Raw genomic sequence first — 44,009 nt, 5'->3', positions numbered from 1 at the left:
GGGGCCCCCCGGGCCCCCCCCCCCCCCCCCCCCCGGGGGCGCCCCCCGCGCGCCCCCCCCCCCCCCCCCCCCCGCGACTGCACGACGCTCGCGCTCCACTCCACGCAGTCGTACGGCGAACCGTTCGCCGTGACCGACGCGGTCGGAGCCGTCGCGCGCACAGTGTGTCCGTACCTCCCGATTTCCGTGCTGGTGGACACGCAGGTGAACACCGAAGGCAGACTCATCGAGTACCCTCACGTCGTCGAAGTCGAGTGCGGCTATCAGGGCTCGACGGAGGCCGCCGAGAACGCGGTCGAACTCGTCGGAGGCTTTCTCGCGGCGACCGGCGCGCTCCCGGACCGCGAACCCGTCGCCGGAGAGCGCCGGACCGAAGTCGCGGTGTACCGACTCGGCGAGGCGATTCCGAAGGACCCGGCCGACGAGTACGAGGTGCTCGCCGAGAACTTCGAGCGCGTCGAGTCCGGTGAGGCGTTCGCGGCCGCCGACGGTGAGGAGATGGTCGCAGACGAGCCGTTCTACCCCGTCCTGCTCTCGGCGTACGGCTACGAGAACATCTTCGGCTACCGAAGCGACCGGGTCGGCGTCCTCGGCGGGGAGTAGGAAACCCTCTCAGGGGTACGGATGATGTTCGGCGTCGGGTCGGAACTCGAAGCCCAACTCCGGGGGCACCGCCCGAGAGCGCTCGCCGAAGAAGGCGTCACCGGTGAACAGCGGTTGGGCCTCCGGGACGAGCACCCGGACCGCCTCGAATCCGATGCTCGCCACGTCGCGGGTCGTCGTCCGGGCGGCGTAGGCCGCGAGGTCGGCGTCGGCGAGTCTGTCGAGGACCGCGTCGAGTTCGGCCGCTCCTTCGGGCGACTCGTCCGGGCCGACGCTCGCGCTCGGAATCGTGGTTTCGGGCGAGACGAACGCCCGGACGGGGTCGGGGAAGTCGGCGTAGCGACCGATTGCGCCGTCGGCGTCGGCCGCGTCGTCCTCGCCCATCGACCGGAGTTCCATCCAGTTCTGAATCGCTTCGGCGAGCGCCGACTCGGCCGCGGCGTCGGGGTCGAGGTCCGCGCCCGACCCGACCGCGAACCGTGGCCACGCCTCCTCGCGGTGGACCGCGACCGCGACCACCGGCACGTCCACGTCTTGGGTCACGAGCAGCGCCGTCACGTCCAAGTCCTCCGCGCGCGCACGCCGCGAGAGCGCGTCGAATCGGTCGGTCTCGACCGCGAGACCCAGCGGGTCGAACGTCGAGTACCACGCGAGCATGGTGGCATCTCGCTCGATTACCTCGTAGAGTCCCGACAGTACCGCCTCGACCGTCGAGTTTCCGAGGCCGAGACCCGTCGTGATGGAGGGTTTGTAGCGGGCCTCGGGCGGCGGGAAGTGGACGAATTCGGCGGGCAGCGAGACCGGCGCGTCGGTCTGGAGGTCCACGCCCGGCACCCACGCCATATCGTCGTCCGGCGCGGGGTCGGTCCACCCGTCGGGTCGGACGAACGCCGCAGGCGAGACCCCAGATTCGAGGTCGGCGGGCCGAGCAGTCCGGAACTCCGAGTCCCGATAGACGCCCGCGGCGTAGCGTTCGAGGCTCTCACCGAGCGCCTTCATCATCGCCTCGTTCCAATCGACCGCGACGCCCGCGGCCTGTTCTGCGGCCTGCACGTCGCTGAAGCCGGTCGTGTCGCCGATTTCCGCGAGGTAGTACGGCGCGGGGAACGACTCGGCCTCGCCGAGCGTCGAGACGATTCCCACCCGGTCGTCCACGGCCTGCTCGGCCCGCGCAATCGACTCCTCCAGCGCGGCGTCGGCGAACGTCCGCGAGAGGGTGCGGTCGCGCTCGTCGCCGCAGACCGCGCAGTTCGGAACCGCGAGGAGTCGGCGCTCGGCGTGGGGGACCTCGACCACGCCGCCGAGAATCGCGGATTCGTCGCCCGAGAGGAGCACGGCGGCTTCGCGGCCCGCGAGCGCGCCAGCGAAGCGCGCGCTCGCGAGGTCGGTTCCGGCGGACGACCCACCTTCCTCGCTCGCTTCCGCATCGAGATTCGCGGCGACTCGCGTCCGGAGACACTCGTAGCACGCGGTCGCGGGCGCGAAGCCCGCGACCGCGGCGTCGAGGTCGGGAATCGAGCGACCGCCGAGACCCCCGAGCTCGATAGCGAGCCACGGGGTCTGGCCCTCGCGGGCGGCGTGGTTCGCGCGAGCGAACGCTCGCGCGCCCGCGTCGCCCGCGACGATGCCGAAGTCGGCACGCCCGAGTTCACCGGGGTCGGTCTCGACGACGGCGACGTTCACGTCGGCGAGCGCGGCGGTCGCGGCTTCGATTGCCGGACCCGACCCCGCGACTCCGACGGTAGGCTTGCTCATGGTTCGACAGACGAAGGCGGGGCAAAAAAACGCGATGCTATCGGAAACGGAAGGAGTGCGGCCGAAAACGCTCAGTTCGCGTCGGCGTGCGAGAACACGAACTCCCGGAGGAGCTTTCCGCCCAGCGCCGCGGCTTGGCCGTCGTCGCGGTCGTTGACCTCTACCACGTCGAACCCCGTGACGGAGGGTGCGACCGCGCGAACCACGTCGCGCATCTCGCGGGGGGAGAGTCCGAACGGTTCCATCGTGCCCGTTCCGGGCGCGAACGCGGGGTCAGCGCCGTCGATGTCCACGCTCAGGTACACCGACTCGTCGCCGAAGTCGGGGGTCCAGTCGGCGACCTCCTCGGGCGGCACCACGGTCACGTCGGACTCGTTCGCTCGGTCCCACTCCTCCTCGCTCCCGGTCCTCGCGCCGAGAACGATTGCTTCGTCGGCGACGCCATCGGCGCGGTCGCTGGCGATTCCGTCGAGGATGCGCCGGGTCACGGTCGCGTGGCTCAGCGGATTGCCGTCGTACTCCGCCCGGAGGTCGAGGTGGGCGTCGAGACAGACGAAGACGTCGGGTTCGGTGGCGAAGGCTCCCGCCGCCGTAATCGTGTGTTCGCCCCCGAGCAGAAGGGGGACGGCGTCGTCGCGCACCGCGTCGGTCGCGACGCCTTCGAGGTACTCCAGATACGCCGCGGCGTCGTCCCACGCGCGGACGTCGCCGTGGTCGTGAACCGAGAGGTCCGAGAACCGACGCCCGGTTCGGGCGTCGTAGTCGTCGTACGTCCGGGCGAACCGGCGGATTCGGTCGGGGCCGAACCGCGCGCCCGGCTGAAACGTGGTCGAAACGTCGAGAGGCGCGCCGACGACCACGTATTCTGCCGTCTCGCGGTCGGCGGACGCGCCGGGAAACATCACTCGAGAATCTTTCGCTGGTCGTCCATTTCGAGGTACTCGATTTGGTCGTCGGGCGAGAGGTTCGCGTCCGACGGCGTCTTGACCGTGATGGTCTCGTAGGTTTCGAGGTCCATCACCTGCGCGACTTCGTCGCTCTCGACCGAGACGACTTGGCCCTGTTTGCGGTTGATGATGGGGACCCAAATCTTCGCGTCCACAGGCTGGGAGAGGCTGCGCTTCTTGTCGTCGAAGACGCCCTTGGCGTCAATGCGGGCCTTCGCGCTGCCGTGTTTGCCCGGCTTGGCCGTGCTGTACGAATTGATTTCGCAAGCCGCGCCGTCAATCATCACGTAGTTCCCTTCTTTCAAATCCCGCACTTCCTTCTGCTCTCTTGCCATACCGCCGGATAGCGCCCGGGATAGTATAAACGGTTTGGAACGCGTTTCGCCCGGAACTACTTGCTGCGGTAGCCGTGACCGCAAAAGAGAGCGACGGCGTGGACGACGAGCAGGAGTCCGAGCGTCGATTGCCCGCCCGCGAACCCCGCGAGGACCGGCACGTAGACCAGCGGAAGCAGCACGGACGACCAGAACCCGGCGAACTGGAACGGGGTCGCGAGCGCCCGGAGCGACGACTCCGCGAGCGTCTGCATCTCGCTCGCGCGTTCGTCCGAGATGGTCGATAGCTGTTCGGGGTCGAGAGTGGAGGATGCGTTCGACATTGTGGGGGGCCTCGTTACTCCATCGTAGGACCCCCGGTAGCATATAAGTGCGAGAGCCTTTCGGAGTATTCGGGCGTTTTAGCGTCGATTCCGCGTTCGTCCGACGTTTCACGCCGACCCAAGAGACGTTTCACGGAGCGTCGAGAGACGCTTAGAAAATTTAAAACGTTTTCTGAGGGCGTATTTCGATTTTCCCCCTCGTCGCGTGTTGTCCCGTCGCACGACCTCCGAGAGTGCCTCGCTAGCGGTGAGGACTCACTCGCGGTGGCGCTCGATACACGCCGACACGCGCGCGAGACCGTCCTCTAACTCCTCAGTCGGCAGGCCGAATCCGATTCGGAAGTAGTCGTCGTAGCCGAACAGCGACCCCGGCGCGAGGACGACGCTCTCCTCTTCGACCACCGCGCGACAGAACGCCTCGCTCCCCTCGAACTCGTCGGGAATCGTGACGAAACCGTTGACGCCCACCGGGTCGTGCCACGAGAGGTCGTGGTCGGCGACGAACTCCTCTACCATGTCGTGGTGTTCGCCAGCGAGGTCACGGTTCTCCGCCAGAATCTCGGCCTCCGAGTCGCCGAGCGCCTGCCGGGCGACGTGCTGGTCGATGATACCCGGCGAGATGGTGGTGTAGTCCTTCCACTCCCACGCGCCCTCCACGACTTCCTCGGCCCCGACCAGCCACCCGAATCGCAGGCCAGCGAGTCCGTACGCCTTCGTGAGACTCGCCGTGCTGATACCGCGGTCGCCCAGCGACGCTACCGGCGGAAGCGGGTCGTCGTCGAGCAGTCGGTACACCTCGTCGCAGAGGAGGTAGGCGTCGTTGTCCTCGGCGAGGTCGTAAAGCGCCTCGACTTTCTCTTGTGGGTGGTAGCGTCCGGTCGGGTTGTTGGGGTTGTTGAGGACGAGAACCTCGGTTTCGGGGCGAATCGCGTCGGCCACGGCGTCCACGTCGAGTTCCCACTCCGGAGGTTCGAGCGCCACGCGGGTCACGTCGCCGATAGCCTCCGGCACGGCGTAGAGGGCCTGATAGGTAGGCGTGACGACGACCGCGTGGCTGTCGTCGTCCATCAGCGAGTAGAACGCGAGGAAGTTCGCCTCCTGCGTACCGCAGGTGAAGAGGACTTCGTCGGCCGACCGGTCGTATCGCTCGCCGACCTCTGCCCGAAAGTCGGGGTCGCCGTTCGTGGGGATGACGTAGCCGAGTTCTCCGGCGTCGAGGTCGAACCGGCTCGAATCGAGGCTCCGAATCCCGCTTTCTGCGAGCATGATGTCGGCCTCGTGTTCGTACTCGGCGAACCAGCGTTCGAGTCCGAATGGGGCGATGTCCATGCGAGAGAGTCGGGCGGAGAGGGCGTAAAGCTACGGAAAGGGGCAGGGGGAAGCGGACGATAGATGAGGACCGAGAGCGACTTCGTGAAACGACGTCACTTCCACTCGGCCACCCACTTTTCGACCGTCTCTATCGGGTTCGCGGTCGCGAGTTTCTCGGGGTCCGGAAACTCCTCGAACACCGTCTCCGACCGCACGATTCCTTCCGGGCGGCCGTTGGGGTACGTCGTTCCGCTGACGCATCCCACGACGTTTCCGTCGAGAGTCACCAGCGGCGAACCGCTGTTCCCCTGATTCGTGGGCGCGTCGGTCAGCAGCCAGTCTATTCCCTCTCTGTACTCCTGGAACGCTCCGAGGCTGATGACCCACTTGCCCACCCTCCCGGGGTGGCCGACGATGACGAGCGGCTGTCCCGCTTCGAGCGTCGAGGAGTCACCCTTCGAGAGAGACGGAACCCCCGAAACGTCGGTTTCGAGCAGGGCGAGGTCGGGAGTCATGTCGGGATGGTAGCCGACGCGTTCGGCCGTTCCGGTCTCCCCGCCGAAGGTTTCGAACTGTACGGTTTCGGTTTGGCGGGCGATGTGCGAGTTCGTGACGATATGCCCGTCGTCGAGGAACCACCCGGTTCCGCCGCCCCGACCGCCGTCGAAACTGATTTCGACGACCGATTGCTGAATCTCGGTGCCGACCCGTCGAGCCATCTCCCTGATGTCTCCGGAGAATTCGCTCTCGTCCGCGCTCTCCCCGTCGTTCGGTTGCGACTCGGAGTTTCCCACGCCAGCCGTTTCGTCGGAATCCCCCTCTCCGGTCGTTTCGACCAGCGACCCCGTCGCACACCCCGCGAGACCGACTGCACCCGCGATTGACCCCCTTTCGAGTAGCCAGCGTCGAGATACGGTTTTTCGCATTCACTCCGACCGAGACACAACGGCATCATAGCACTTTTTATATACGATATATCAGATCCGTGACTTCGAGGCGTACCGGTGGACGCCGAAAAGACGGCACAGATGACACTTACACGTACATCAGCGGAATCATCGCGACCACTCCCACGACGACACCCGTCAGAAGCTCTCGGTGGCCCTTGTTCGGGAGGTCCGCGCCAGTCTCCAGCGCCTCCGGGATGAACTCCGTGAGGACGAGGTACACCATCGCGCCCGCCGCGAACCCGAACCCGAAGGGGAGGAACGCCCTCGCCCACCGGACGAACGCGAATGCGACCACTGCGCCGATTGGCTGTGGAAGGCTCGAAAACACCGCCGCGCCGACCATCCGCCAGCGCGCGAGTCCCATCGCCCGCATGGGAATGGCGATAGCGGTCCCCTCCGGGACGTTGTGGATGGAGATGGCGACGGTCATGAACACCGCGAGCAGGGGGACCGAGAAGCCGAGGATCTGAAGGCCGCCTTCGAGGCCCAGTTCCGCGAACGAGACGCCGACCGCGACACCCTCCGGAAAGCTGTGGACCGTCAGGATGCCGAGGATGAGGACGAGCTTTTTGAGGTCGCCCTCGGCGAACGCCTCGGCTTCGAGCGCGTGGTCGCCGTGGCCGTGGCTGTCGTCGTCAACGGTCGAACTCTCGTCGTGGTCGTGGCTCCCATCGTCCCCGCCCACGTCGATTCTGTCGAGCGCCCGGTCGGAGACTTCCACGAGGACGACGCCAGCGAGCAGGCCGCCGACCATCAGCGTCGGGAACCCCGCGGAGTACGCCAGCCCCTCGTTCACGAGACCGAACACCGACGCCGACACCATGATTCCCGACGCGACGCCCCACAGCGCGACGTTCCACCGGTCGCTGAAGTCGTCCACGACGAAGAACGGGAGCGCGCCGAGACCGGTGGCGAGCGCGGTCAGCAACCCAGCGACGAACACGAGCACGAGATTCTCCACCAGTCCCATGCGTGGAACTCCTCGCTACACTCAAAAAAGAGTTTCCAAAAGGAAAAATAAGTTTGGTCGTCCTAAAGCTCAGTCGCCGCCCCGACGCTGGCGCATCTCGTGGCGGGTGAACTGCGGCGTGACTCGGGTTCCCTTCCGCTTGCGGAAACTCCGGTAGAGGAACACCGCGACACCGGCCGTGAACGCCGCGGCGACCGCCGCGGCGTTCACCTCGGTCAGCGCGTAGAGGAACGCGGTCGAGAACACGCCCGCCGCGAGCATCATGCCGTAGACGAGTCGCTTCGCGAGGAGCGCGAACACGTCGTTGCCGTCCTCGATGTCGGCCCGGATGTAGAGGTCCTCGCGGTCGATTCGGTCGAGCGTGCGCTCTAGCTTCGGCGGGACGCGAACCGACGACTCGACCGATTCGCGAATCTGGTCGCCGGTCTCGCGCGCGTACTTCTTGATGGACTCCTCGCGGTAGCCCTGCTCGGTGAGGTAGTCGGTCGCGACCGAGATGAAGTCGAAGTCCGAGTCGAGCGTGACACAGACTCCCTCCACGACCGTCGCGACTCGGAGGACGAGCGCGAGATTCGACGGCAGGCGGAGCGGGAACTCGTAGATGGTGTCCTCGACCTGCTCGACGATTTGCTGGACCCGGTACGTTTCGATGCTCTCGCCCCGAGCGTCCTCTATCGCCAGCTCCATCACCTTCCCCATCGTCGCCCGGTCGGCCTCGGGACTCAGGGTTCCCATCTCGACGAGCGCGTTCAGAATCCCGTCGATGTCGCGGTTCGCGACCGCGATGTAGAAGTCGATAATCTTGTTCTGGACGAACTCGTCCACCCGGCCCGACATCCCGAAGTCGTAGAAGACGATGGTGCCGTCGGGTCGAACCGCGAGGTTTCCGGGGTGGGGGTCGGCGTGGAACACGCCGTCTTCGAGCAGCATCTGCATGTACGCCTCCTGCAGATTCACCGCGAGCCGGTGGCGGTCGATGTTCTTGGCGTCGAGTTCGGCCACGTCGTTGATTTTGGTTCCCTGAATGTACTCCATCGTGAGGACTCGCGGCCCGGAGTGAGACTCGATTACCGCCGGAATCGCCACGGTGTCGTCGCCCTCGAAGTTGGCCCGAATCTCCTGAAGCATCTCGGCCTCGCGGGAGTAGTCCATCTCTTGTCGAATCGTGCGGTCGAACTCGTCGGCGAGATTTTCGAGCGAGAACGCGCGAGCTTCGCCGATGAAGTAGAGCAGAATCGGGAGCGACCACCGGACGACCCGGAGGTCGGCCGTCACGAGCGACTCGATGTTCGGCCTGCGAATCTTGACCGCGACCTCGCGGTCGCCGACCTTCGCGGTGTACACCTGCCCGAGGCTCGCACCCGAGATGGCTTCGGTGTCGAAATCTTCGAAGCGCTCGTCCACCGGGCCGAGTTCGTCTTCGAGGACGACGCGCGCCTCGTCCCACGGCGCGGGCGGCACCTCGTCCTGTAGCTTCGAGAGCACCTCCACGTACTCCGGCGGGAGCACGTCGGGGCGGGTCGAGAGCAACTGCCCGAGTTTGATGAACGTCGGGCCGAGGGTGAGCAGCGACTCCAGCAGGGTGTCGGCCCGCTCGACTCGCATCTCGCTACTCACCTGTCGCCGTCCGCCGAACAGCAGAAATCGGCGGCGGTCGCGGGCGTAGCTCACCAACAGCGGCAGGAAGTGGTACGCGACCACGAAGAACCGTCGGTACGCACGGAGGTTCACCAGAGAGACCACCCCGCGACCTCACCGACCCGTGATGGGGATGTCCTGCTCCGGGGCGGCCTCGCGCTTGGGCAGGCGGAGTTCCAGCACGCCGCGGTCGATGGTGGCCTCCGCGCCCGCGCCGGTCGCGTCCGGGGGAAGCGGGAGGTCGGCGTCGAGGAACAGCGACCGCTCCTCTTGGAGGTACGAAAACTCCATCGGCACGTCTTTCTCGCGGCGCGCCTCGATATCGAGTCGGCCGTCGTCGATACCCACATCGACCGTCGCCTCGGTCGCGCCGGGCAGGTCCACGACCAACAGGTAGGCGTCGTCGCTCTCCAACAGGTCGGCGAACACCGCGTCCGGCAACTCGCGCATGGCGTCACGAAGCGCTGACATACCTCCGTGTTGGGACGCAGGGGCGAAAAAGGGTGTGGTACGAACGGCCCCGTTCGAAGTCGGACGACGGTGCGGGAGAGGTTTTATATCGGCATTCGTAGTACGTGCTATCGTATGACACTATTTGTACAGATGCGCTCCGAGGGGGGACGACCATGACGACCGAGTTCGACCTCGGATGCGTGAACTGCGAGGAGTCGCTGACCCGGCGAGAGGTCGCGGCCGAGGCGCTCGGTTTCGCGACGCCGGGAGAGGTCGAGGTGGCCGAATGTCCCGACTGCGGGAGTCGCTACTTCCCCGACGCGACGCTCAAGCGACTTCAAACGTGAGTACGGTGCGGATTTAGCGCCTGTGGAGACTGCGCTCCCTGTGGATACACCTGTGTCTGCAAAGCGCGTCGTGGAAGCAGGAAGCCCTACCCTCAAGTAGCGAACGGCGTCAGCCGTGAGCGAGTAGGGTAGGGTAGTTCACTAGAACAGATTTGTCGCCCTTCGACACGAAACCGAATTCTCTCGTCCGGAGGTCGTGTTTACGAGGTGTCTTGGGCAAAAACAGAGTGGTAGCGGGAGAAAGCCCCCGCCCGTAATGGATTGTGCCGCGTTCCGACACGTCTCCGAACACCCTCTGCCCGGAAGCCCTGACAGTTATGAGGGTCGGGCGAAAGGAAGCGACCAAGAGATGTCGCAGGAGACCATCGACGTGGCGGAAGTCAGCGACGGGGTCGGAGGGACCGCGGGCGACCCCGGCGACGCCGTCGAACTCCCCGTCGTGGAGGTGCTGACGGGCCGGGCGTTCGTCACCGGCAAGAGCGGGAGCGGAAAGAGCAACACCGCGTCAGTCGTGGCGGAGAAGCTCTTAGACGGCGGCTATCCTGTAATGCTCGTGGACACAGATGGAGAATACTACGGTCTCAAAGAAGAGTACGAACTTCTACACGCGGGGGCCGACGACGAGTGCGACATCCAGGTCGAACCCCAGCACGCCGAGAAGTTGGCGTCGCTGGCGCTGGAGGACAACGTCCCCATCATCCTCGACGTGTCGGGCTACCTCGACGAGGACGACGGCAAGGAACTCCTGAAGGCGGTCGCCCAGCAGTTGTTCGCCAAGGAGAAGAAGCTCAAAAAGCCCTTCCTGCTCGTGGTCGAGGAGGTCCACGAGTACATTCCCGAGGGCGGTGGGATGGACGAGTGCGGACGAATGCTCATCAAAATCGGCAAGCGCGGGCGCAAGCACGGGCTGGGAATCGCGGGCATCAGCCAGCGCCCGGCCGACGTGAAGAAAGACTTCATCACCCAGTGCGACTGGCTGGTGTGGCACCGACTCACGTGGAACAACGACACCAACGTCGTGGGTCGCATCCTCGGCAACGAGTACGCCGAGGCCATCGAGGACATGGGCGACGGCGAGGCGTTCCTCACGACCGACTGGTCCGAGGAGACCCGCCGGGTCCAGTTTCACCGCAAGCAGACGTTCGACGCGGGGGCCACGCCCGGACTGGAGGACTTCGAGCGCCCCGACCTCAAATCCGTGAGCGACGACCTGGTGAGCGACCTCCGACAGATAAGCGAGGCCGAGAGCCAGCGCGAGGACGAAATCGAGGAGCTTCGGATGGAACTCCGCGAGAAGGACAACCACATCGAGGACCTCGAACGCCAACTGGAGGAGGCCCGCGAGATGGAGGAGGTCGCCGACAAGTTCGCGAAGGCGATGCTCGACACCTCCCAAAACCGCCGGGCGAACCCCTACGTCGGTGGGCAGGTGGGTGGAGGGCGGGTAAGTGGCCCACAGCAGACCGGCGACGGCGGGCAGGTCGGAAGCGCACAGCAGGCCGACCTCGGAACGTACGAGGAGTCGGATTCGGCGTCGGCGGTCGCCGACGCCGAATCCGACGAGGGCGATGAAGGAGACACCGATAGAGACCGCGACCCGCTCGAAGCCGTCCGCGAGGAACTCGACGCGCTCGCTCCGGTCGAGCGCGGAATGCTGGCGTACTACCTCCGCGACGGACCGGGGTCGCCGGTCGAGGCCCACGCGGTCGCAGGCGGCCCCGACGACCGCGAAATCGCGTACAGCCACAACCGAACCCTGCGCCAGCGCGGGTTCGTCCAGCACGCCGGGAGCGGCGAGTACGTCGCCTCACTGCCCTCCCTGCTCGCGGCGCTGACCGACGGCGAGATGGACGACGACACGAGGAGCGAGGCGCTCTCGAAGGTCGCCGAGGAACTGCCGGACGTGGAGTGAACCCGGGCGATTCCCGACGAGGATTTTTATCTGCCCTCCGACTACTCGCGACCGTGAACACGCTGGCTCCCGAGGACGAAAGTCGGTGGAGGCTCCCCCAGCACGCCTACGTGGTCGTCTACGACGAGCGCGAGCGCGAACTCCTCACCGTCTACGACTGCGGCGCGGCCCAGAAACCGCCGTCGGCCCGGGTTCTCGGCAATCTGGTTCGCGTCCGGGCCGACCACGAAATCGAGCAGACGGTCACGGGCTACGTCGTCCGAATGCGCGAGGAAGCGATTCTGGAGCGCCGAGGCGACGACCGCTGGGTCATCGCCGCCGAGTAGCTCAGACGCGCCCGCCTCTCAGACGTGCCGGTCGAGGAAGCCCGCGATTCGCTCGAACATCTCGATTCGATTCCCGAGTTTCGTGGTGTGGTGGCCCTCGTCGTCGAAGATGAGGGTCTCGACCGGCACGCCCTGTGATTCGACCTCCGCCGCAATCTGACGGGCTTCGCTCACGGGGACCCGCGGGTCGTTCGCGCCGTGCTGGACGAACAGCGGGCACTCGATTTCATCGACCGAGTGAATCGGGCTGATGGATTCGAGAAATTTGCGGTCGTCGGCGAGCGATCCGTACTCGGCCTCGCGGTGGGCGCGCCGCCAGTCGCCGGTGTTTTCGAGGAACGTGACCCAGTTGCCGATGCCGACGAAGTCCACTCCGGCGGCCCAGAGGTCGGGGTACTCGGTGAGCGCGGCGAGCACCATGAAGCCGCCGTACGACCGGCCGTAGGCCACCACGCGCTCGGGGTCGATTTCGGGCCGGTCGGCGAGCCACTCGACGGCCTCGGCGATATCGCGCACCGAGTCCATTCGCTTTTCCACGTCGTCGAGCGCGGCGTACTCCCGGCCGTAGCCCGACGACCCGCGGACGTTCGGCTCGAACACCGCGTAGCCCGAATCGAGGAAGTACTGTCGAATCGGCCGAAACCACGGCCTGCGCTGGTGGTGCGGCCCGCCGTGGATATCGACGACTACCGGCGTCTCGCCCGCCGGGGCGTCGATGGGGAGCGTGAAGTACGCTGGAATCTCGCGACCACCGTGAGACTCCGCCTCACGAGCAGACGAGCCTCGCTCGTCAGCATCGAACGTCTCGTATCGAACGAGGTCGGGCGACTGGTAGGCGTCGAGCGACATCCCGCCTGCCGAGGGTCGGGTCCAGCGCGAGACCGAAACCGACTCGCCCTTGTGCGCGTCTCGCGCGTCCGCGACGAAGACCGAGTGGTTCAGGTCGGGCGCGGAGACGGTGGCGGCGACCCGCTCGCCGTCGGGTCCCATCGAGAGGTCGTGAACTACGCACTCGGGTTCGGACGTTTCGCTCCCCGGGGGGAGCGAAACGTCCGCGAGGTCGGCGTCGGTGGCCGAGGTCAGCCGTCCGACCCGGAGGTCGGAGTAGCCATCGACGTTCCGGGTCACCGCGAGTCGGCCCGAGGCGGCGTCGAGCGCGAAGCCGTCGATGCTCCACTCGCCGCCCGAGACGACCGTCTCGGTCGCGAGCGTTTCGAGGTCGATTCGGGCGACCTCCATCGTGTCGGCGTTGGCGTCGCTCGCACAGTAGATTGCCTCGCCGTCCGGGCCGAACGCTGGCTGGTGGTACCGAACGTGGCCGTCGTGGGGCGTGACGTGGTCGCGCTCGCCGGTCGCCACGTCCACGACGGAGAGGTCGTCGTCGGAACTCGCGCTCGCGTCTTGGACCACGAGACGGTCGCCCGACGGACTCCAGCCAGCGACCGAGACGAACCCCTCGCAGTCGGCCTCTCGAACGAGTTCGGGGTCGGCGTGGGTGCTGTCGGCGTCGGTGTCGTCGGCGTCGTCCGCGTCGCTTCCCACGTCCATCGCGTACACGTCGAACCGGGACTCGTCGCGTCGGTTCGCGGCGAACGCGATTCGGTCGCCGTCGGGACTCCACCCGCCCCAGAGGTGAATCGCGTCGGGGCGGTCGGTCAGTCGGGCGATGTCGCCGTCGTCGGGGTCGAGCACGAACAGTTGGTCGTGTTCGTCGGCCCCGGCGTCCTTTCCGAACGCGACCGCGCTCCCGTCGGGCGACCACGACGCGAACGAGACGCGCTCGTCGTAGAAGGTTCGCTGGCGCGGCCACGCTCCGGGGGCGTCGGAAATCCACACCTGCATCGTGCCGGTGGTGTCGGCGAGGAACGCTACCCTCCCGTCGGGTGAGAGCGTGGGTGCGGTGGTCTCTCGGGCGGTGAAGTACCGTCTCACGTCGCGTGTCATGGAAGCGAAATCAAAGCGCGAACAGTTGAAATTACTGGTCACGCAGTCGTCCGGGTCGAGAGAATCGCGCCGAAGACCGTGGCGACGACCGCGAACCCACAGAGGACGACGAACAGCGCGGTCGGCGAGTAGAGTTCGAGGACGAAGCCCGCGATGCCCGCGCCCGCGGCCCCGACGCCGAACACGCCGAGGTAGGTGAAGCCGTACGAGAGGCCCCGCGTCCCGGCGGGGGTGTATTCCGCGACCGCGGCCTGATACAGCGGCTGGACCACGAACAGCGCGAAGCCGAGCGCCGCACTCGCCGCGAGGAGCGCGACGAGTCCGGCGTTCAGCGCGGGCAGGTAGAGGAGCGCGATGACCGCCAGCACGCCGAACGCTCCGGTGAGACCGCGCTCGACTCGGATGCGGTCGGTCAGCATCCCGCCGACGTACTGGCCGCCGATGCCTATCATCAGGAGCCCGGCGTAGATGTACTGCGACGGCTCGATGTCGCGGCCGCCGAGTGGGACGGGGTCGAACAGGGGTTGGTTCGCCAGCATCTCGGGCAAGAATGTGAGGACTCCGCGATAGTACAGCCCCGAGCACATCACGATGACGAACACGAGGACGAACGCGCCCGAGAACAGGACTTTCGAGTCGGCGAGGAACTCCGAGAGCGACGAGACGCCGCCGTCGGCGCGCGAGTCTCCCCCGTCGGTCGCAGACTGCTCGACGTTCGCGGTCTCGTCGAACTCCACGGTCAGCGCGAACGCGACCGCGAGCGCGGCCGGGACCGCGAGGAGCGCGACCACGATTCGCCAGTCGAAAAACAGCAGGAGAACCGCGGTCGCCAGCGGGCCGAGCGCGATGCCGAGGTTTCCGGCCATGCCGTGGTACGCGAATGCGGTGCCCTGCTGGGAGACGCCCTTGCTGATGAGCGCCAGTCCCGAGGGGTGGTAGACGCTCGCCGCGACGCCCCACAGAACGAGCGCGAGCGCGACGACCGGCACGCTCGGTGCGAGACTCAGCAGGGCGAACGACCCGCCCATCCCGGCGAGACACGCGATGATGAGCTTCCGGGAGCCGTAGGCGTCGGCGAGCAAACCGCCGGGAAGCGCGCCGATGCCGAACAGCGCGTAGCCGGTGGCCACGACGAGTCCCATCGTCCCGGCGGTCACGCCGAACTGGTCGAGCCAGATGGTCACGAGGATGGGCACCGAAAGCTCGTAGGTGTGGACCATCGCGTGGGCGACCATCACCAGTCCCACGATGGAGCGGTCGTTTCGGTTCATCGACTCGCCTCCGCGGGCGCGGGCGGCGAGCGAGCGCGCCCACCGGCGCGACCCGACTCCGGCGTATCCCGACTCGTTCGATTCACACTTGGTCACGCGAGAGTCGTATCCCCGTCGCCTTCAGTCTGATTATACAGGCAGGGCTGTGTTCTCAGAAATCTGTGAGCGACGACTGGCCTTCGGGGTCCTCTCCGGATTCGGTATCGAGGTCGGCGTCGTCTCCGGAGTCGGATTCTGCATCGGGGTCGGCGTCCGGCGATTCGGCAGAATCGCCGGACGCCTCGGAATGGTCCGAGTCCGCAGAATCGCCCACGTCCTCGAAATCGTCGAGACTGACGGGCGAGTCCGGCGAGTCGCCGGACTCGCCCGAACTCGTCGCACCGTTCGTGTCCTCGGAATCGGTCGCCCCGCCAGCATCGCTCGCCCCGCCGGAATCGACCGAAACGGTCGATTCCGGCGACCCCTCCCACCCGTCCAGACTCGACTGGTCGGCGTCCGCGAACGAGAGGTTCGAGACGCGAACGCCCACTTTCCGAACCCGGTCGTCGCGGAACTCCTCGAGCAGGTCGAGCGCGACCTCCTCGACCAGTTCGGGGTCGTCCACCGGTCCGGGCAGGGACTTCGCGCGGGTGTTCACGTCGAACGGCGGCGTCACGGCCTTGATGCCGATAGTCCGGTACATCGCGTCCTTCCGACTCGCGCGGTCGGCGACCGCCTCAGCGAGGGTTTGGACTCGCTCGCGCTTCACCTCGGCGTCGGCGGTGGGGTCGGTGAACGCCGACTCGCGCGAGAGGCTCTTGGGCCGACCGCGGGGCGTGACCTCGCGGTGGTCGTCGCCGCGCGCCCGGCGGTGCATCTCCGCGCCGCGCTCGCCGAACCGGGCTTCGAGGTCGGCGCGGTCGGCCGCGGCGAGGTCGCCCGCGGTCTCGATTCCCATCGACCGGAGTTCGCGGGCCGTGACCGGGCCGACGCCGTGCAACTCCGCCACGTCGAGGGGCGCGAGAAATTCCCGGACTTCGCCGGGTTCGACCACGACGAGACCGTCGGGCTTGTCGTAATCGCTCGCGATTTTCGCGGTGGACATGTTGGGCGCGACCCCGACGCTCGCCGCGACCCCGACCTCGCGGTCGATTCGGTGTTTGACGTGGCGCGCGAACCCCTCGGCTACCTCCCAGGCGGTCCGGTCGGTCACGTCGAGGTACGCCTCGTCGATGCTGACCTCCCGGACCGTGTCGGCCACGTCGTGGAGGATTTCCTTGACCTCGGCGCTGACCGCCTCGTAGTACTCCATGTCCACCGGTCGGTAGTAGCCCGCCTCCTCGGGGTCGATGTCGGAGTCGCCTTCGCCCACCTCCGCCTTCCGGGGCAAGCGTTCGAGCGCGCTCCCGATTGCTTGGGCGCTCTCGACGCCGTACTCGCGGGCCTCGTAGCTCGCGGTGGCGACCGCGCCGTGGGTCTCGCCGCCCTCGTAGCCCATCCCGACCACGACCGGTTCGCCCCGGAGTTCCGGGTCCTTGCGGCGCTCGCACGCCGCGTAGAAGCAGTCCATATCGACGTGGAGGACGATGGAGTCGCGTCGGTCGTCGTCGGGCGTTCCGGGCAGACGCGACCCTCCTCCGGTCATGCGCGAGGGTAGGCGTCCGCGGAACGATAAATGGTCGGGACCGTCCCTCTCACCGCGCGAACCGGTGGACCATCCCAATCACGACGAGCGCCACCAGTGGGGGCGCGAGCGCGTAGGTCGCCGGGAGCGCGTAGAGAAACTCTACCGCGGGCGCGAGGACGCCCGAGGGCGTCTCGCGCATGTCGGGCGGTACGGAGATGACGAGCGAGAGATATATCGACAGCACGAACAGGTAGCCCGACGCCGCGAGCAGGAAGTCGGCCCGTCGGCTCGCGGTCTCGCGGCGGTGCCGACGCGCCGACGAGAGGACGGGCGCGACCATCGCGGCGAACAGCACGACGCCGCCGACCACCAGAAACGTCCGCGAGAACGTGGCGAACTCCGACCCGCCGAGCGTGTTGAAAATCCACACCGGGAGCGCGAGCAGGAGGAAGATTCCGAGCAAACCGCCCAACACCGCGCTGACAACGACGTACGACCGCATGAGCAGGGAGTCCGTCTCGCCGAACGCTTGCCGGAACGACCCCGCGACGAGGCTCCGAGACTCGCCGCGCTCTGCGGGGTCGGTCGCGTCTGTTCGGGCGGATTCGGCTCCGGCTTCCGTGTCGGGCATCTCGGCCCGAACTTCGGACGGCGGGCAGATAAGGGGTGCGATGGCGTGGAGGCGACCACCTCACTTTTTGTCGCCGCCGAACGCGAGTACGAACGACAATATGCACGTAGACCTCGGTAACGCACTCTCGGAAGTCGCGGACCCCGGCCTCGCGCGCGCCGAACTCGACGACCTCGACGAGCGAGTCGCGGACGCACACGAGCGCATCGAGCGCGGACGCGCGAACGACGAACACGGCTACGCCGCGCTGAACCTCCCCGAAACCGCCGACCCCGACGAAATCCGGCGAGCGGTCGAACCCTTCGCCGACGCCGAGGCGGTCCTGACGGTCGGTATCGGCGGGTCGGCCTTGGGCGCGGCGACCCTCGCGAACGGCCTGCCCTCGGACACGGACGCCTACTTCCTCGACAACGTGGACCCCGAACACGTCGCGCGACTGCTCGACTCCTTGTCGCTCGACGCCACGGCGGTCAACGTCGTCTCGCGGTCCGGCACCACCGCCGAAACGCTCGCCAATTTCCTCGTCGTCCGCGAGGCGATGGCCGATGCCGGAGTCGATTGGACCGACCGAACCTTCGTCACCACGGGCGAGGAAGGTAATCTCCGACGACTCGCCGAGAAGCACGACCTGCCCGCGCTCGACGTGCCCGCGGGCGTTCCGGGCCGATTCTCGGTTCTCTCGACCGTCGGGCTGGCGTGTGCCGCGATTTGCGGTCACGACCTCGACGCGATTCTCCGGGGAGCGAGCGAGGAGGCCGACCGGCTCTCGGGGTCGCTCTACGACTCGCCGGGCTACGCTTACGGCGCAGTCTCCTACGCCCTCGAAGAACGCGGCGCGGCAGTCAACGCGATGATGCCCTACGCCGAGTCGCTCGAAACGTTCGCCGAGTGGTTCGCCCAACTGTGGGCCGAGAGCCTCGGGAAGGACGGCCGGGGCCAGACCCCCGCCCGCGCGCTCGGCGCGACCGACCAGCACTCTCAGCTCCAACTGTATCGCGCCGGACCTCGCGACAAGCTCGTGACCCTCGTCCGACCGCGCGAGCGCGCCGACCGAAAAATCCCCGAGACCGACCTCGACGGCCTGTCGTATCTCGGCGGTTCGACGCTCGGCGAGCTTCTGGACGCCGAGTTCGAGGCGACCGAAGCCAGCCTCGCGGCCGCGGGCCAGCCCAACGTCCGCATCGAAATCGACCGCGTGGACGAGCGCGGACTCGGCGAACTCCTCTACGGGATGGAGGCCGCGTGCGTCGTCTACGGCGAACTCGCGGACGTCGAGACGTTCACTCAGCCCGCGGTCGAGTGGGGCAAGAAGGCGGCTCGCGGCCTGCTCGGCGGCGGTGACTTCGCAGAGGCCGACGCCGTGGCCGAGAAGACGAGTCTGGTCGTGGAGTGACCGGGACGGAGTCCCGAAGAACCCGCAAGCGCAGGGACTTTAGTCCGCCCGTTCCTTGTTCGAGGTATGGAAAACCGCTCGTATGCGGCCGCCGGAGTCGTGCTGGCTGGCATCGCGCTCGCGGCGGCGGCGCTTCCCTGGGACGCCGTCGGCGTCGGACCGGTCGAGAACGCGCTCCTCGCGGCGTTCGGTGCGGCGGCGTTCGGCGCGTTCGCGCTCCGACGCCACGGACTCGTCGAGCGCGCGCCCGGCGCGCTCGCGGCCGGGGTCGCGAGTCTCGCCGTGGTCGGAACCGCCACCGCGACATCCGGGGCGTTGGCGGGCGACGCCTCGTCACTGGGCGTGACGCTCGCGCTCGTCGGCGGCGTGGGCGGGGTCATCGCGGCCTACGGCGACGGAAAGGGCCTTCCCTCGCGGGCGAGCGAGGGGCTTCGCGCGTTCTTCCGGAGCCTCGCAATCGGTCTCTCCGGGCTGTTCGCCATCGCGGTGTGGACGACCATCGTGGTGTCGGTGTACGCTGCGGTCGCACCGGGCGAGGTGACGCAGGTCCACTCGGTCGCCATCGGCGCGCTCGCGCTCGGACTCGGGACAGGGACGGTGGCGCTCGCATACTTCCGACTGACCGACAAGGGCCTGTCGTATCTCGACCTCCGCTGGCCGACGCTGGCCGACCTCGGCTGGACGGTCGCGGGCATCCTCGGCCTGCTCGGTCTCCAGGTTCTGCTCGGAATCCTGTTCCAGCAGTTGGGAATCTCCAGCGCCCAACACAGCGTCGAGCAGGCCGCGCGGTCGGGCGACCCCACGATTCTGCTGTGGCTGATTCCGGCGGCGTGGCTCATCATCGGGCCGGGCGAGGAACTCCTCTATCGCAACATCATCCAGAAGTCGCTGTACGACACCTTCTCGAAACGCAGTGCGGTCGTGGTCGGGAGCGTCGTGTTCGCAATCGCGCACTTCCCGGCGTACTACAGTCCGAATCTCGGCGCGACTCTGCTCACGCTCGGGGTCGTGTTCGGCCTGTCGCTCATCCTCGGCGCGACCTACCTCCGGACCGGGAACATCGTGGTCCCGACGCTCATCCACGGCGCGTTCGACGCCATCACGTTCGCGGCGCTGTACTTCCAGATTACCGGCGGCGTCCCCGGAGCGTAGTCTCGGCATTCGGGGCGAAGCGGACCGCCATCCGACCGCGCTCCGGCCGGGTCTGTCGTGTGTCTGCCTCGCGTCGGCTTTGCGTCTGACGTAGCTTTAACAGCTCCAACTACTTTTGAAACAATAATGGTTCGTCACTACTCCATCACCTGTGATTCGGACCTCGCGAAGGAGGTCGATGCGCTCGCCCGCGAGTACGACCTCACCACACAGGAAGTCCTCCAACAGCTCATCGAGGTGGGTCTCGAAGAAATAGACCCCGGGAAGTAGCGCAGTCGCCCTGCCCGCGGGTCGGCGTTTCGGCGGTAACGGTCGATGTTTCGGCGATAACGGTCGGCGTTCGAGCGCCGACAATCAGGCGTTCGAGGGATTCTTACGCGAGAGCTCGCTCCCGCAGATGGGACACCGGTCTTTGTTCTCGTCGAACTCCCGACCGCATCCCTGACACTGGAACCGCCAGTTTCGCTGCTCGGAGATGCCGTCTTGGGCGATGACCTCGACCGACACGTCCATGTGCTCGGCGACGTTCTGCATGGCGTAGTCGTCGGTGACGAGGGTCGCGTCCAACTCGAACGCGGCGGCGACGAGTCGGATGTCCGTGGTCGAAAGCTCCGCGAGGTCGCCGGTCTCCTCGGCGGCCCGACGGACGCGCTCGACCGCGCCATCTTGGGGAATGTGGATGTGCATCCCGGAGCCTTCCATCGCGTCGTAGCGATAGACGCTCTCGTCTTCGAGTTCCTCGCGGACCATCGGGATGGTCGCGGTGTCCTCGTCGGTGTGATACTCGTTGATGAAGGTGGAAGAATCTAGAACGTTCATTTACCGCTGGACGACGATGTAATCTTTGACGGCCTGCACTCGCTTGACCGGTACCTGGAAGTGACCCTCCTCGTCGGCGTCGAACGCCACCGACCCCGCGTCCAACTGCTCGTCGGGTTCGACGAGCAGGTCGGCGAGTTCGCCCGTCTTCAGGTCCATCGTGATGTTGTACAGCATGCCGAGTTCCGTGCCGTCTGACCCCATGACGGCCTTCCCCGAGAGATTTTCGGTGAGGATGTCGGACATACTCGGCAGATACTGAGCGCATACACATAAAGGATACGGGGAGACCCGGCGAGAAAAGCGGCCGTCGGGGCGGCGAGCGCGCTCGCCGCCCCGACGAGGGTTCGACCACCGACGGCGCTCGTCGCGCTACCGACCCGAGACCGCGAGTGAAAGAGTTAAATGCCGCGCCAAGTACCTCTACAGTAAGAAACCTTCTCTCCCGGGTGGTATCCATGTCTGACACCGACGCGCGCGAGAACGCGCAAGGACTCCGAACGCCAATCGTCGCGGTACTGGGCCACGTCGATCACGGCAAGACCAGCCTCTTGGACAAGATTCGCGGCTCGACGGTCATCGAGGGCGAAGCGGGTGCGATTACCCAGCACATCGGCGCGACCGCGATTCCGCTCGACGTGGTGTCGAAGGTCGCGGGCCGACTCGTGGACCCCGACGACTTCGACCTGCCGGGCCTGCTGTTCATCGACACACCGGGCCACCACTCGTTCACCACGCTCCGGTCGCGTGGCGGCGCGCTCGCCGACATCGCCATCCTCGTGGTGGACGTGAACGACGGCTTTCAGCCCCAGACGCTCGAAGCCATCAACATCCTCAAGCAGTCTCAGACGCCGTTCGTGGTCGCGGCGAACAAGGTTGACACCACGCCGGGGTGGCGGCCCAACGAGGACTCGCCGATTCAGGGGTCCATCGACGCCCAGAGCGACCGCGTGCAGTCGGACCTCAACGAGGCGCTCTACGAGATTATCGGCGAACTCAGCAGCGAGGGGTTCTCCGCGGACATGTACTGGCGGGTCCAGGACTTCCGGGGCAACATCGGTGTCGTCCCGGTCAGCGCCGAGACGGGCGAGGGCGTCCCCGACCTGCTCACGGTGCTGATGGGTCTCGCCCAGCGATACCTTAAAGAGGACATGGCAATCGACGTGACGGGTCCGGGCGCGGGCACCGTCCTCGAAGTCAAAGAGGAGAAGGGATTCGGCACGACCCTCGACGTAGTGCTGTACGACGGCACCGTGAAGGAAGACGAGACCATCGTCGTCGGCGGGAAGAACGAACCCATCGTGACCGACGTTCGCGCGCTGCTCAAACCCCGACCGCTCGCCGAGATTCGGACCGAAGATAGGTTCGAGAACGTCACGGAAATCGCGGCCGCCGCCGGGGTCAAAATCGCCGCGCCCGGTCTCGACGACGCGATGGCGGGCGCGCCGGTTCGGGTCGTCCGTGACCGCGACATCGACGAGGTCATCGCCGAGGTGCAGGCCGAACTCTCCGAAATCGAGGTCGGCACCGAAGAACAGGGCGTCGTGGTCAAGGCCGACACGCTCGGGAGTCTAGAGGCCATCGCCAACGCGATGGACGAGGCCGAGATTCCGGTCATGCGCGCGGAGGTCGGCGACGTGGCCCCGCGGGACATCAGCGTGGCCTCGACCGCCGAGGAGGACAAGCACAAGACGATTCTGGCGTTCAACGTGGACGTGCTCGCCGACGCCGAGCGACAGGCCGAGGAGTCCGACGTGAAACTGTTCGAGAGCGACGTCATCTATCGGCTCATCGAGGAGTACGAGGAGTACGTCGAGGAGCGCGAGCGCGCCCAGCAGGAGACCATCCTCGAAAACATCACCCGGCCCGCGCGCTTCAACATCCTGCCCGACCACACCTTCCGCCAGAACGACCCTGCAGTCGTGGGCGTCGAGGTGCTGGCCGGAACCATCCGAAAGAACAGCTTCGTCGTCAAGTTCGAGGGCAACAGTCCCACGCGAGTCGGCCAACTCAAGGGGATTCAAGAGCAGGGCGAGGACGTGGACGAGGCCCGGAGCGGCAACCGGGTCAGCGTCGCCATCGACGGCCCGACCGTGGGTCGCCAAATCGAGGAGGGCGACGAACTCTGGATAGAGATTCCCGAGAAGCACGCCAAGATTTTAGAGCAGGAGCTCTCCGACGACATTCCGGGCGACGAACTCGAAGCCCTCCAGCTGTACCTCGACAGACAGCGCAAGCGCGACCCGTTCTGGGGGAAGTGATGGTCTCGCGCGAGAACAAGGTCGTGGTCGGGTGCGGTGCGGTCTCGTTCGCGCTGAGCGGCGGCGGTCTCCTGTTTACCGACCTGTCTTCCGAGGTGCTGATAGGGATACTGCTGCTCGGTGGCGTCGTCGCTCCGGTCATCGTGAACGACTTCCTCGACGACAGGGAGTGACTGAAACGCCGGACTGTCTGGAAAGAGAAGCCCGAGAAAGCGAACTGCCCGAAAAGCTGGACTACCCGGAAGAGCGGCCGCCGGGCGCGCGAGCGCGCCCGGCGGCCGCTTTGTCGAACATCCCCGCCTCATTCGTTCGTCTCATTCGTCCGCCTCGCTCGTCCGACTCCGAGCCGAACGCTCGCCAGTACCACCCGGCGATAATTTTTAGTCGAACGCGCCCTAACGTCCGTACGGAAGGTGATTACATGACTGGTCGCAACCCACCACACAGTGGTAACGCCGGACTCTCGGACCGTTTTACGGAACTCTCGTACTACGATTTCGCGCTGTTCGCGGTTCCCGTCCCCCTCCTTGTCGGCCTGCTCGCGGGGCAGTTCCTCAGAATTCCGTCGCAGGCGGGACTCCTCGCGGGCGCGGCGCTGTCGGCGCTCGTCGTGACTCACGTCCTGTTTTTCGTCCCGCCGACCCGTCGCGGTTCGGGCGGCCGCGACGGACGGCGCGACTCCGAGAAGTCGCGTCGGCCGCCTACCGGGCGGTCGGCGTGATGTCGTCGCCCATCGCCTGCTTGACTTGGAGGGCGGCGCTCGCCGCGAGGCCGCGAGCGACCTCGCTCTCCTCGTGGGAGACGAGGTCGTCGCCGTCGAAGTCCTCGGCGTCAGGCGTGAAGCCCGCGCTGACCGGGTGGCCGACCGGGGGTTGGACCGCGACCTGGGCCTGGGGACCGTTCGAGTCGTCGGAGACCTGCGACCCCACGACGTACTCGTCGGGGAGGAAATCCCGGGTCCGGGCGGCGATGGCGGCGACGCTGTTGCGGAGCGACTCCTTCTGCTCGGGGGAGAGGTCGGGCACGTCGGCGTTCGCGCGGTGGCCTGCCTGTGTCACGCCGGGAGTACCCGCGTAGGGGGTGTTGCCGTTCATCGGTCTAACGACCACGCTTTGGGGCCGCACGTAATAAAACCTCCCGACCGCGGTGATTTCAGCAGATCGGTTCGCTCTCGCCGTACACCGCCAGCACGACCGCCGTGGCGTACGTTCCGGGGTCGGCCTCCACGCTCGCGGTCTCGACCTGCTCGTCGGTGAACGTCCACTCGCGGAGGTCTCGGCCCGCCTCCAATCCGGCGGTCACGCGCTCGGCCACGTCGTCGGGGTCGGTCTCGTCGGCGACCTCGTAGAACAGTCCCGGTCCCGGTCCGGTGGTCCACCCGAGTCCCGCCGTTGCTCGGCCCGGCCCGACCCGGGTCGCGCGCGCTTCGACCACCGTGAGGCGCTCGCCCGCGGGTCCGAGGTCGGGCGCGGTGCCGACGGCCTCGACCTCGGCATCGGCGGGCACGACCGATGAGACCGCGACGAGGTTGTAGTTGTGGACGTTCGCCTCGGCGAGCGCGGCGTCGTAGGACGCCATCTCGGTCGGCCCGGAGGCGGTTCCCCACACGACCCGAATCGTACTCATATCCGACTGGTGGCCCGCGGGGAGGTAAGGGGTTGCGATTTTGCGACGAGGACGGGGGTTCGGCGACGGACGTTCGGCTCTCGGCTCGCTACCGCGAGGATTGGTGTTGGCGACGACGAAATTCGGCACCGAATTTCGCGACTCGAACGTTCGACCGACCACCTCGGCGCGCGCTGGCGTCTTGTCGAACGGAGTGAGACAAGGCTCGTGGGAGGTCGTCTCCCACGGCGCTCCCGTGTGGAGCGCCGACATCGTGCGGGGTCTTCGTGAGCAGAGCGAACGAAGGCTCGGCGGACGCGGTTCGTCCGCCGGCGGATGACTGAGTGACGCGCCGAAGGCGCGAGCGAAGGAATCGGTTGGGGAGGTGTGTGGCCCGCGGTCGCGGTGCTGTGCGGTCCTCATAGGCACCGGGAGTGGCTAGCCACTTCGTACTAAGCACGATACCATCTCCTGCGAACACTACAACTCTGACACGGCGGACCAAGCCAACGTTCAGGTGCATTCGATTTGTTCACAAGACCCAAACGTTCGCGGTCCGGTTTCTTTAAGCCTTTAAGCGTGGCCCTTGCACTCGAACACATGAACCCGCACATTCTGATACTCGGTGCGCCGGGCGCAGGCAAGGGAACCCAGAGCGACAACATCGTCGAAGAGTTCGGCGTCGAGCACGTCACGACCGGCGACGCGCTCCGCGGTAACAAGGAGATGGACATCAGCCACCTCGGTCTGGAGTACGACATCCCCGGCGAGTACATGGACCGGGGCGAACTCGTCCCCGACCCCGTGGTCAACGAAATCGTGAAGACCGCACTGAACGAGGCCGACGGCTACGTTCTCGACGGCTACCCGCGCAACCTCGACCAGGCCGAGACCCTCTCGGAGATGACTGACCTCGACGTGGTACTGTACCTCGACGTGGACGAGGAGGTACTGGTCGAGCGCCTGACCGGTCGCCGGGTCTGCGAGGACTGCGGCGCGACCTACCACGTGGAGTTCAGTCCGCCTGAGGAGGAGGGCGTCTGCGACAAGTGCGGCGGCGACCTCTACCAGCGCGAAGACGACACCGAGGAGACCGCTCGCGAGCGCATTCGGGTCTACGAGGAGAACACCGCGCCGGTCGTGGAGTTCTACGACGAGCAGGGCCGACTCGCCCGCATCGACGGCGAGGGGACCCCCGACGAGGTGTGGGCCGACCTGAAGGCCGCCATCGAGGAGAACGCCTAACGTTCGCGTTCGCGTTCTCGACTCGAATCGGTCGTTCGATTTCTGTCGCGCTTCGCGTCTTCGAGCGTCTCGGTTTCGAGGAGTCTATCGAGTCGGCGCTCGAACTCCTCGTCGCTCAGGTCGCCGTCGGCGTAGCGGCGTCGCAGGCGGTCGAGCGCGGTCTCGTCGCTCTCGAACGCCGACTCGTCGTCTTCGAGCGCATCGAAGACGCCGTCGTCAAGGTCGCCGAACTCCCCGGATTGGGCGAGGAACCATATCAGCGGGACGACCACCACCGCCGCGAACAGTACCTCCGGGGCTTCGGCCGCGAGTATCATGAAGGTGACGAGCGCGACGAGTCCGGACATGACGACACCGGCCGTCGATTTCGGCCGGAGTTGGCCGATTGGGTCTCTCATGGCGGAATCAATTATTGATAGTCAAATGAACGTTTCGGGTTCGAGACCGCGCGACGACTATGTACGTTGTATACTGCTATATATCTTTCATAGCAACGAGTTAGTAGCGATACGGCGGAGGTCCGGACGAGAGCCACATGGCCGTAGCACACGCCGAGCGCCGCGACAGGGACGAGACGCGACCGACCTTCGGCGAGGCCGTCGAGGCCCGCCACGACCGAATCGACGCCGACGCGTGGGACGACATCTACGTCGTCGGCGACGTTCACGGCTGTCGGGTCGAACTCGAAGCGTTGCTCGACCGCCTGGACGTCACCGACGACGACCTCGTCGTGTTCGTCGGCGACCTGATTCGAAAGGGTCCCGACACCGAGGGCGTCCTCGAACTGGTGCGCGCCAACTCGAACCTGGTGAGCGTTCGGGGCAACAACGAGGCGAAACTTCTCCGGGGCGAGACCGGTCTCGACCTCTCGGCCGACCTCGAAGCGTTCGTCGCCGACCTCCCGGTCGCCATCTCGTGGGACGGCGGACTCGTCGTCCACGGCGGCATCGACCCGCGCCGCGAACTGGCCGACCACGACGTGACCGACCTGCTGAACATGCGCGCGCCCCACGCCGACGACGAGTACGAGGGGCCGCTCTGGTACGACGAGTACGACGGCCCGACCACGGTGTTCTGCGGCCACACCGTCCACGGCCGACCCACCGAGCGCGACCACGCGGTCGCGCTCGACACCGGGTGCGTCCACGGCGGGGCGCTGACCGCCTACGACTGGCACGCCGAGGAGTTCGTCACTGTGCCCGCCCGCGAGCAGTATCTCGACCGGAGCGACGACAAAATCGTTTCGCCGGACGACGACCGCGAGACGGTGTTGCCGTAGGATGGCAGGCGACCGCTCGGTTCCCGACGACGACTCCGAGGAGGCGACCGAATCGACCACCGATTCCCAGGGTCGAACGCCTCGGCCCGCCGAGGCGTTCGACCGGTCGGACACCGACTACTACCTCAACCGCGAACTCAGCGAACTCGAATTTCAGCGGCGGGTCCTCCACGAGGCGCTCGACGACCGAAATCCCCTGCTGGAGCGCGTGAAGTTCCTCTCCATCTTCACCACGAATCTGGACGAGTTTTTCCGCAAGCGGGTCGGCGGACTGAAACAGCAGATTGTGGCGGGCGTCGAGGAGCGCACGCCCGACGGCCGGACGCCCCGCGAGCAGTGGAAAGAAGTCCTCGAAACCGCGCGTCCGATGTTCGAGCGCCAGACCGAGTGCTACCGCGAGACGCTTCGCCCGGCGCTCGCCGACGCCGGAATCGAGATACTCGACTACGACGACCTCGATTCGGACGAACGCGAGTCGCTTCGGGAGTACTTCGAGAGTTCGGTCCTGCCGACGCTGACGCCGCTCACCTTCGACCCCGCCCACCCGTTTCCCCACATCTCGAATCTGAGCCTGTCGCTCGCGGTGTTGACTCGCGGTGACGCCGCCGACGAACTCACTTTCTCGCGGGTGAAGGTGCCCCAGAATCGGTCCAGACTCGTCCGAGTCGCCGACGACGAGGATAGGTACGTCCTGTTGGAGGACATCATCGCCGACAACCTCGACCTCGTCTTTCCGAACGTCGAAATCGTGGACAGCTCGGCGTTCCGCGTGACGCGGAACGCCGAGGTGGGTCGCGACGAGGAGGTCGCCGAAGACCTCATCGAGATGATAGAGGAGGTCCTCGAAGAGCGCCGGTTCGCGACCGTGGTCAGACTCGAAATCGACGCCGACACCCATCCCGCAGTCCGGGCGGTGCTGACCGACAAACTCGACGTGGCAGAACGCGAGGTCTTCGAGCGCGAGGGACCGCTCGACTTCCGCGATTTCGGGTCGCTGACCGACCTCGACTACCCCGACCTCAAGCTCGATAGCTGGACGCCGAAACCGCATCCGCGACTGGCCGACGCGAGCGACGACGACTCCATCTTCGCGGCGATTCGGTCCGGCGACGTGCTGACCCACCACCCCTACCACTCGTTTCGGGGCACGGTCCAGCGGTTCCTCGAAGCCGCCGCCCGCGACCCCGACGTGCTCGCCATCAAGGCGGCCATCTACCGGACCGCGAGCGATTCACAGATTATCGAGACGCTCATCGAGGCCGCGCGGAACGGCAAGCAGGTCGCGGTGATGGTCGAACTCAAGGCCCGATTCGACGAGCAGAACAATCTGGAGTGGGCGAAGAAGCTCGAATCCGAGGGCATCCACGTCGCGTACGGCACCATCGGCTACAAGACCCACTCGAAGACCTCGCTGGTGGTCCGCGAGGAGCCCGACGGCGTGCGCCTCTACTCGCACGTCGCCACCGGAAACTACCACTCCGAGACCGCAAAGCAGTACGAGGACCTCGGCCTGCTGACCGCCGACCGCGACGTTGGTCAGGACCTCGTGAAACTGTTCAACTACTTCACGGGCCACTCGCTCCACAAGGAGTACCGACGCGTGTTGGTCGCACCGGGCAACATGCGCGAACGATTCGTCGAACTCGTTCGCAACGAGGCCGAGTGCGCCCGCCGGGGCGAGGACGCCCGCATCACCGCCAAGATGAATCGACTCGAAGACCCCGAGATGGTCGCCGAACTCTACGAGGCGTCGATGGCCGGGGTCGAAATCGACCTCGTCATCCGAGACATCTGTCGGCTCCGCCCCGGCGTGCCGGGCGTCAGCGACACCGTCTCGGTGTCGAGCGTGGTCGGGCGGTTCCTCGAACACTCGCGGGTGTGGCGCTTCGAGAACGACGACCCCGGCTACTACATCGGGTCGGCCGACTGGATGACGCGAAACCTCGACAACCGGGTCGAAGCGGTCGTCTCCATCGACGACCCCCGACTCCAGTCGCGACTCGACCACGTCCTCGACACGCTCCTGTCCGACGACCGAAAGCGGTGGAAACTGAACGCCGACGGGAGTTACGAGCAGTCTCGGCCCGACGGGACCGTGGGTGGAACGAGCGCACAGGAGACGTTCATGCGGGAGGCCAAGGACGCGATTCGGGACCTCGATTCGCGGTGACTACTCCCCGCTGAGTTTCCGCACCGTCCACGAGATGCCGACCCCCGCGGTCAGCAAGACGACCAGATTGAACGCGATTCGAAACAGCGGTCGGTACTCGGTGGCGACGAAGGTGTTGATAGTCGCGCCGACGCTCGCGTACAACTGCGCGGTCGCTATCACAGCGAGCAGGACGAATAGCGCGAGCGCGCCCTTGTAAAGCGTCTCCCACTGAGCGAGACCGTCGTCGCCCGAATCGGTCGAATGTGTCGATTCGGCGTTGGTCGGTCCGGAGTCGGCCGCCGATTCGGCGTTGGTCGGTCCGGAGTCGGTCGCCGATTCGGCGTTGGTCGGTCCGGAGTCGGCCAGTTCGGCGTCGGTCGAAACGCTCGATTCCTCGGTCGTCGTCGCGTCGTTCGGTTCGGTCATGAGTTCCTCCGTGCGAGTAGCGCCGCGCTCGCCGCGAGCGCGGCGAGCGCGCCGAGAGCCGTGAAGCCGGGGACGCCCGCACCGCCAGCGGCACCGTCAGCACTCTCCTCGGTCATTCGGTCGTCGCTCGAATCCGGCTCGTCCTCGAAGTCGCTCACCTCGATGCCGACCTCCTCGACGGTCTCGTCGGCGTCGAGCGTCTCGGTCGGGTCGAGGTTGGCGACGCTTCGCGCGGTGCCGACCACCACGCCGTCCTTCCACAGCACCGCGTCGAGGTAGTAGTTGTAGCCGTCGGGCACCGTGAGTTCCGCGTTGGGCGAGACCGTCCGACCCGGCGCGATGGTGCCGACCGAGACTCCGACTCGGTCGGCGACGATGTTCGAGTCGGACTGGCGGGCGGTCAACACGAGTCGAAGCTCCTCAGAGTCGCCGTCGCCCTCGTTCGTGAGGAACGTCGAGACGTTCAGGGCCGTCCGGTTCTCCCCGGCGTCCGCGATGGAGTACTCGACCGGCGGGAGTCCGTCGTCGCCCTGCCAGTGAAATTCGACGTTCGTCCGGGCGTACTCGGGGGTCAGGGTGCCGACGCCCTGGACTTCTTTGGTGCCTTCCGCGACGCGTTCGCCGTCGCGGAAGACGACGGTCTCGATTCGGTAGCCGCCCTCGCGCGCGACCGAGAGGTTCTGGACGACGGGCACCTCGCGGTCGCCCGAGATGGTGGGCACCGCGGTCTCGGTCGTCGTCTCCTCCAGTCCCGATTCGAGGTTGACTGCACGCACGAACACGGTCACGTTCTCGGCGGGACCGCCCCGGTTAGTGAGTCGGGTGTCCACGGTCAGGTTCGCGCTCCCGCCGGACACCGCGCCCGGCGCGATGTTCATCTCCTCGATGGAGAGGTAGCTCGGCCGAACGTCGGTGTCGGTGTCGGCTATCGCGCCGGGGACCACGGCGGCCGCGACGAGCGACACCGCGACGACGAGGACGATTCCGGCGGCGAGCGCCGTCTCGCGGTTCATGTTCGGAGATTCCGTGTCGCTGACAAGTACTTTGTGGTCCGGGAAGTGCGGTGCGAGAACCGCGAAAGGGTACAGCCTTGACCCCGTGGTCCGAACGTCCGACCGATGACTCAGTTCGAACACGTCGTCCTCGACGTGGACGGCACGCTCGTCCGGGGCGGGGACCCGATTCCCGGCGCGCCTGCCGCGGTCGAGCGCCTCCGCGAGGCCGGACTCGACGTGCTTCTGTTCTCGAACAACCCGACCCGCGAACCCGCCTCGTACGTCGAACATCTCGGTGCGATGGGGTTCGAACTCACCGCCGACGAGGTGCTGACCTCCGGCGTGGTCACGGCCGAATATCTCGCCGATTCGCATCCCGGTGCCGCGACCTACGTCCTCGGCGAGACCGGACTTCGGGACCTCCTCGTCGCCCGCGGGCGCTCGCTCATCGACGACCCCGACGCGGCCGAAGTGGTCGTGGCCTCCATCGACCGGGCGTTCACCTACGACCGACTCGCCGATGCGCTCTGGGCGCTCGACGGTGCGGCGTTCGTGGCGACCGACCCCGACCGAACGATTCCGGCGGGCGACCGTCTCGTGCCGGGGTCGGGGGCCATCGTCGCCGCGCTCGCGGGCGCGGCCGACCGCGACCCGGAAGCCGTCCTCGGCAAGCCCTCCGAACAGGCCGCGGCCGCCGCGCTCGACCGCCTCGACGCCGCGGGCGAGGACTGTCTGGTGGTCGGCGACCGCCTCGACACCGACCTCGCGATGGGCGAGCGCGCTGGCATGGGCCGGGCGCTCGTCTGCTCGGGCGTGGCGACGCGCGCCGACGCGGAGGCGGCGACTCCACCCCCGGACTTCGTGCTGGACTCGGTCGCCGACCTCCCGGACGCGATTTTGTGATAACCGCGTCGAGTCGCTGGCCCGGTGTCCGTCGTCGAGAACCGAATTACCGGGCGTTTCGCAGGCCAATCGAACCGCGCCGTTTCGCAAGCCAACCAAACCACGGGATGCGCCGCGCTTGCGCCCTCACGAGGGCGCAAGCGCACGCGGGGAGGCACGGGGGCGCGGTGCGGTGCTGTGCTGTGGCGGTGCGGTCGCGGTCCTCATATGTACCGGGAGTAGCTAGCTTCTCGCGGTCGAACTGGACCGTTTCTCGCGGTCGAACTGGACCATTTCTCGCGGTCGAATCGGACCGTCTCTCGCGGTCGAATCGGACCGTCTCTCGTGGCCGAACCGGACCGTCTCTCGCGACGGACCAAACGATTTCTCGCGGACGACCAAACTATTCTCACGCTGTACCGTCGTCGAACAGCCTGTCCAAAATCGGGGTGATGACTACGAATCCGACGAAGATTGCGACGAGGTAGAGGATAAAATCGACACCTATTGCGAGTGGGTCAGCAATATCGCCGGTATAGATGTCATAAAGCGCGAATATGATCGCTGCAACTACGGCGTTCGGGAGGTGAGCGGAGACCAACTCTCGTAACGTCATACACGTATTGGTCGTGGTGTGTTCAAAGTCGTGTCGGTTAGAAATCAGTTTTCAGACCTCTGTATTCAGCAGGCGATTTCTGCCCTCTTTCGAGCATTTCAACAGAGTCGAACCAAACAGTCTCTCACGCTAACCATCAAATCTCGTCGGTCGGGTGGAGGAACGTCTGGAACTCCACCGCCCGACCCTCGGGGTCGTCGGCGAAGAACTGGTAGATGCCGTATGTCTCGTTTTCGTGAGGTTCGCCACGCGCTCGGTCGGCCAAAATTTCGTACATCTCGTCCACGCCCTCGCGGTCGTGGAAAACGAAGGTCAGGATGCCCTCGGTGTCGGCCGTCTCGCGCTCGCAGAATCCCAACAGCTGATTGTCGTACTTCAGAATCGTGCAGTCGGGCTGTTCGAGCCACACGTCCGCGCCGACCGTCTCGACGTAGAAGTCGCGGATGCGCTCCAAATCCGTCGTGGCGAAGAAGGTGATTGCGCTCATACTCCGACCGTGGGCAGCGCTCGTCAAAAAACTGCGCCTCCGAGCGGTCCCTCGGGTCGTCCGCGCGCGGACTCCGGGACGGATTCCGGAGGGGTATCGAGAGCTATATTGAACAATTAGCGAGCCTTTTCTACGGGCGGTGTCTGGGTCGAAACGTGGCGTGCGAAACCATTTCGCCAACGGAACCCCGGAGGACGCGGTACCCTGTCATCTGACTCGTTGCGCCCGCACGCCACGAGCCACGCACCACCCACCATCGCCGTTTCGTCCACCCCCGTCCTCCCCCCTCGTGGGTCGAAGCGAACATCGAGTGCCCGGCGAGGACCCGCGCCGTCCTCGTTTTCGATATCGTTCTCGTTCTCAGCGCCGTTCTCGTCTTCGCCGCCGAAATTCGCCCCTCGGCCGCGCTCAGTAACTGTACTCCGAGTGGAGCGCATCCGAGTCGTCGTAGAGGAACACCGTGTCGCCGCCGTCGTTCCAGATGTAGCTTCCCGAACCCCAGTAGAGGTCGGTGTCCGAGTCGGTTCCCTCGCCGGTGTGGAGTCGCACGGTCGCGCCCGCGTCGAGCGCGAAGCCGTCCGGGAACTGGTAGGTGTAGCCCGCCTCGTCCTCGACGCTCCACCCGGTCATGTCTTGGTCGCTCGAACTCGTGTTTTCGAAATCGACCCACTCCTCGTTTTGGGGCGACCCGTCCTCGTTGACCTCCGCGATGCAAATCGTCTCGCCGCAGTCCGACGACTCGGTGGGGTAGGTCCGCTCTGCCGCGAGAGTGCCCGAATCGTCGTAGAGGGTGGCTGTATCGCCGTCGTTGTTCCAGACCGGCGACCCGCGACCCCAGTAGAGGTCGGTGTCCGAGTCGGTGCCGTCGCCAGTGTGGACTCGAACGGTCGCGCCTGCATCGAGCGAGAAGTCCTCGGGGAACTCGTAGGCGTTGCCCGCCTCGTCTTCGAGCGTCCATCCCGTCATATCGAGCGAAGCGGTGTCGTCGTTTCGAATCTCGACGTACTCGTCGGTGGTCGTCTCACCGTCCTCCTGAATCTCGGTGATGGACACCGAGTAGTCCGGGCCGGTGTCGGAGGTGTACGCGTCGAACAGCGGGAACGAGGTGTCGAACGCGGCGGTCGCTGGCACGGTCTCGTCGTCGTTGACGTTGCTCGTGTCGTCGGTCACGCGGTCGGCGTTGAGTCGGAGGTCGGTTCCGAGTTCGGCCGCGAGGTCGTTCAGATTACTCCGCGCGTCTGCCGACGCGTTCGCGCTTCCGAGGAGAACGACCGCGCCGCCCGAGTCCGCGAACGAACTGACGGCGTCGATTTCGTCCGCGGTGAACGCTTCCGCGGGCGTCGTGACGACGAGCGCGCGCCCGCGGTCGAGATTCTCGGCAGTCAGGTCGTTGACGCCCTCCAAGCCGATGTCCTGACCTTCGAGGTATCGCAGGTAGTACGCGGCGTCCTCGGCGGACAGGCCGTAGGGCGCGCCGAACTGGCCGTGACCGCCGTCCACGAGCACGTCGCCCGAGGGGTCGGCGAGGTAGTCTACGAGGTTCGTCAGGAACGGATAGTTCCCGTAGCCCGACGTGTCGGCGTCGTAGTCTTCCGCTTGCTCGTAGCTCTCGTCTACGAACGGCGCGCCGACGACCGCGACGCCCGATTCGTCGTCGATTCCGACCAGCGGGAGGTCGCCGTCACCGTAGTCGTGGCCGCCGTCGAGGGTCTGAGTCGCCGACGACTCGGCGTAGACGGGGACCCGCGAATCGCCGAGTCCGCCCCCGGTCGTGCGGACGCTCGCGGTCTTCGGGAAGAACAACTCCTCGACCGGGTCGTCGCGTATCTCCTCGGAGGCGTCGGGGTCGCTCTTGGCCCAAATTTGGGTTCCGTTCGCCCGCGCGGTCCGCTCGGCGTCGAGGAACTCCGAGTGCATCGCGAACGAGGAGTCGTATACGCGCGCGTGGCCCTCCTTCACGAGCTGGTAGTTGTAGTTCGTATCCCGACTGCCGTCGCCGGTGTTGTCGTAGTAGAGGTAGCCGAGGATTCGGTCGAAAACGTCCCGAACCGGCTCGTTGTCGTCGAAGACCAAGTCCACCGTTCCGCCGACGGTGAGTTCGTCCTTCCCGAACTGGGTCGCGTCGTCGGCGCGGGCTTCGAGGTAGTCGGTGTCCTGGATGCCCTCCCACTCCTGGACGCGCTCGAACTGGCTGTTCGAGGCGGTCTCTGCCGTGTCGGTCCCGAGGATGCGGACGTTCTCGGTCGTCCCGTCGTCGAAGGTAACCTTCACGGTGTCGCCGTCGAGAACCTCCTCGACGGTCACGGCGTACGTCTCCTCGGGGTCGAGACCCAGCCCCTCCCGGTCGCCGAAGTAGTCGAAGTCGGCGACGAACTGCTCGGTGGCTGGCTGATACGGTTCGCCAGCGTTCCGAATCTGGTCGGTGACCTGGTCGTCGTTGAACCGGAACCCGAGGTCGAGGTACCCCGCGATGTCGTTGAGATTCGAGGTCTCGTCGTAGTTGCCGTAGTCCGACTGGTCGTGGAGGAACAGCCAGCCGCCGTCCGCCACGAAGTCGCCGAGCGCGCTCAGGTCGTCCGACGCGAACGTGTTCGCTGGCGAGGTGATGACCGCGGCGTCCGCGCCCGAGAGGTCCGACGCGAGCGCGTCGGTCGCGGTCACGGTGTAGCCGTTGTCCTCGGCGTACGACTCGAACGCCGAGAACCGAGAGAGGTCGTAGTACTGGCCGTGGCTCTCGTCCCAGAGAACGGTTCCAGACCCGCCGAGCGCGTCGTCCCAGACGTTCAGGACGAACTCCTCGTTACCGGTCTGCCAGTTCGCGTCGGCGTCGGTCACGAGCATCGACCCGAAGCCGACGACGTTCCAATCGGCCGCGACCAGCGGGATTCGCTCGTCGTCACCGTAGACGTAGGCGTCGCCCACGCCATCCTCGTCGTTGTTCTCGGCGGTGTCCTCGGCCCACACCGGAACGTAGTAGTCGTCGGTCAGCGCCCCGCCGTTCTCGTTCACCATGCTCGACGTCGAATAGAACGCGAGTTCGGGTAGCTGTCCGGACGATGCGCTGGTCGTGTCGGTGAATCGGACTCCCGCGGCCGAACTGCCCGCGACGGCGGCGAGCGCCGACAGGAAGGTGCGTCGTCGCATGCGAGGATACCGGCACGCACGCAATATAAATCATTCCAAAAGTTTATTAATATATAGATTAGGTAGTGGGAATCTGATGTCGTTCGAATCCGGTCGCTCCGTCGCGAACCGTGCGGTTGACTTTGCTCGAATCCGTAGTCGGGCGCATGACCGAACGCACGGCCGGAACCGAGAGCGTAATCGAACGCGCGGGTGGTCGGTGATGGGCCGAGCCGAAAAGGTACGATTCGGGGCCGCGCTCGCTATCGGCGTGTTCGTGCCGGGACTCGCCGACTACGCGCTGAGTGCGGCGGGCTACCCCGCAGTCGGTGGTGTGGTCTGGGCCTCCGGCTATCTCACCGCGATGGTCGCCATCTGGTACATCTGGATTCGACCGCTCGATTTTCACGGAAGCGCCGAGTGACTCGACGGGGCGACCGTTCGGTTCTCGCGAAAGTATCGAGCGACCGCGGCATAGCGGAACTTTAAAGGGTATTTCGGGCCGAATTCCGAACAAGGATGTTCGAGTTCGTACCACTGCCCCTCATCGACGACTTCCTGATAGACTACAACGTCGGTCAGGCGCTGTTGCTGCTGTTCGTCCTTTCGGTGCTGGCGGCCGTCCCGCTCGGTTCCCGAAAGGTGCTCTCGTTGAACGCAATTACGTTCGGGCTGTTGTTCGTCGTCACGCCGTCGAGCATGGCCCCGCTCCAGTTCAAGTTCCTCGGCATCGCGCTCCTCGTGGTCGCGCCGCTGCTGTACACCACGGCGCGCAAGTAATCCGGGACGCGGCCTCTGTGATTGCGCTTTTTCGCCATTCTTCGCGATTCGACCATCCGCGCGATTGCCGACACCGCCACCACTTTGTCCGTACGGCGTCGTTCGTACTGGCATGGCTGACCTTCGCGAACAGACGCTGACCGAGATTCGACGCGACCTTCACGCCCGACCCGAAGCCGGGTGGAAGGAGTTTCGGACGACCGCACTTCTCGCCGAGGAACTCGACGAACTGGGGTACGACGTGCATCTCGGCGCGGACGCGGTGGCCGAAGACGCCCGCCTCGGCGTCCCGGACGACGACGAAATCGAGGCCGCGATAGCTCGCGCCCGAGACGAGGGCGCGCCCGAGAAGTACCTCGACCGGATGGGCGATATCTCCGGTCTCGTCGCCGAGCGCGAGTTCGGCGACGGAAGCGGCCCGACCGTGGGGATTCGCGTAGACATCGACGCGCTGGCGCGCTCGGAGGCGACCGACGACGACCACCGGCCCGCCCGCGAAGGATTCGGAAGCGCCCACCCCGACGAGATGCACGCCTGCGCCCACGACGGCCACGCCGCCATCGGTATCGGCATCGCCCGCGAGTTCGCCGAAAACGGCGACTTCGACGGCACGCTCAAAATCTTCTTCCAACCGGCAGAGGAGGGCGGTCGCGGCGGCAAGCCGATGAGCGAGACCGACCACCTCGTCGGCGTGGACTACCTGCTCGCGCTCCACCTCGGACTCGGACTCGACACCGGCACCGTGGTCGCCAGCTACGAGCGCCCCTTGGCGAACGCCAAACTCGATACCACGTTCGAGGGCGAACCCGCCCACGCGGGCGGGCGACCCAACGAGGGGCGAAACGCGCTCCAGGCCGCCGCGACCGCGATTCAGAACCTCTACGCCATCCCGCGCCACGAGAAGGGAACGACCCGAATCAACGTGGGCAGGGTCCACTCGCCGAACGCCCAGAACGTCATCTCCGAGGAGGCGACGATGCGCGTCGAGGTCCGGGGCCGGACCGCCGAACTCAACGAGTACATGCTCGAAAAGGCCGAGCGCATCCTCGAACACGCCGCCGGAATGCACGACGTTGACGTGACGACAAGCCTCTACGGCAAGACGACCACCTTCGTCGCCGACGACGACGTGGTCGAGAGCGTGATGGACGCGGCTCCGAACGTCGCGGGCGTCGAAGACGTCCGCGAGCGCAAGGACTTCGGCGGGAGCGAGGACGCCTCGTATCTCATTCGGCGCGTTCAAGAAGAAGGCGGGAAGGCGACCTACATCGGCATCGGCGCGAGCAACGTCGCGGGCCACCACACCGCGTACTTCGACATCGACGAGGACTCGCTCGACATCGGCGTGGAGGTCGTCGCCGAGACCGTTCGGAGCTTCGACTGAGGCACGCTAACATACGCGGTTACGGCCGTCCGGAAACCGATTCTTATCCATCCGCATCGGCGTCCGCGCCGTCCGCATCGGCGTCCTTTCCATCGGAGTCGCTATCTCCGTCGTCGCCATCGGAGTCAGTGTCTCCGTCGTCGGTGTCCGTATCCGAGTCCGAATCGCTGTCAGCGTTCGTCCCGGACTCCGCTCGGACGGAGGTTTCCGCGGCCGGAGACGACCGAGTTCCGACGTCGGTACCGAGACTGTACAAGGCGACGGGCGGGAAGACGTACGCACCAAGCGCGATTACGACGAACAGCGGGTCGATGAAGGCGAGTAGCCCGAATCCGGTGAGTGCCGCCGTAGCCGCCGCGTGGACCGCGGTGTGCGTGTATTCCCGGTAGTACTCCCACAGCCCGCGCACCCACCGCGTCATCGCTGAGGGTGAATTCGTTGCAGTTGTAGATACCGACATGCGAGAAAGTTCGGTTCCCATCGATAAGAACTCTCAGTCCGCCGGTGTGATAGGTCTATTCTCGTATATCTGGTGAGGCGTTTCACTGCTCGGTTCGAAGAATCGAACTACTCGCGCCGCCACGCGACGTTCAACAGCGTCCCGCCCGCGGTCACCGTCGCCTCCTGGGCGAGCGAGTAGAGGATGCCGTCCCTGTCGGCGCAGGCCTCCTGCAGCACCTCGAACGTGGTCGGGTCGTACAGCGTGCCGAGATGCTCGCCTTCCTCGACTTCGTCGCCAATCGCGTGGTCGGGACTCGCGCGGAACAGCCCCGAGTCGTCGGCGGTGACGCGTCCGAGGTGATTTCGCGCGAGTTCGCGGTCGCCGTTTTCCTCGACCGGACCGTCGAGCAGACCGAGGTGACGGAAGACGTTGAGCGTCCCGACGACGCCGGTCTCGACCGCGTCCTCCACGATTTGCTTGCTGTGGGCGAGCTCGGGCGTGATGGACGGAATTCCCTCGTTTGTCGCCGCGACGCGGAGCTTCCCGCCGAAGTCGCGGGCCGCCCACTCGGCGTCGGCGTCGTCGTTGGCCTCCTCCGAGAGCAAGAGGTCGGTGCCGAACGCTTCGGCGAGGTCGCGGGACTCCTCGTCGCCTTCCATGAACACCACGTGGGTCAGATAGTTGGGACTCCCGGTGTGGAGGTCCACGATGGCGTCGGCGTCGGTCGCGTACTCCCACAGGCTCGCGGCCATGCGCTCGTGGAGCGTGCCCTCGGGGTCGCCCGGCCAGACCCGATTCATGTTGGGGTTCACGCTGTCGAGCTGTTCGGGCGTCGTGTACGAGACGTGGTCGAAGGTCAACGGGTCGGCCACCGGCACCGCGACGATTCGCCCGGCAAGGTCCGTGTCGAGCAGGTGGTCGTGGACTCGTCGCAGGGCCTCGGTTCCGTTCACCTCGCGGCCGTGCTGGGCGGCCTGCACGTAGACGGTCGGGCCGTCGTCGGTGCCGTCGTAGGTGTGGACTGTCGTCGCGATTTCGACGCCCGAGGGGAGGCGGGCGAGGGTGACGCGCTCGGTCGTGTGTTCCATACGCGTCCCTTTCGGGCGCGACAGTTCAATGTGCGGTCTCCGGCAGGGTTTTCTACCCGGATGCCCTTTCCGGAACCATGGCAGACGAGCTAACCGCGACGCTACACACGAATCACGGCGACATCAAGGTCCGACTGTTCGACGAGCGCGCGCCCACGACGGTCGAGAACTTCGTCAATCTGGCGGAACACGACCCCGCCGCCAACGACGACCCCGCGCCCGACACGACCACGTGGGAGGACCCCGAATCCGGTGAAATCCGAGGCGATGCGCTCTACAACGACGTGCTCTTTCACCGAATCATCGACGGCTTCATGATTCAGGGCGGCGACCCGACCGGCACCGGACGGGGCGGCCCCGGCTACCAGTTCGAAGACGAGTTCCACCCCGAACTCCGCCACGACGGACCGGGCAAGCTCTCGATGGCGAACAGCGGCCCCGACACCAACGGCTCGCAGTTCTTCATCACGCTCGACGCCCAGCCGCACCTCGACGACCGCCACGCCGTCTTCGGCGAGGTCATCGACGGGATGGACGTGGTCGAGGAAATCGGGAACGTCCAGACCGGCCGAAACGACAAGCCCCGCGAAGACGTAATCCTCGAATCGGTCGAAATCCACGAGTAGCGCAGGCGCTCATCGTTTTGGCTCAGCCCTTTCGGGTTAGTCAAGACCCACCTTTTTGCGCCGAGCGGTACAGACATTGGTGTGCGCGCCGTAGGCGCGCTGTCTCGTGGATAGACGAACCACTGTCGTTCATTGTGGGGCTCAGCCCTTTCGGGTTAGTCGGACTGGCGGTTACGAGGTCATCGACCGTGACAGCCGAGGTGCTATCTATCTGCCCGCAACCGCGCGAAACGTCCACTCCGAGTTGGTTTCGGTTTCGTATTTAAACCCTCGTGTCAGCAGGTGAGACTTTCAGCGCAGGACGCGCCGCGAGCGCCTTGTGCGCTCGCACGCGGGGAGGAACGGGGCGCGGTGCTGTGCGGTCTTTCATAGGTATCGGGAGTAGCTAGCTGCACGCCGTGACTCCAATTCGATACGCGATTCCGAAATCTGGCCTAAGAACTGTCTCCGATACCGAAACCCACTTCTTGACCAACCGACAACCCCGAGTCGCGCGAGGGTTGCCCAGCCTGGCCAACGGCGGCGGGCTTAAGACCCGCTCTCGTAGGAGTCCATGGGTTCGAATCCCATCCCTCGCATACGACCTTTTTATTGCGAGCGGCGGTCGCCGACGGCGACCGCCGCTCGATAAAAAGCTCGACCAAAAAGCCTGCGTCACCCCCTCCCTCGCGGACGAGGCGGCGAAGCCGCCTCGCTGCTCAGTCGAGGGTTCCTTGGCCTGCTCGCTCACTGCGTTCGCTCGCAGTGAGTGGCTGAGTGCGCAACAGCACCGCACCGCAACCGCAACAGCACCGCATCACAGACTGCAACTCCACCGACGTTGATTGGCCGACCAAGCCCAAACCACAGTCGAAACCCACATTCCTCCGAATCACCTACCGAGAATCAAATGACTGCCGAGAACATCGACCGAGCCTTCCGCCAGCACCCGGCGTTCGAGAAGACCGACGACAGCGAGTACGAGACGACCACGACGCCCTTCGAAGGCGTCGTAACCGCCGAAGACGACGAGTCGGCGTCGGACGGTCGCGACTACCGTGTCGTCGTCCGAACGCCCGTCCTCGACGCGGTGGTCGAGGGCGAGACCGTCGCCGAAGTCGTCGAGACCGGGTGGTTCGAGACGCTCGAACTCCGACTCTCGGACGCTCACACCGTCGTCGAGACCGACGCGGCCTCCCCGCCCGAAATCGAGCGCGAGGGCGACGAGGTGGTCGTGACCGTGGAGTTCGAGCGCGCGGACCCCGAGCGCGCGGCCGAGGACGCCAAGGCCGTCGTGGATTACGTGGAAGGAACGTGGGTGCAGGGAATCATTCCCGGATACGACTACCGCGACCCCGCGGCGAGTCTGATGGAGCGAGCGACACAGAACTACGACGAGGACGACTCGGGCGGGCACGGGGACAGTCCCTCCGGTGGACCTCCGCTGTGACCCGCCGTGGCTCCTAATCCATCGCGATGTACGTCTGGGTGTCCTCGACACCCTGGACGTTCTGAATCCCGTCGGCCGCGATAGCCTTCACGTCGGCGGGCGAATCCACGTCGAGTTTGGCGATGATGTCCACGTCGCCCGCGACGATGTGGGCGTCGGCCACGCCGTCGATGTCGAGAATCTCGCTTTTGAGTCGGTCCGCCTCGCCCGTGTTCGCCTTGACCATGACGTATGCAGTAACCATGTCAGTTGCCTCCGGTGTCCGCAGTCAGTTTCGCGCCGTCCGCGCGGGCGGCGTCGCCCACGATAATCTGTCGCACGTCCTCTAACACGTCGAAATCGGCCAGCACCGCGAGTCGGTCGCCGACTTCGAGCGAGTCGTCCGAGAGCGGAATCCCCATCCGCTCGCCCTTCTTGCCGAACGCCAGAATCCGGGAGTTCGCCGGGGTCGAGAGTTCGCTGATGGAGTAGCCCTTCACCGGCGAGTCGTCGGTAATCGTGAGTTCGACCACCTGCAGGCTCTGGGCGATGTCGGCGATGGCTCGGATGTTCCCGCCGAGCAGGGCGTTTTTCGCGCCGATGGCTCCCAGTCGCTCGGGGTACACCACCTCGTCCACGTCGCTGGCGAACTTCCGGTAGATGTCCTCGCGGTAGTCCTCGTCGATGCGGAGGATGGTCCGACAGCCGTAGTGTTTCGCGACCATGCACGCCGCGAAGTTGACGTTGAGGTCGCCGGTGAGCGCGCCGACCGCGTCGGCGGTTTCGAGGTCGGCCTGCTCCAACACCGCCTCGGTCGCGCCGTCGCCCTCGATAACCTCGAAGTCGTCGTTGCGGGCGCGCTCGACCTTGTTGGGGTCCCTCTCGACGAGGACGACCTCGTGACCTTCGTCGCGGAGGACGCGGGCCGTCCGGAGTCCGACCCGTCCGGAGCCGATAATAACGAATCGCATGGCACACGTTACGCGGGACGCACTCAATAATGTTACTCCACCCCAAAGGTTTTTCTCGCATGGTACTGAACCACACGGTACGATGGTTCACGCGTTTATCATGGTGAAAACCGCGGCCGGGCGCTCCGAAGACCTCTTGGAATCGGTTCGAACGCTGGACCACATCTCCGAGGCCCACGTCGTGGCGGGCGAGTTCGACATCATCGCGGAGGCCGACGCCGACGAGGTGTACGACGTGCTTCACGCGTCGTCCTCGGACATCTCCGGGATGGACGGGGTGGCCGACACCAAGACGTACATGGCGCTCGATTAGAACGGTCTGCCTACGCGCTGTCGCTCAGTCGTCTACTTCCTGCACGTCGTGGTCGGTCAGGAACGAGTCGAGCCACGCCTTCTGGTCGCGGAGGTTCGGCGGCAGGTCGGCGTACACCCGGTCGAACACGTCGTGGGGGTCGCCGGGTTCGACCGACTCGGCGCGCTCGACGGCTTCGTCGAGTTCGGCGTCGGTCTCGTTTTCGACTTCTTCCACGAACTCGTCGTCGAGTGCGCCCTGCTCGCGGAGGTACTCCTCGTAGCGTTCGAGCGGGTCGGCGGTCCGCCACTCCGGGAGTTCCTCGCGGGTCTCCTCGTACTGGCTCGGGTCGTCGCTGGTGGTGTGTGCGCCCTGGCGGTACGTGAGGCTCTCGACCAGCACGGGGTCGCCGTTCCGCGCGCTTTCGAGCGCCTCCGCGACCGTCTCCCGGACCGCGAGGGGGTCGTTGCCGTCCACCTGCACGCCCTCGAAGCCGTAGGCCTGCGCCTTTACCGCGATGGAATCGCTCGCGGTCTGCTTGTGTCGCGGGAGGCTGATGGCCCACTCGTTGTTCTCACAGAAGAAGACGACCGGCGAGTCGAAGACGCCCGCGAAGTTCAGGCCCTCGTGGAAGTCGCCCTCGCTGGTCGCGCCGTCGCCGAAGTAACAGAGCGCGGCCTCGTTTCCGTCGTCGCCTTTCACGCTCTGGGCGTAGTCGATTCCCATGCCGACGCCCGCGGCGTGGGGAATCTGGGTCGCGATTGGCACGGCTTGGGGGAAGTTCGGCACGTCGTGGCCCGACTCGAACTCGGGGCGACCCCGCCGGAAGAGCAGAATGTCGCTCATCGGCACGTCGCGCGCGATTTGCATCGCGTTCGACCGATACGTCGGAAACAGCCAGTCGTCGTCTTCGAGCGCGGCGGCCGCGCCCACCTGCGACCCTTCTTGGCCCCGGTAAGGCGGCCAACTGCTCATCCACCCGCGGCGCTGGAGCGCGAGCGCGCGCTCGTCGAACGCGCGAGCGCGTACCATATCGCGGTACACCTCGCGGGCTTGTTCGGGGGAGAAGGGGGTGTCGGACAGGTCGCGGTCGCCGATAATCCGATTCATGGGCGAGCGCTTTGCCCGCCCGGCGCATAGTGGTTCCGAAAGCGGCACGGTGGGCGGTTCGCCACCCGAGCGCGGCCGGGGGGGGCCCCCCGGGGGGGGCCGCCGGGCGGGGGGGGCCCCACCACCAACACGGGAGGGCCCCCCCGGCGCC

Annotated in this window: 48 protein-coding genes and 1 tRNA gene; 21 read left to right on the top strand and 28 right to left on the bottom strand. The window is 66.2% G+C overall.

Features of this window, described 5'->3' with window-relative positions:
* Positions 1 to 129: 129 nt before the first annotated feature.
* On the top strand, positions 130 to 603 hold the full coding sequence (locus tag EKH81_RS03865) for a M14 family metallopeptidase (protein ID WP_162224462.1): 474 nt from the start codon (positions 130 to 132) through the stop codon (positions 601 to 603).
* Positions 604 to 612: 9 nt separating this feature from the next.
* On the opposite strand, the gene EKH81_RS03860 is transcribed toward EKH81_RS03865, so the two are convergent.
* The 9 genes from EKH81_RS03860 to EKH81_RS03820 form a co-directional block, all read right to left on the bottom strand.
* Positions 613 to 2,358: a YcaO-like family protein gene (locus EKH81_RS03860; RefSeq protein ID WP_162224461.1), complete on the bottom strand. Its 1,746-nt coding sequence runs from the start codon at positions 2,356 to 2,358 to the stop codon at positions 613 to 615.
* A 71-nt stretch (positions 2,359 to 2,429) separates the two neighbouring features.
* Complete coding sequence (gene speB / locus EKH81_RS03855; RefSeq protein WP_162224483.1) at positions 2,430 to 3,260, bottom strand: agmatinase; 831 nt, start codon at positions 3,258 to 3,260, stop codon at positions 2,430 to 2,432.
* Entirely contained in the window at positions 3,260 to 3,640 is a 381-nt protein-coding gene (locus EKH81_RS03850; protein WP_162224460.1) for a translation initiation factor IF-5A, read from the bottom strand. Before EKH81_RS03850 ends, speB begins: the two co-directional genes overlap by 1 nt.
* Positions 3,641 to 3,696: 56 nt before the next feature.
* Entirely contained in the window at positions 3,697 to 3,963 is a 267-nt protein-coding gene (locus tag EKH81_RS03845) for a DUF8028 family protein (RefSeq protein WP_162224459.1), read from the bottom strand.
* Between the two features lie 255 nt (positions 3,964 to 4,218).
* Positions 4,219 to 5,292 carry an aminotransferase class I/II-fold pyridoxal phosphate-dependent enzyme gene (locus tag EKH81_RS03840; protein WP_162224458.1) on the bottom strand — a complete coding sequence of 358 codons (1,074 nt, stop codon included), beginning with the start codon at positions 5,290 to 5,292 and terminating at the stop codon, positions 4,219 to 4,221.
* 95 nt (positions 5,293 to 5,387) lie between these two features.
* Positions 5,388 to 6,200, bottom strand: a complete 813-nt coding sequence (locus tag EKH81_RS03835) for a S1C family serine protease (RefSeq protein WP_162224457.1) — start codon at positions 6,198 to 6,200, stop codon at positions 5,388 to 5,390.
* Positions 6,201 to 6,309: 109 nt separating this feature from the next.
* Complete coding sequence (locus tag EKH81_RS03830) at positions 6,310 to 7,194, bottom strand: ZIP family metal transporter (protein WP_162224456.1); 885 nt, start codon at positions 7,192 to 7,194, stop codon at positions 6,310 to 6,312.
* A 69-nt stretch (positions 7,195 to 7,263) separates the two neighbouring features.
* Positions 7,264 to 8,925 (bottom strand): ABC1 kinase family protein, encoded by a 1,662-nt coding sequence (locus EKH81_RS03825; protein ID WP_202935046.1) that lies wholly within the window; start codon positions 8,923 to 8,925, stop codon positions 7,264 to 7,266.
* Between the two features lie 21 nt (positions 8,926 to 8,946).
* Positions 8,947 to 9,303 carry an Hsp20/alpha crystallin family protein gene (locus tag EKH81_RS03820; protein ID WP_162224455.1) on the bottom strand — a complete coding sequence of 119 codons (357 nt, stop codon included), beginning with the start codon at positions 9,301 to 9,303 and terminating at the stop codon, positions 8,947 to 8,949.
* Between the two features lie 155 nt (positions 9,304 to 9,458).
* Here EKH81_RS03820 and EKH81_RS19240 point away from each other — a divergent pair, with 155 nt between their 5' ends.
* From EKH81_RS19240 to EKH81_RS03810, 3 genes are all read left to right on the top strand, one after another.
* Positions 9,459 to 9,632: a hypothetical protein gene (locus tag EKH81_RS19240; RefSeq protein ID WP_202935045.1), complete on the top strand. Its 174-nt coding sequence runs from the start codon at positions 9,459 to 9,461 to the stop codon at positions 9,630 to 9,632.
* Between the two features lie 349 nt (positions 9,633 to 9,981).
* Positions 9,982 to 11,544, top strand: coding sequence for an ATP-binding protein (locus tag EKH81_RS03815; protein ID WP_162224454.1), 1,563 nt, complete (start codon positions 9,982 to 9,984; stop codon positions 11,542 to 11,544).
* 53 nt (positions 11,545 to 11,597) lie between these two features.
* Positions 11,598 to 11,870, top strand: coding sequence for a hypothetical protein (locus EKH81_RS03810; protein ID WP_162224453.1), 273 nt, complete (start codon positions 11,598 to 11,600; stop codon positions 11,868 to 11,870).
* 18 nt (positions 11,871 to 11,888) lie between these two features.
* On the opposite strand, the gene EKH81_RS03805 is transcribed toward EKH81_RS03810, so the two are convergent.
* The 4 genes from EKH81_RS03805 to EKH81_RS03790 form a co-directional block, all read right to left on the bottom strand.
* Complete coding sequence (locus EKH81_RS03805) at positions 11,889 to 13,814, bottom strand: S9 family peptidase (protein ID WP_162224452.1); 1,926 nt, start codon at positions 13,812 to 13,814, stop codon at positions 11,889 to 11,891.
* 38 nt (positions 13,815 to 13,852) lie between these two features.
* Positions 13,853 to 15,085, bottom strand: coding sequence for an MFS transporter (locus EKH81_RS03800; RefSeq protein WP_162224481.1), 1,233 nt, complete (start codon positions 15,083 to 15,085; stop codon positions 13,853 to 13,855).
* A 151-nt stretch (positions 15,086 to 15,236) separates the two neighbouring features.
* Positions 15,237 to 16,709, bottom strand: a complete 1,473-nt coding sequence (gene dinB, locus EKH81_RS03795; protein ID WP_162224451.1) for a DNA polymerase IV — start codon at positions 16,707 to 16,709, stop codon at positions 15,237 to 15,239.
* 49 nt (positions 16,710 to 16,758) lie between these two features.
* Positions 16,759 to 17,322, bottom strand: coding sequence for a DUF8056 family protein (locus tag EKH81_RS03790; RefSeq protein WP_162224450.1), 564 nt, complete (start codon positions 17,320 to 17,322; stop codon positions 16,759 to 16,761).
* Between the two features lie 100 nt (positions 17,323 to 17,422).
* Between EKH81_RS03790 and EKH81_RS03785 the strand changes: the two genes are divergently transcribed.
* The 3 genes from EKH81_RS03785 to EKH81_RS03775 all read left to right on the top strand — a co-directional run bounded on the left by EKH81_RS03785 (position 17,423) and on the right by EKH81_RS03775 (position 20,137).
* The gene (locus tag EKH81_RS03785) at positions 17,423 to 18,715 is read left to right on the top strand and encodes a glucose-6-phosphate isomerase (RefSeq protein ID WP_162224449.1); all 1,293 of its coding nucleotides are present in this window, start codon (positions 17,423 to 17,425) and stop codon (positions 18,713 to 18,715) included.
* Positions 18,716 to 18,781: 66 nt separating this feature from the next.
* On the top strand, positions 18,782 to 19,867 hold the full coding sequence (locus tag EKH81_RS03780; protein WP_202935044.1) for a CPBP family intramembrane glutamic endopeptidase: 1,086 nt from the start codon (positions 18,782 to 18,784) through the stop codon (positions 19,865 to 19,867).
* A 126-nt stretch (positions 19,868 to 19,993) separates the two neighbouring features.
* Complete coding sequence (locus EKH81_RS03775; protein ID WP_162224448.1) at positions 19,994 to 20,137, top strand: CopG family transcriptional regulator; 144 nt, start codon at positions 19,994 to 19,996, stop codon at positions 20,135 to 20,137.
* An 84-nt stretch (positions 20,138 to 20,221) separates the two neighbouring features.
* On the opposite strand, the gene EKH81_RS03770 is transcribed toward EKH81_RS03775, so the two are convergent.
* Together EKH81_RS03770 and EKH81_RS03765 are read right to left on the bottom strand one after the other, a co-directional pair.
* Positions 20,222 to 20,686 (bottom strand): NOB1 family endonuclease, encoded by a 465-nt coding sequence (locus EKH81_RS03770; RefSeq protein ID WP_162224447.1) that lies wholly within the window; start codon positions 20,684 to 20,686, stop codon positions 20,222 to 20,224.
* Positions 20,687 to 20,932 carry a PRC-barrel domain-containing protein gene (locus tag EKH81_RS03765; protein WP_162224446.1) on the bottom strand — a complete coding sequence of 82 codons (246 nt, stop codon included), beginning with the start codon at positions 20,930 to 20,932 and terminating at the stop codon, positions 20,687 to 20,689.
* Between the two features lie 212 nt (positions 20,933 to 21,144).
* Here EKH81_RS03765 and infB point away from each other — a divergent pair, with 212 nt between their 5' ends.
* From infB to EKH81_RS03750, 3 genes are all read left to right on the top strand, one after another.
* A complete protein-coding gene (infB, locus tag EKH81_RS03760) occupies positions 21,145 to 22,947 on the top strand; it encodes a translation initiation factor IF-2 (RefSeq protein ID WP_162224445.1) in 1,803 nt (600 codons plus the stop codon).
* Complete coding sequence (locus tag EKH81_RS03755; protein WP_162224444.1) at positions 22,947 to 23,120, top strand: DUF7987 family protein; 174 nt, start codon at positions 22,947 to 22,949, stop codon at positions 23,118 to 23,120. The genes infB and EKH81_RS03755 overlap by 1 nt, the downstream gene beginning before the upstream one ends.
* Positions 23,121 to 23,368: 248 nt before the next feature.
* On the top strand, positions 23,369 to 23,668 hold the full coding sequence (locus EKH81_RS03750; protein ID WP_162224443.1) for a DUF8015 family protein: 300 nt from the start codon (positions 23,369 to 23,371) through the stop codon (positions 23,666 to 23,668).
* Here the strand turns inward: EKH81_RS03750 and EKH81_RS03745 are convergent.
* Both EKH81_RS03745 and EKH81_RS03740 read right to left on the bottom strand, forming a co-directional pair.
* Positions 23,649 to 24,041: a DUF5811 family protein gene (locus EKH81_RS03745; protein WP_162224442.1), complete on the bottom strand. Its 393-nt coding sequence runs from the start codon at positions 24,039 to 24,041 to the stop codon at positions 23,649 to 23,651. The two genes, EKH81_RS03750 and EKH81_RS03745, sit on opposite strands and share 20 nt — an antisense overlap.
* Before the next feature lie 58 nt (positions 24,042 to 24,099).
* Positions 24,100 to 24,573 (bottom strand): pyruvoyl-dependent arginine decarboxylase, encoded by a 474-nt coding sequence (locus EKH81_RS03740; protein ID WP_162224441.1) that lies wholly within the window; start codon positions 24,571 to 24,573, stop codon positions 24,100 to 24,102.
* 579 nt (positions 24,574 to 25,152) lie between these two features.
* Here EKH81_RS03740 and EKH81_RS03735 point away from each other — a divergent pair.
* Positions 25,153 to 25,797, top strand: coding sequence for an adenylate kinase (locus EKH81_RS03735; protein WP_162224440.1), 645 nt, complete (start codon positions 25,153 to 25,155; stop codon positions 25,795 to 25,797).
* Here the strand turns inward: EKH81_RS03735 and EKH81_RS03730 are convergent.
* Entirely contained in the window at positions 25,794 to 26,195 is a 402-nt protein-coding gene (locus tag EKH81_RS03730) for an SHOCT domain-containing protein (RefSeq protein WP_162224439.1), read from the bottom strand. The two genes, EKH81_RS03735 and EKH81_RS03730, sit on opposite strands and share 4 nt — an antisense overlap.
* Positions 26,196 to 26,332: 137 nt before the next feature.
* On the opposite strand from EKH81_RS03730, the gene EKH81_RS03725 reads away from it, so the two are divergent.
* Both EKH81_RS03725 and ppk1 read left to right on the top strand, forming a co-directional pair.
* A complete protein-coding gene (locus EKH81_RS03725; RefSeq protein WP_162224438.1) occupies positions 26,333 to 27,076 on the top strand; it encodes a metallophosphoesterase in 744 nt (247 codons plus the stop codon).
* Position 27,077: 1 nt separating this feature from the next.
* Positions 27,078 to 29,246: a polyphosphate kinase 1 gene (ppk1, locus tag EKH81_RS03720; RefSeq protein WP_162224437.1), complete on the top strand. Its 2,169-nt coding sequence runs from the start codon at positions 27,078 to 27,080 to the stop codon at positions 29,244 to 29,246.
* On the opposite strand, the gene EKH81_RS03715 is transcribed toward ppk1, so the two are convergent.
* Positions 29,247 to 29,654 (bottom strand): DUF8060 family membrane protein, encoded by a 408-nt coding sequence (locus tag EKH81_RS03715; protein WP_162224436.1) that lies wholly within the window; start codon positions 29,652 to 29,654, stop codon positions 29,247 to 29,249.
* Entirely contained in the window at positions 29,651 to 30,667 is a 1,017-nt protein-coding gene (locus tag EKH81_RS03710; RefSeq protein ID WP_162224435.1) for a DUF7490 domain-containing protein, read from the bottom strand. Before EKH81_RS03710 ends, EKH81_RS03715 begins: the two co-directional genes overlap by 4 nt.
* Positions 30,668 to 30,772: 105 nt before the next feature.
* Here EKH81_RS03710 and EKH81_RS03705 point away from each other — a divergent pair, with 105 nt between their 5' ends.
* Positions 30,773 to 31,552, top strand: coding sequence for an HAD-IIA family hydrolase (locus tag EKH81_RS03705; protein WP_162224434.1), 780 nt, complete (start codon positions 30,773 to 30,775; stop codon positions 31,550 to 31,552).
* A gap of 388 nt (positions 31,553 to 31,940) precedes the next feature.
* On the opposite strand, the gene EKH81_RS03700 is transcribed toward EKH81_RS03705, so the two are convergent.
* From EKH81_RS03700 to EKH81_RS03685, 3 genes are all read right to left on the bottom strand, one after another.
* Positions 31,941 to 32,147 (bottom strand): hypothetical protein, encoded by a 207-nt coding sequence (locus EKH81_RS03700; protein ID WP_162224433.1) that lies wholly within the window; start codon positions 32,145 to 32,147, stop codon positions 31,941 to 31,943.
* Between the two features lie 136 nt (positions 32,148 to 32,283).
* Positions 32,284 to 32,634, bottom strand: a complete 351-nt coding sequence (locus EKH81_RS03695) for a VOC family protein (protein ID WP_162224432.1) — start codon at positions 32,632 to 32,634, stop codon at positions 32,284 to 32,286.
* A 408-nt stretch (positions 32,635 to 33,042) separates the two neighbouring features.
* The gene (locus EKH81_RS03685; RefSeq protein ID WP_238392108.1) at positions 33,043 to 35,778 is read right to left on the bottom strand and encodes a DUF4350 domain-containing protein; all 2,736 of its coding nucleotides are present in this window, start codon (positions 35,776 to 35,778) and stop codon (positions 33,043 to 33,045) included.
* Positions 35,779 to 35,980: 202 nt separating this feature from the next.
* Here EKH81_RS03685 and EKH81_RS03680 point away from each other — a divergent pair, with 202 nt between their 5' ends.
* From EKH81_RS03680 to EKH81_RS03670, 3 genes are all read left to right on the top strand, one after another.
* On the top strand, positions 35,981 to 36,181 hold the full coding sequence (locus EKH81_RS03680; RefSeq protein WP_162224431.1) for a DUF7996 family protein: 201 nt from the start codon (positions 35,981 to 35,983) through the stop codon (positions 36,179 to 36,181).
* 95 nt (positions 36,182 to 36,276) lie between these two features.
* A complete protein-coding gene (locus EKH81_RS03675) occupies positions 36,277 to 36,537 on the top strand; it encodes a DUF8006 family protein (RefSeq protein WP_162224430.1) in 261 nt (86 codons plus the stop codon).
* A gap of 112 nt (positions 36,538 to 36,649) precedes the next feature.
* Entirely contained in the window at positions 36,650 to 37,921 is a 1,272-nt protein-coding gene (locus tag EKH81_RS03670) for an amidohydrolase (RefSeq protein WP_162224429.1), read from the top strand.
* 43 nt (positions 37,922 to 37,964) lie between these two features.
* Here the strand turns inward: EKH81_RS03670 and EKH81_RS03665 are convergent, their stop codons facing one another.
* Both EKH81_RS03665 and EKH81_RS03660 read right to left on the bottom strand, forming a co-directional pair.
* Positions 37,965 to 38,342, bottom strand: coding sequence for a hypothetical protein (locus tag EKH81_RS03665; protein WP_162224428.1), 378 nt, complete (start codon positions 38,340 to 38,342; stop codon positions 37,965 to 37,967).
* 146 nt (positions 38,343 to 38,488) lie between these two features.
* Positions 38,489 to 39,451 (bottom strand): succinylglutamate desuccinylase/aspartoacylase family protein, encoded by a 963-nt coding sequence (locus EKH81_RS03660; protein WP_162224427.1) that lies wholly within the window; start codon positions 39,449 to 39,451, stop codon positions 38,489 to 38,491.
* A 77-nt stretch (positions 39,452 to 39,528) separates the two neighbouring features.
* Here EKH81_RS03660 and EKH81_RS03655 point away from each other — a divergent pair, with 77 nt between their 5' ends.
* The 3 genes from EKH81_RS03655 to EKH81_RS03645 all read left to right on the top strand — a co-directional run bounded on the left by EKH81_RS03655 (position 39,529) and on the right by EKH81_RS03645 (position 41,506).
* A complete protein-coding gene (locus tag EKH81_RS03655; protein WP_162224426.1) occupies positions 39,529 to 40,077 on the top strand; it encodes a peptidylprolyl isomerase in 549 nt (182 codons plus the stop codon).
* Between the two features lie 493 nt (positions 40,078 to 40,570).
* Positions 40,571 to 40,655 (top strand) — tRNA-Leu (locus tag EKH81_RS03650).
* Between the two features lie 311 nt (positions 40,656 to 40,966).
* A complete protein-coding gene (locus tag EKH81_RS03645) occupies positions 40,967 to 41,506 on the top strand; it encodes a DUF5813 family protein (protein ID WP_162224425.1) in 540 nt (179 codons plus the stop codon).
* A 13-nt stretch (positions 41,507 to 41,519) separates the two neighbouring features.
* Here the strand turns inward: EKH81_RS03645 and EKH81_RS03640 are convergent, their stop codons facing one another.
* A complete protein-coding gene (locus EKH81_RS03640) occupies positions 41,520 to 41,750 on the bottom strand; it encodes an Lrp/AsnC family transcriptional regulator (RefSeq protein ID WP_162224424.1) in 231 nt (76 codons plus the stop codon).
* Position 41,751: 1 nt separating this feature from the next.
* Positions 41,752 to 42,456 (bottom strand): potassium channel family protein, encoded by a 705-nt coding sequence (locus EKH81_RS03635; protein ID WP_162224423.1) that lies wholly within the window; start codon positions 42,454 to 42,456, stop codon positions 41,752 to 41,754.
* A gap of 82 nt (positions 42,457 to 42,538) precedes the next feature.
* On the opposite strand from EKH81_RS03635, the gene EKH81_RS03630 reads away from it, so the two are divergent.
* Complete coding sequence (locus tag EKH81_RS03630) at positions 42,539 to 42,769, top strand: Lrp/AsnC ligand binding domain-containing protein (protein ID WP_162224422.1); 231 nt, start codon at positions 42,539 to 42,541, stop codon at positions 42,767 to 42,769.
* Positions 42,770 to 42,793: 24 nt separating this feature from the next.
* Here EKH81_RS03630 and EKH81_RS03625 read toward each other — a convergent pair whose 3' ends face one another.
* The gene (locus EKH81_RS03625; RefSeq protein ID WP_162224421.1) at positions 42,794 to 43,858 is read right to left on the bottom strand and encodes a thiamine pyrophosphate-dependent dehydrogenase E1 component subunit alpha; all 1,065 of its coding nucleotides are present in this window, start codon (positions 43,856 to 43,858) and stop codon (positions 42,794 to 42,796) included.
* Positions 43,859 to 44,009: the final 151 nt, after the last annotated feature.

The organism is Halorussus amylolyticus (assembly GCF_004143485.2).
GTDB lineage: Archaea > Halobacteriota > Halobacteria > Halobacteriales > Haladaptataceae > Halorussus > Halorussus amylolyticus.
This window is presented reverse-complemented; position numbering and strand designations above follow the sequence as displayed.

Coding starts and splice junctions, on each gene's coding strand:
- EKH81_RS03695 (WP_162224432.1), bottom strand. CDS start 32,634: ATGAGCGCAATCACCTTCTTCGCCACGACGGATTTGGAGCGCATCCGC.
- EKH81_RS03755 (WP_162224444.1), top strand. CDS start 22,947: ATGGTCTCGCGCGAGAACAAGGTCGTGGTCGGGTGCGGTGCGGTCTCG.
- EKH81_RS03740 (WP_162224441.1), bottom strand. CDS start 24,573: ATGAGTACGATTCGGGTCGTGTGGGGAACCGCCTCCGGGCCGACCGAG.
- EKH81_RS03845 (WP_162224459.1), bottom strand. CDS start 3,963: ATGTCGAACGCATCCTCCACTCTCGACCCCGAACAGCTATCGACCATC.
- EKH81_RS03765 (WP_162224446.1), bottom strand. CDS start 20,932: ATGTCCGACATCCTCACCGAAAATCTCTCGGGGAAGGCCGTCATGGGG.
- EKH81_RS03785 (WP_162224449.1), top strand. CDS start 17,423: ATGCACGTAGACCTCGGTAACGCACTCTCGGAAGTCGCGGACCCCGGC.
- EKH81_RS03780 (WP_202935044.1), top strand. CDS start 18,782: ATGGAAAACCGCTCGTATGCGGCCGCCGGAGTCGTGCTGGCTGGCATC.
- EKH81_RS03730 (WP_162224439.1), bottom strand. CDS start 26,195: ATGAGAGACCCAATCGGCCAACTCCGGCCGAAATCGACGGCCGGTGTC.
- EKH81_RS03660 (WP_162224427.1), bottom strand. CDS start 39,451: ATGGAACACACGACCGAGCGCGTCACCCTCGCCCGCCTCCCCTCGGGC.
- EKH81_RS03815 (WP_162224454.1), top strand. CDS start 9,982: ATGTCGCAGGAGACCATCGACGTGGCGGAAGTCAGCGACGGGGTCGGA.
- speB (WP_162224483.1), bottom strand. CDS start 3,260: ATGTTTCCCGGCGCGTCCGCCGACCGCGAGACGGCAGAATACGTGGTC.
- EKH81_RS03645 (WP_162224425.1), top strand. CDS start 40,967: ATGACTGCCGAGAACATCGACCGAGCCTTCCGCCAGCACCCGGCGTTC.
- EKH81_RS03710 (WP_162224435.1), bottom strand. CDS start 30,667: ATGAACCGCGAGACGGCGCTCGCCGCCGGAATCGTCCTCGTCGTCGCG.
- EKH81_RS03840 (WP_162224458.1), bottom strand. CDS start 5,292: ATGGACATCGCCCCATTCGGACTCGAACGCTGGTTCGCCGAGTACGAA.
- EKH81_RS19240 (WP_202935045.1), top strand. CDS start 9,459: ATGACGACCGAGTTCGACCTCGGATGCGTGAACTGCGAGGAGTCGCTG.
- EKH81_RS03625 (WP_162224421.1), bottom strand. CDS start 43,858: ATGAATCGGATTATCGGCGACCGCGACCTGTCCGACACCCCCTTCTCC.
- EKH81_RS03830 (WP_162224456.1), bottom strand. CDS start 7,194: ATGGGACTGGTGGAGAATCTCGTGCTCGTGTTCGTCGCTGGGTTGCTG.
- EKH81_RS03700 (WP_162224433.1), bottom strand. CDS start 32,147: ATGACGTTACGAGAGTTGGTCTCCGCTCACCTCCCGAACGCCGTAGTT.
- EKH81_RS03820 (WP_162224455.1), bottom strand. CDS start 9,303: ATGTCAGCGCTTCGTGACGCCATGCGCGAGTTGCCGGACGCGGTGTTC.
- EKH81_RS03685 (WP_238392108.1), bottom strand. CDS start 35,778: ATGCGACGACGCACCTTCCTGTCGGCGCTCGCCGCCGTCGCGGGCAGT.
- EKH81_RS03655 (WP_162224426.1), top strand. CDS start 39,529: ATGGCAGACGAGCTAACCGCGACGCTACACACGAATCACGGCGACATC.
- EKH81_RS03630 (WP_162224422.1), top strand. CDS start 42,539: ATGGTTCACGCGTTTATCATGGTGAAAACCGCGGCCGGGCGCTCCGAA.
- EKH81_RS03750 (WP_162224443.1), top strand. CDS start 23,369: ATGACTGGTCGCAACCCACCACACAGTGGTAACGCCGGACTCTCGGAC.
- EKH81_RS03745 (WP_162224442.1), bottom strand. CDS start 24,041: ATGAACGGCAACACCCCCTACGCGGGTACTCCCGGCGTGACACAGGCA.
- EKH81_RS03725 (WP_162224438.1), top strand. CDS start 26,333: ATGGCCGTAGCACACGCCGAGCGCCGCGACAGGGACGAGACGCGACCG.
- ppk1 (WP_162224437.1), top strand. CDS start 27,078: ATGGCAGGCGACCGCTCGGTTCCCGACGACGACTCCGAGGAGGCGACC.
- EKH81_RS03850 (WP_162224460.1), bottom strand. CDS start 3,640: ATGGCAAGAGAGCAGAAGGAAGTGCGGGATTTGAAAGAAGGGAACTAC.
- EKH81_RS03635 (WP_162224423.1), bottom strand. CDS start 42,456: ATGCGATTCGTTATTATCGGCTCCGGACGGGTCGGACTCCGGACGGCC.
- EKH81_RS03675 (WP_162224430.1), top strand. CDS start 36,277: ATGTTCGAGTTCGTACCACTGCCCCTCATCGACGACTTCCTGATAGAC.
- EKH81_RS03835 (WP_162224457.1), bottom strand. CDS start 6,200: ATGCGAAAAACCGTATCTCGACGCTGGCTACTCGAAAGGGGGTCAATC.
- EKH81_RS03800 (WP_162224481.1), bottom strand. CDS start 15,085: ATGAACCGAAACGACCGCTCCATCGTGGGACTGGTGATGGTCGCCCAC.
- EKH81_RS03705 (WP_162224434.1), top strand. CDS start 30,773: ATGACTCAGTTCGAACACGTCGTCCTCGACGTGGACGGCACGCTCGTC.
- EKH81_RS03665 (WP_162224428.1), bottom strand. CDS start 38,342: ATGACGCGGTGGGTGCGCGGGCTGTGGGAGTACTACCGGGAATACACG.
- EKH81_RS03680 (WP_162224431.1), top strand. CDS start 35,981: ATGGGCCGAGCCGAAAAGGTACGATTCGGGGCCGCGCTCGCTATCGGC.
- EKH81_RS03735 (WP_162224440.1), top strand. CDS start 25,153: ATGAACCCGCACATTCTGATACTCGGTGCGCCGGGCGCAGGCAAGGGA.
- EKH81_RS03770 (WP_162224447.1), bottom strand. CDS start 20,686: ATGAACGTTCTAGATTCTTCCACCTTCATCAACGAGTATCACACCGAC.
- EKH81_RS03860 (WP_162224461.1), bottom strand. CDS start 2,358: ATGAGCAAGCCTACCGTCGGAGTCGCGGGGTCGGGTCCGGCAATCGAA.
- infB (WP_162224445.1), top strand. CDS start 21,145: ATGTCTGACACCGACGCGCGCGAGAACGCGCAAGGACTCCGAACGCCA.
- EKH81_RS03790 (WP_162224450.1), bottom strand. CDS start 17,322: ATGCCCGACACGGAAGCCGGAGCCGAATCCGCCCGAACAGACGCGACC.
- dinB (WP_162224451.1), bottom strand. CDS start 16,709: ATGACCGGAGGAGGGTCGCGTCTGCCCGGAACGCCCGACGACGACCGA.
- EKH81_RS03715 (WP_162224436.1), bottom strand. CDS start 29,654: ATGACCGAACCGAACGACGCGACGACGACCGAGGAATCGAGCGTTTCG.
- EKH81_RS03640 (WP_162224424.1), bottom strand. CDS start 41,750: ATGGTTACTGCATACGTCATGGTCAAGGCGAACACGGGCGAGGCGGAC.
- EKH81_RS03775 (WP_162224448.1), top strand. CDS start 19,994: ATGGTTCGTCACTACTCCATCACCTGTGATTCGGACCTCGCGAAGGAG.
- EKH81_RS03805 (WP_162224452.1), bottom strand. CDS start 13,814: ATGACACGCGACGTGAGACGGTACTTCACCGCCCGAGAGACCACCGCA.
- EKH81_RS03670 (WP_162224429.1), top strand. CDS start 36,650: ATGGCTGACCTTCGCGAACAGACGCTGACCGAGATTCGACGCGACCTT.